This window comes from Methylobacillus flagellatus KT, assembly GCF_000013705.1.
Taxonomy (GTDB): Bacteria; Pseudomonadota; Gammaproteobacteria; order Burkholderiales; family Methylophilaceae; genus Methylobacillus; species Methylobacillus flagellatus.
Genome location: NC_007947.1, coordinates 457,587 through 515,257 on the forward strand (window position 1 = coordinate 457,587; position 57,671 = coordinate 515,257).

Here is a 57,671-nt window from a genome sequence, read left to right on the forward strand (position 1 = left end):
TTGGTCTAGAGTAGCGCTTGCATCCACCCGTTTCCTGTACTACATGGCCGCTGACACCTTTCCTCCTGAATCCAGCCTGCTCGCGCCCGTACTGCTGGTCGAAGACGAGCCCCTGATACAGCGCCGTCTCGACAGCATGTTGCGGCAGCTTGGCTATCAGCGCGATGCCATTGCATTTGCGGCCTCGCTCAAGCAGGCGCGCGCCCACCTGGCAAACCAGCCTTTCGCCCTTGCGCTGGTGGATATCGGGCTGCCCGATGGCAGCGGCATCGACCTGATCGCCGAAATGCATGCTGCTGATGCCGCGCTGCCCATACTCGTCATCTCGGCCTGGAGCACTGAGGATGCCATCCTCGCGGCATTGCGCGCCGGGGCCACGGGATACGTTCTCAAGGAGCGGGACGACATGGAAGTCGTGCTCTCCATCCGAAGCGTGCTGCGCGGCGGTGCTCCCATCGACCCCTTCATCGCGCGCCGCATTATCGACGAGTTCCACCTGGGCTCCAGCCAGCAGGCGCAGACCCAGCAATGCGAGACGCTGAGCCCGCGTGAGGGCGAGATTCTCGGGCTGGTGGCGCAGGGCATGGCCAACCGGGAAATTGCCGAACAACTTCATTTGTCGCGCTATACAGTCGAATGTCATATCAAGCACATCTATCGCAAACTCGCAGTCTCCTCCCGTACCAAGGCTGTGCACGAGGCCCGTTCGCGCGGCCTCCTGGATTGATCAGGCTAGTCCACCTGCTGTGGGGCATCGTGCTGGCCATGGCAACCGTCACGGCAGCCGGGGCAGGCGAAGCGTCCTGTGCCGCGCACGTGACGCGGATCGAGGCTGCGCTTGCCGGCGCCCTGCCTGCGGAAGCGGCATGGGTGCCCGTCACCCTGCCAGACAACTGGGAGGCGCGCTGGCCCGGCCAGGGCGGCACGGTGTGGTACCGCATCCATTGGCAGCCGGCCTGTCCGGCGGCATCGGGCAAGGCGCTGGCGCTGCTGGCCGAATCCATCGTCATGGCCGGCGAAGTCCACCTCAACGGCAAGCTGTTGTGGCGTGACGCCAGCCTGCGCGAGCCGCTCTCGCGCAGCTGGAACATGCCGCGCTATTGGCTGCTGCCGCCGGCCATGCTGCATGAAGATGACAACACCCTGCTGTTCCGCGTCGTGGGCGTGGCGGGGCAGATGCCGGGCCTGGGGCGCATCCACCTCGGCGAGGCTGGCCAACTGCAGCAACAGTTTGACCAGCTCTGGTGGCGCAACCGCACGCTGTTTGTCGCCAACCTGGCGATTTCCGCGGTGCTGGGCGTCATCATCTTCTGCGCCTGGCTCGGCAACCGCAGGCAAAGCGAATACGGATGGTATGCCCTCATGGCCCTGTGTTGGGTACTATTTGCCGCCAACACCCTGGCTACCACGCCCTGGCCGTTTGCCCATAGCGTCACGGCGGCCAAGGCCAACGCCATGGCATTGACGCTGTACGTGGCGTGCTTCTGCATGTTCACCTGGCGCTTCGGCCGGCAGCGCCTGCCGCGAGCCGAACAGGCGCTATGGGCAGCTTCTGCCCTCCTGATCATCGCCATTGCCTGTACGCCGGCCGCGATGCTGAAACATGCATTGACCGCCGGCTACCTGATCCCCACCGCGGTCTTCTGCATCAACTGCCTGCAATTCGCTGTGCACGCCATGCGTTCGCGCAATCCTGAAAACCTCATCCTGGCCGTTGCCTTGCTGCTGTTCTGCAGCGTGGCGCTATACGACTGCCTGCTGGTGTTCCAGGTCATACAGGAAGGCCGGGCATTGACGCCCTTCAGCAGCATTGCCGCCATGCTCTGCATGTCCGGCGTGCTCGGGCTGCGGCATGCGCGCAACATGCGCCGCATCGAGCGTTTCAATGAAGCACTGGAGCAGGGCATAGACCAAGCACGTGCCGAGCTGGCTCTCAGGCTCAAGCGCGAGCACGAGCTCGTGCTCGACAATACCCGCCTGCAGGAAAGGCTGAAGATCTCCCACGACCTGCACGATGGCCTGGGCGGCTCGCTGGTGCGCATGATGGCCGTGGTGGAGCAAGCCCCCGCCCCCCTGAAGAACCAGCAGTTCCTTTCCATGCTCAAGCTGCTGCGCGACGACCTGCGCCAAACCATAGACCACGGCTCCAGCAGCGGCATCAAGGTGCCGGGCACTCCTAGCGAGTGGATTGCGCCGCTGCGTCACCGCTTCATGCAGCTCTTCGACGATCACGGGATCGTGGCGACCTGGACAGTACCCGCGCAATGGCAGGCAACGCCAAGCGCGCTGCAGTGCCTGGCCCTCACGCGCCTGGTCGAGGAGGCCCTCGTCAATGTCCTCAAGCACAGCCGGGCCACGCGGGTGCAGGTGCACATGTGGTATCCCGGGCCGGGCGAGCTCATGCTGCGCATCGAGGACAACGGCATCGGCTTCGACGTCACCGCCGTGCGCCGGGCTGGCATCAGCATCGGCATGCGCAGCATGCATGCACGCATCGCCGCGGTCGGCGGCTCCCTGAAAGTGCAGTCGGAACCCGGCTGCACCGTACTGGCGGCGACATTCCAGCGCTGACCCATACCGGGCAAGCGGGTGACCGGGCAGGGAAAATAAGCAAATTAATTGCAAATTGCAGCATACCGGCTGAAATACCAGTTTTCAGTGATGTTCAAAACCTGCTGCGCCCAGTTTAATGCTACCTGACCCAGCAATAGCGCACGCACTCGGAGGTGCCCCTGATGAACCGCAGTTTTCAATCCATTTTCAATGCCCGTTCCGGCGCCTGGCAGGCAGTCCCGGAAACCGCCCGCCATCCAGGCAGGGCTGCCAGTGTGCTCAGCCCACTGGCGCTCTCCCTCATCCTCGCCGCATGCCCGGCGCTGGCGAATGAAATCATTGACAATAATGACATCATAACGGTGCGCGCAGGTCAGCCATCATCGCCATGGCAGATCCCGGGATGGCTTAGGGTTGGCAATGCAGGCACAGGCACGTTGAACATCGAGGCGGGCGGCGCGGTATCCAATAGCGGTGGCTTCATTGGAGCCTTTCCTGGCAGCACAGGTAATGTCACAGTGACGGGGTCAGGCTCGACCTGGACAAATACCCACTCGCTTTATGTTGCCTCTGGAGGCAGAGGCACACTGAACATCGAGGCGGGCGGCAGGGTTTCCGCCGCTGTCACCAGGCTTGCTTATGATGCATCAAGCAGCGCTACCCTGACCCTGAGCGGCGCCAGTGGCAGCCGCGGCATCCTGGAGACCGGGCAGCTTGTCCGCGGTTTAGGTAGCGCCAGCGTCACTCTCGATGGCGGCATCCTGCGTGCCACGGGCGACCAGGCGAATTATCTGTCCGGCTTTGGCAGCGGCGCCATCACCCTGGGCAGCCAGGGCGTATTCTTCGATACGACTGCGCATGCCGTGGGACTCGATATCTCCATGCTGACGGGTAGCGGCGGGTTGACCAAGCTGGGCGCGGGCACCCTGACCCTCAACGGCGTTGGCACCTATACCGGCGCCACCGTCATCGACAGCGGCACATTGGCTGTCAACGGCTCGCTCACTGCGTCCAGTATCCAGGTCAAGCAGGGCGGCACCCTGGGCGGCACTGGCACGGTGGGGGCTGTGGTGGTCGACAGCGGCGGCACGCTGGCGCCCGGCAACTCGATTGGCACCCTGACGGTAGACGGCGACCTGACCTTCAGCAGTGGCGCGACCTACCAGGTCGAGGTTGACGCAGCGGGCAATCATGACCAGGTCATCGTCAAGGGAATTGCCAGCTTGGGCGGCAACGTGGTGGCGCTGGCCGAAAACGGCCACTACGCAGCCAACACCACCTACACCATCCTGTCTTCCGACCATGCCGTGACAGGCACCTTTGGCGGCGTTTCCTCTTCGCTGGCTTTCCTCGATGGCACGCTGGACTATAGCGACCCCAACAAGGTCAACCTGGTCATGTCCCGTAACGATATTGCTTATACCGATGTTGCATATACCGGCAGCCAGCGGGGCGTGGCTGCTGCCCTGGAAAGCGCCAGCTCAGGCGCCGCGAGTGCGGATATGCAAGGCATCCTCACCGCCGTCAATAACCTCTCGGCTCAACAGGCCCGGTCTGCCTATGACAGCATGAGTGGTGTCGGGCTTGTCTCACTGCAACGTGCCGGGCTGGGCTTCAGCAGCAATTTCAGCAACCAGTTGATGGGGCGCCTGCAAGCCGTTGGCATGTCCGCCACTGCACAATCGCTTCATGGCATCCAGCTCTCGGCCAATGACAGCTTCGATGCCCTGATGCCGGCACTCTCACAGCCCACCCTGTCGGATGCCCCATCCGCCAATCAATTCAGCCTTGCTGGCGGGATTCCGATGGATAACGGCAGGCATGGGTTCTGGCTGCGCAGCTTTGGCACCAATCAAGACACCTCGGGCGACCGCAATGCTGCGGGCAGCCTGATCAAGGGCGTGGGTATCAATGCGGGTGTTGATCGCCGCGTCACCGACAACCTGGTACTGGGCGCAGCCTTCAGCCACAGCCGTGCCGACATTGATGCTGGTACGGGCATGAACGGCAAATCGCGCGGCAACGCAGCGGCGGTGTATGCGAGCTATGCCAACGGCCCCTGGACGTTCAACGGCAACCTGATGTTCGCGCACAACACCAATGACATGGACAGGCGCATCACCGTCGGCGCCCTGCAACGCAAAGCGACAGCCGATTTTGACAGCAGGACTGTGGCGGCCTATGGCGAAGTCAGCTATGACCTGCCGCTTGCCAAGTGGACGCTGCAACCCGTGGCCGGCCTGGCCCTGGCCTATAACCGCAATGACGGCTTCACGGAAAAAGGCGCTGGTGCGCTCAATATCGACGCGGATACGCGCAGCATCACGTCGACCCGCACCCTGCTCGGCACGCGCGCCTTGATCGAGCTCAACGGTATCAGCATACAACCGCGCGCCATCTGGGCGCATGAGTTCGGCGACATCAACAAGGGCTTGACCGGCCAGTTGCAAGGCGCGCCTGCGGCCAGCTTCAAGACTTACGGTGTGGACCTGCCGCGAGACACCTTGATCACGGGTATAACCATTGCGGGCAAAACCCAGGGCGGCCTATCGCTGTTTACGGATGTGCAGGGCGAGTTCAACAGCAAGCAAACCAACCTGGCCTTGTTGATCGGGGTGCGCAAGAGCTGGTAATGCTGATCTCGACGGGCTGATCAAACAGGACGCGTTGGCGTCCTGTTTGTGTTCGGGAGGAGGGTTTATATGGTGGAAAACTCGATATAGAAATCGCGGATGCCGGAAGCCAGGAACTGCACTGCCACGCAGGTGAGCAGGAACCCCATGATTTTGGTCACTGCCTGCATGCCGTGCTCGCCGAGCATTTTCTCGATATGGGTGGCCGATGACAGCGCCAAGTAGGCGATGCCGATGGTGATGGCGATCCCGGCGATGACGATGGGGTCACCGATGAGGTGGGAGCCTTCCGGAATCTGCGAGCCGAAACTCATGACGACGGCGATCGAGCCTGGCCCGGCCAGGCTGGGCATCGCCAGCGGCGAGAATGAGTAATCCAGGTTGGCACTCTTGATTTCCTCGGGTTCGGAGTCCACGCTGGAGGATGAATCCAGCCCGGAGAAGATCATGCGCAATGCCAGGATGAGGATGATGAGGCCGCCCGCCACCCGGATGCCGGCCATCGAGATGCCGAACAGCGCAATGATGCCATTGCCCAGCAGCAGGAAGGTCGTGAGTATGAAGAACGCATAGATGCAGGCCTTGCGTGCCTGCAGCTTGCGCGTTTCCGGCGTCATGCGTTGCGTCAGCGCCATGTAGAGCGGGATCGTGGTCAAGGGGTTCATGATGGGCAGGAGGCCGATCACGACGATGGAAATGTATTTGAGGGCTTCCAGTATGCTCATGGTGCCGGTCCTTTTCTTGTTGTTGAATATCACGGTCAGGATGCATTCTAATACCGTATGCCGGTGGCGGGCCGGCGCGGCATCCACCAACCGGTATGCGGCGACATGTTGCCCATCATGGCGGACTCTTGCTGTGCCGGGCTGCCCGGTCATTTGGCATGGTCGATATGATGGGGTGAGACACCAGCCAAATTAGTCCGTTCGGACTATTCGAACGTCATTTTTTGAGATTTGTCTTTCTTAGTATCTGCAACGCAATTGCATTGCGATTGCGTGACGTCTAATCAATTACTTTGGGAGATCCTCATGAAAATGAAATCAATCGTGTTATCGCTGGCAGCGTTCGGCGCTGCTTTGGCCGCTCCGGTCACGTTTGCTGACCAGGGTTCCATTGCCAAGAATGTGATCGTCATGGTCAGCGACGGCGCTAGCTGGGGTACCTGGGATCTGGCCAGTTACTATCAGTATGGAGAGTTGGGCCGTCAGTCCTACGACCAGTTCGATGTCAAGCTCGGCATGACGACCTATCCCAAGAACACTTCTTCCCGCCCGACATACGATGATGTGCAACGCATCAGCTACGATCCATCCAAGGCCTGGGATACCACGCCCATCAGTGGCAGCAATTATTTTGCCGGTTATGACTACCTGAAGCGAGACTACACAGATTCCGCTGCTGCTGCCACTGCGCTGGCAACCGGCGAGAAGACTTACAACAATGCCATCAATTACGACAATTTCGGCCAGGCAATGGGATACATCACCCAGGAAGCCAAGGCATTGGGCCGTGCGACCGGTGTTGTCACCAGCGTGCCGTTCACGCATGCGACGCCTGCCGGTTTTGGCGCGCAGAATATCAGCCGCAACAACTATGGCGCCATCAGCGAGTCCATGATCAGCAATGGTTCCCTCGACCTGATCCTGGGCGCAGGCAATCCCTTGTATGATGCCAACGGCAACCTGCGTGCTACGCCCAATTACCAGTACATGTCCGAAACGGCCTGGAATACTGTCAATGACGAGAACTCCGCATGGACGCTGATCCAGAGCAAGAGCGAGTTCGAAGCCCTGGCAGACGGTTCCCTGCAGGTGGAAGGTCCCGTGATCGGCCTGCCCCAGGTGTTCGATACCCTGCAATACAGGCGCAATGGCAATGTAGTCGGCCTGGATGATGCCACTCCTAGCGGCAAGGCTTATATCGATAGCGTGCCCACGCTCGAAACCATGACGCTCGGTGCCCTGAACCACCTGGGCAAGAATGAAGAAGGCTTCTTCGTCATGATCGAAGGCGGCGCTGTCGACTGGGCGGCACATGCACGAGATACTGCCGGCATCATCGAGGAGCAGATCGACTTCAATCTTTCCGTCGATGCCGCTGTGAACTGGGTCAACCAGAACAGCAGCTGGGAAGAGACATTGCTGATCGTCCTCACCGACCATGGCAATGGCATGCCCATGGGGCCTGATTCCGACACCATCGCTTTCCAGGCCATCCAGAACAACGGCGCGGGTGAATTGCCAGGCGTGCTCTGGCATACCGGCAACCACACCAATGAGAACACCTCGTTCTTCGCCCATGGTGCTGGCGCTGACCTGTTCTACGATCAGGTGGTTGGCGAAGATGCAGGCCTGCGCGACATCCTCGGCTTCAATGACGGCCGCTACATCGACAATACTGCCGTCTCCGGCGTGATCGGCTCCGTGCTCGCACCTGTACCAGAACCCGAAACCTATGCCCTGATGCTGGCTGGCCTGGGTCTGGTAGGCTTCGCTGCCCGCCGTCGCAATACACGTCAATAATCCTGCGATGTCGTGATCTGGAGGCAGGTCACGACGTGCAGTGGCTTTTCCATTTCAGGCGCCCTGATGTTCAGGGCGTTTTTGCATTTCCCTGCCCGTGATGTTTTCCCGTCGATGGCCATGCGTCTGGCTTGGCGCAGGCTCGCCCATGCCGGCGCAATGATGGCGCTTTCATCCCGATACATCCTTGATCTACTCCTTAAGGAGTATTGACATTCATTTTGTGTTTCCTAGTATGAAAAAAAGTTTCATAAATAGGTTGACGCTGATTTTTGCCTTCGGTATAAATGCAATAAAGTTTCTTTAAGAGAAAAAAAGTTTACTTGTGATCGCTTGAGAACGCCGCATTCTGTTCCTGGATAGAAGGGTGCCGTGACAGGTAGTACAAGTGATCAGCCAGGCCAGCAGCATGTGAAGGGCCGGGCACACGAGTGTGATGACTAATTCATTGGAGCCGCGATAAATGCCATTGAGATTGCTTAAATATGCGTTGAGCAAGGAATATCCCGGGAAGCGCTTTTTCCAGGCGCACACCACCCCGAAGAAGTCCTACGACGTGGTCATCATCGGTGGCGGCGGTCACGGGCTGGCGGCCGCGTATTACCTGGCCAAGCATCACGGCATCACCAACGTGGCGGTGCTGGAGAAGGGCTATATCGGCGGCGGCAATACCGGCCGTAACACGACCATTGTGCGTTCGAACTACCTGACGCCCGAGGGTGTGAAATTCTACGACGCCAGTGTGAAAATCTACGAAGACCTCTCCGAGGAGCTGGATCTCAACCTGTTCTATTCCACCCGTGGACATTTCACACTTGCGCATACCGAATCTGCGATGCGTACCATGCGCTGGCGCGCCGAGGTCAACAAGCATGTGGGCGTGGAAAGCTATGTGGTCGGCCCAGATGACATCGCCAAGGCCTGTCCGCAACTGGACCTGAGCTGCAGCGGCAAGGCACCCATCGTCGGCGCGCTCTACCATGCGCCCGGTTCCGTGGCGCGTCATGACGCAGTGGCCTGGGGCTATGCGCGCGGCGCGGACCGCCTGGGGGTGGAGATTTTCCAGAATACCGAAGTGACCGGCATTGATGTCAAGGGCGGCCAGGTGGTGGGCGTGAGCACCAACAAGGGGTATATCGCCACCAACAAGGTGTTGTCCGCAGTGGCAGGTTTCACGCCGAGGATCTGCGAGATGGTGGGCGTGGAAACGCCTATCGTCATCCATCCGCTGCAAGCCTGTGTCACCGAGCCGATGAAACCGTGGCTGGATACCATCCTCGTGTCCGGCAGCTTGCATGTGTACGTGAGCCAATCCTCGCGCGGCGAGCTGGTGATGGGTTCCTCGCTCGACCCTTACGAAGTGCATTCCACCCGCTCGACGCTGGATTTCGTCGAGGGCCTGACTTCGCACATGCTGGACATGTTCCCCTTTCTTTCCAATATCAAGGTGGTGCGCCAGTGGGCGGGCATGGCCGATATGACGCCGGATTTCGCGCCTGTGATGGGCAAGACCCCGGTCAAGGGCTTCTACCTCGACGCGGGCTGGGGCACATGGGGCTTCAAGGCAACGCCGATCAGCGGCAAGACCATGGCCGAGACCATCGCGCGCGACCAGGCGCCCGAGCTGATCCACTCTTTCCGTCTGTCGCGCTTCGAGGATTACGAGCTGACCGGTGAAAAGGGTGCCGCTTCGGTCGGCCACTGAGTCAGGATATCAATTGAGGAATACACGATGAAATTGTTGACTTGTCCCGTGAATGGAACCAGGCCGTTGAGTGAGTTCGTCTATGGCGGCGAGCTGCGCACCCCGCCTGCCGCGGATTGCAGCGACAAGGAATGGGCTGACTACGTGCACAACCGTCATGGCGCGCCCGGCCTCAAGCAGGAGTGGTGGTACCACGCGCCCAGCGGCACCTGGTTCATCGCCGAACGCAACACATTGACCGATCAAGTGATTCGTACATATCTGAAAGGACAGGAGGGCCAGCAATGAGCGCACGTTTGACCAAGCAAGCAGGTGAATGGATCAACCGTGCCGCTGTTGTCAGGTTCAGCTTCGAAGGGCGGGAGTTCAGCGGTTTCGAGGGCGATACCATCAGCAGCGCGCTCTGGGCCAATGGCGAGAAGGTGCTGGGACGCAGCTTCAAGTATCACCGTCCGCGCGGCATTCTCAGCCTGGCTAATCATGACGTCAATGTAATGCTGACCGATGGCATGGACACCAATATCCGCGGCGACGTGGTGCCGGTGAGCAATGGCGCGGTGCTGGAGGCGGTGAATACCGATGGGGGTGTGCGCAAGGACAAGAGCCGCATCATCGACAGCATCGCCCCGCTGTTGCCCGTGGGCTTCTACTACAAGGCGTTCCATACGCCCAAGAAGATGTTCCCGTTCTGGGAGAATGTCATCCGCAAGGCGGCGGGCCTGGGCAAGGTCAATTTCAACTATCCCCGCATCGTCAAGCCCAAGCGCCATCTCCATTGCGATGTGCTGGTGGTGGGGGCGGGCGCGTCCGGCCTGGCTGCGGCCATCGAGGCCGGCAGGCAGGGCCTGCGCGTGGTACTGGTGGACGAGAATGCACAGCTTGGCGGCAGCCTTGGCTTCGACTGGGGCGGCAGCCAGGAGGCCAGCAAGCTGTTGGGTGAGCTGGTGTCCGAGGTGCGGGCATTGCCGAACATCACCGTGATGACCGGCGCCTATGCCGCTGGTTATTACCCCGACCACCTGATCCCCGTGGTGACCAGGGACGGCATGGTCAAGGTACGCGCCGGGGCCGTGGTGATGGCAAGCGGCGCTTTCGAGCAGCCGCCCGTGTTCCGCAACAACGATATTCCCGGCGTGATGCTCGGCTCGGCCGCGCAGCGCCTGCTGCACCGCTATGCGGTCAAGCCGTTCGAGCATGGCGTGGTGTTCACTGCCAACGATTACGGCTACCGTGTTGCCCATGACCTGCTGGAAGCAGGTGTGAAGGTGGCGGCATTGATCGACCTGCGCGCAGAGGCGCAGGACAAGGTATTGTCCGCTGGCCTGGCCAGGCGAGGTGTCAAGATACAACAAGGCTGCGCGGTATATGAAGTCGAGCCTGCTGCCGATAAGTTCAGCGTCAAGGCCGTGGTGGTTGCCCCCTATGATGAAGATAGCGCCGAAGCGGATACCAGCCGCAAGACGCGTATCGAGTGCGACGGCGTGGCGATGTGCGCAGGCTGGGCGCCTACCGCCAACCTGCTGTACCAGGCCGGCACTGCCATGCGCTACGACTATGGCGTGCACCAGTTTGTGCCCGACAGGCTGCCCGCAGGTATTTTTGCCGCAGGACGTGTCAATGGTGTCTATGCATTGGGTGATAAGCTGGCCGATGGCAAGCGTGCCGCGATTGCCGCCATGCGCCATCTTGGCAAGGAGCTGCCGGAGCCAGCTAGCGTGACAGTCAGTGCTCACGCCCAAAGCCATGCCTATCCCATTGTCATGCATCCCAAGGGCAAGAATTTCGTCGATTTCGACGAGGATATCCAGGTCAAGGATTTCATCAATGCCGCCAAGGAAGGCTTCGACAATATCGAATTGATGAAGCGCTTCACCACCGTCGGCATGGGGCCGAGCCAGGGCAAGCATTCCAATATGAATGCGATCCGCATTCTTGCGCGGCTGCGCGGCTTGCCGGTGGAGCAGATTGGCACTACGACGTCGCGGCCATTCTTCCATCCGACGCCGATCGGTCACCTGGGCGGTCGCGGCTTCCACCCACACCGCATCACGCCGCTGCATGATGTCAATGCCGCGCTCGGCGCCGTCTTCACTGATGTCGGCCCCTGGAAGCGCGCCGCCTACTATGCGGTACCCGGCCTCAGCGTGCAGGACACCATCCTGGCTGAAGTCGAAGCCGTGCGCAGCAAGGCCGGCATCATTGACAGCAGCTCCTTCGGCAAGATCGAGGTACGCGGGCCTGAGGCCGGCTTGTTCCTTGAGCGCTTCTTTACCGGTCGTTATGCCGACCAGGCCATTGGTGAGTCGCGCTACACCATGCTGCTCGACGAGTCGGGCGTGGTGGTGGATGATGGGCTGGCGCACAGGCTGGGCGATGAGTTGTTCTACCTGACTTCCGGCACCTCGAATGCCGCTGCGGTCTACCGCGAGATGCAGCGCTGGCAGCAAATCTGGCAGCTTGACATCGGGCTGGTCAATGTCACTGGTGCTTACGCCGCGATCAATGTCGCCGGGCCGCTGGCGCGGCAGGTATTGTCCGGGCTCGTGAATTTCAACCTGGCTGAGCAACAGCCGCATAGCGCGCGCGACACTGAAATTGCCGGGGTGCCGACGCGATTGCTGCGCGTGGCCTTCGTGTCCGATAGCACTTATGAGCTGCATGTGCCCACTCCCCAGGCCGCCTTTGTCTGGGAGCAGGTCATGCGTGCCGGCTCCAGCCTGGGCCTCAAACCGTTCGGCACCGATGCGCAGCGCATCCTGCGGCTGGAAATGGGGCACCCCATGCCCGGCATCGACACCGACGGCCTGACCAACCCGCTGGAAATCGGCGCGCAGCATGCGATTGCCATGGACAAGCCGGATTTCATCGGCAAGCGCAGCCTGCAGATCATTGCCAAGCGTCCGCTCAAGAAAGCGCTGGTGGCGTTTGCGCTCAAGCCCGGTTTTGCGGGAGAGCTGCCGTTCGAATGCAACCTGGTGATCCGCAACGGCGAGATCGAGGGGCGTGTCACCAGCATCGCGTATTCCAGGACCGTGGGCCACGTGATCGGCTTTGCCTATGTCGCGCCTCAGCACAGCGCCGTGGGGTCCGGTTTTGAAATCCGTACCGACAGCGGCGCACTGGTCGCTGCGACCGTGGTGCCTTTCCATTTCCTTGTCAGCCAACAGTGAGGCAATGAATAAGATGCAAACAGAAAAGCTAATTACTCCTTTCGCCCATGCGCTCCAACATGAACATGGCGTCTGGGGTCTCATCGACCAGATGAAGGCTGTCACTCACTTTTTAGACGAGGAGCTGGAAAGGGACAGAATAAGGAATTTAGGCATCGCTGATGCGAGCTTCCTGCGCAAGTTCGGCGCCAAGGGCACATATGCCGCCCAATGGCTGGAAGCGCAAGGCGTGGTGATTCCGACGCGTCCCAACAGCTGGGCACAGGCTGCAGACGGTAGCCTGGCCTTGCGCCTGGGCAATAGCGAATTTCTCATCGAGGATGTGCCGGGTGGCACAAGCTGCGACAGGCTGGCACAAGCCTGCGCAGGGGCTAGGGGTGTATACCCGGTACCGCATGTGGAAGCGTCATTCGTGATCAGCGGCCACGCGGTGCAGGCCTTGTTTTCAGAAGTTTGTTCCATTGATTTAACTCACGCTTCGCTCGGTGCACAAGACGTCGTCATGACGCAATTTGCCGGGGTCAGCGTAGTCCTGATACGCCAGGACCTGAAGGAGGAGGAGAGCCTCTACAGGCTGTGGTGTGATAGTTCGTACGGTTCATATTTGTGGGAAGTGATCGCAGGCATCGCTCACGAACACAAGGGCGGACCCGTCGGGATAGGGCGTTATTTCGCGTCTTGTCCATAAACTCAATTGGACTTGGAGAGTGATGTTATGAAGATAGTAGATGGAAGGTTCACATGTCAGCCAGGTACGCCGGCTGAGCAATTGGCGGCTGCGAAGAAGTTCCTGGCCGACAACCATGTGAAATACGTATTGGCGCAGTTCGTGGATATCCACGGGGTCGCCAAGGTGAAGTCGGTGCCTGCTGCGCATCTCGAATCCATTCTCAAGGATGGCGCGGGGTTCGCCGGTGGGGCGATCTGGGGCATGGGCATCCTGCCCAATGGTCCGGACTACATGGCAGTGGGTGATTTGTCCACGCTGAGTCTGCTTCCCTGGCAGCCCGGCTATGCGCGCATCATCTGCGACGGCCATGTCGACCAGAAGCCTTACGAGTACGACTCGCGCGTGGTGCTGAAGAAGCAGGTCGAACGTCTGTCGGCGCAAGGCTGGACGCTCTACACCGGTCTGGAGCCGGAGTTCTCGCTGCTCAGGCGCGACGAAAAGGGCGCACTGCACCCTTGCGACGAGACCGATACGCTGCAAAAGCCCTGTTATGACTACAAGGGCATGACGCGGCAGGCGGTGTTCCTCGAAAGACTGACCGAAGCGCTGATCGCGGCCGGGCTGGATGTGTACCAGATCGACCACGAAGATGCCAACGGCCAGTTCGAGATCAATTACACCTATGCCGACTGCCTCAAGAGCGCGGACGACTATATCCTGTTCAAGATGGCGGCCAGCCATATCGCCAACGAGCTCGGCATGACCTGTTCCTTCATGCCCAAGCCGTTCGGCAACCGCCCCGGCAACGGCATGCACATGCATATGTCGATCGGCGACGGCAACAAGAGCCTGTTTCATGATGACAGCGATAGCACCGGCCACGGCCTGTCACCGCTGGCCTATCACTTCCTGGGCGGCATCCTGCATCACGCCCCGGCATTGACCGCGCTCGCTGCGCCTACCGTCAATTCGTACAAGCGCCTGGTGGTCAGCCAGTCGCTCACCGGCTCGACCTGGGCGCCAGCCTATATTTCCTATGGCAACAACAACCGCTCGACCATGGTGCGCATTCCCTATGGCCGCCTGGAGCTGCGCCTGCCGGACGGTAGCTGTAACCCCTACCTGACCACGGCGGCGGTGATCGCAGCCGGCCTCGACGGCGTCAAGCGCGAGCTGCATCCAGGCCCTGGCCATTCCACCAATTTGTTCGACCTGAGCCTGGCGGAAATGAAGGAGCAAGGCATCGGCATCCTGCCGCAAAACCTCAATGAGTCGCTGGACCAGCTCGAAGCCAACCAGGTGTTGCGCGATGCGCTGGGCAATGCGCTCACCGAGGAGTTCATCAAGCTCAAGCGCGCTGAATGGGTCGATTATCAGCGCCATGTGTCGGATTGGGAGATCAACCGCTATATCGAATTTTTCTAGGCGGCTTTTTTAAATGACTGGATTCTGTAAGGAGATTTAATCATGTGTGGAATCGTTGGATTACTGGTGAAGAACCAGAACATGCGCGCCAATATCGGCGAACTCATGCTGCCCATGCTGATCGGCATGACGGAGCGCGGCCCGGATTCCGCAGGCCTGGCGATCTTCGGCGCACCCGTGGATAACGGCGAGCGCAAGTTCAGCCTGTATTGCGCCGATCCCGACTTCGACTGGGCCAGGCTCAGCGTTGACCTCAACAACGGCCTCCAGGCCGAGGCCACGGTGGAGGTGAAGGTCAACCATGCCGTGGTGACCACCTCCGTCAGCCCCGATACCGTCAAGGCCTGGCTCAAGGAGCATTATCCCCAGCTACACCTGCTGTCCGTGGGCCAGCTCATGGATATCTACAAGGATACCGGCACGCCGGCGCAGGTGGCCAGCCGCTACGACTTTTCCAAGCTGTCCGGCAGCCACCTCGTGGGCCATACCCGCATGGCGACCGAGTCTGCGATCACGCCATCGCATGCTCACCCCTTCACTGCGGGCGAGGACTGGTGCCTGGTGCACAACGGTTCGCTGTCCAACGCGCATAGCATCCGCCGCAAGCTGGAGCACGAAGGTATTTCCTTCGAGACCGACAACGATACCGAGGCTGCCTGCCGCTTTCTGCAATGGCGCATGCGCGAAGGTGACGATCTCAAGACCGCGCTCGAGCATGGCTTCGACGAGCTGGACGGCTTCTACACCCTGTTGATGGGGACCAAGGATCAACTGGCGCTGGTGCGCGACCCATTTGCCTGCAAGCCCGCGATTGTGGCCGAGCACGACGATTATGTCGCGATCGCCTCCGAATTCCGTTCCTTGGCCCATTTGCCTGATATCAAGAATGCCAAGGTATTCGAGCCTGCACCGAAGGAGATGTATGTATGGAAACTGTAACATTCGACCTGGAGAAAACCCCGCTGCGCGAGGTGAACCAGTACCTGCACAGCGATGCCACCGAATTGGACGGCAAGACGGTCAGGATCACTAACCCGGGCGGCGCGCACAACATCGCGGTCGGCCTCAAGGCTGACGTCAACGTGGTGATCGAGGGGCATGCGGGGTATTACGCCGCCGGCATGAACCAGTTTGCCAATGTGACGATCGAGGGCAGCGCCGGCACCGGCGTGGCCGAGAACATGATGTCCGGACGCGTGCATGTCAAGGGCTTCGCCTCCAATGCCGCAGGCGCTACGGCACACGGCGGCCTGCTCATCATCGACGGCGATGCGGGCCTGCGTTGCGGCATCTCCATGAAGGGTGTGGATATTGTCGTCGGTGGTTCTGTCGGCAGTTTTTCCGCATTCATGGCACAGGCCGGCAACCTGGTGATCCTCGGCGATGCCGGTGAAGCGCTGGGCGATTCCCTCTACGAAGCCCGCATCTTTGTGCGCGGCACGATCAAGAGCCTGGGCGCCGATTGCGAGGTCAAGCCCATGGATGACGAGTCCCGCCAGATCCTGGTCAGGCTCCTCAAGGAGTCCGGCCATGCGGATGTCGATCCCGACAGTTTCACGCTGCTCGGCTCGGCCCGCACGCTGTACAACTTCCACGTAGATAACGCAGGAGCCTACTAATCATGAGCGACACGCCAAAAATCCCGCAAACCGAACCGCGTTTTTCTGCGACTTTCGACAAGCACACCATGTCCGAGATCCGCCGTGCCGCGGCGACCGGCATCTACGACATCCGCGGCGCAGGCGCCAAGCGCAAGCTGCCGCACTTCGACGACCTGCTGTTCCTGGGCGCTTCCGTCAGCCGTTATCCGCTGGAAGGCTACCGCGAGAAATGCGGTACCGATGTCGTGCTGGGCACCCGCTTTGCCAAGAAGCCCATCCATCTCAAGACGCCTGTGACCATTGCCGGCATGAGTTTCGGCGCCTTGTCAGGCCCGGCCAAGGAAGCGCTCGGCCGCGGCGCCAGTGCCGTGGGCACCAGCACGACCACCGGCGATGGTGGCATGACGCCGGAAGAGCGCGGCCAGTCCTCCATTCTGGTATACCAATACCTGCCGTCGCGCTATGGCATGAATCCCGACGACCTGCGCAAGGCCGATGCGATCGAAGTGGTGATCGGCCAGGGCGCCAAGCCTGGCGGTGGCGGCATGTTGCTGGGCCAGAAGATCAGCGACCGCGTCGCCAAGATGCGCTGCCTGCCCAAGGGCGTGGATCAGCGTTCCGCGTGCCGTCACCCAGACTGGACCGGTCCGGACGATCTGGAAATCAAGATCGCCGAGCTTCGTGAGATCACGGACTGGGAAAAGCCCATTTATGTGAAGGTGGGCGCAACGCGTCCTTATTTTGATGTCGCTTTGGCAGTGAAAGCCGGTGCCGATGTCGTCGTGCTGGACGGCATGCAGGGTGGGACTGCGGCAACGCAGGAAGTGTTCATCGAGCATGTCGGTATCCCCATCCTCGCAGCCATTCGTCCTGCCGTGCAGGCCTTGCAGGATATGGGCATGCACCGCAAGGTGCAGCTCATCGTCTCGGGCGGTATCCGCAACGGCGCCGATGTCGCCAAGGCCCTGGCGCTGGGTGCAGATGCGGTGGCCATCGGTACTGCGGCATTGATTGCGCTCGGTGACAACGACCCGCGCCTGGAGGAGGAGTACAACAAGCTCGGCACCACCGCTGGCGCGTATGACGACTGGCACGAAGGCAAGGATCCCGCCGGTATCACCACCCAGGATCCCGAGCTCATGAAACGCCTCGATCCGGTCAAGGCCGGGCGCAGGCTGGCGAATTACCTCTCCGTGATGACCATGGAAGCCCAGGTCATCGCGCGCGCCTGCGGCAAGTCGCACCTGCACAACCTGGAGCCGGAAGACCTGGTTGCCTTGAGCATCGAGGCCGCCGCCATGGCGAAAGTGCCCTTGGCCGGTACCAGCTGGATACCGGGCGTGTCACAGTTCTAGCTTACCCCTGCGTTGTACTGACGTAGTCCTTGTCCAGGCTAATCGCTTATGCGGTTGCCTGGCTTTTTTTCGTCAAAGGCCTCCGGACGTGTGTCCGGTGACGGGTGCGCTTGGCAAGGCGGCATATTGCCTGCGGCGGGTGCTTCGCGTGGGCAGGTGCGTAGCTACAAGCAGGGGGGGTTAACGCCGAGTTACTCATTAGGAAGTAATGCTTCAGGGGAATGGTGCCTACAGGCAGGTATTGCGACAATGCCCCCGCTTTGATGAGCGATGCCTGCTCCTTTTCATCACGGAGCTTTCTTACAGGAGTCATCACCCAGGGGTGACTCCTTTCTTTCAACGATGGAGAATGCCGTCCGCATGCAAGATGGCGCGTGCGATTTCCTCGATGGGCACCCGTTTCAGCATGGCCTGTTCCCGCATGATCTTGTAAGCCTCCACGGCACCGATGTCACGTGTCCGCGCCAGCACGGCCTGGGCTGCGCTGATCTGGTTGGATGCCTGCAGTTTTTGCTCCAGGCGCTGGTTGCGTTTATTGAGCAGCCTGAGTTGCTGGCAATGGTGAATGGCCATGATCAAGGTGGATAGAATGCCGTTGTGGTGCACGGGGCTGACGAGGATGCCGTGGCATCCCAGGCTGGTGGCAGTATCGAGGATGGTCGGGTTTTCATATTCGACGATGCCGATCAGGGGAATGGCCGAGGCAGGGGTGAGCCAGGCCAGTTTTTTCTTGTCGCTGGCCTCGGCATTCAGCAGGAAAAAGACAATGTCGGTGCCTTCTGGCAAGTCTGCCAATGGCGGCCATATGGTGACGGTCTGGCAGCCGATGCGCTGCAGTTGTTGCACTAGGATGTCGCGGTTGTCGTCCTTGGGATGGAATATCGCGACGCGGGCGTTGCGCAGGTTGCGGAAGAGGTCCAGCGTCGAACGCTGCCGCACACTGCTCTTGCTGTGACTAGCCATGCTTGGTCTCCAGCTGGTACTGCAGGCTACTCCATTCCTCTCCGGTATGGCTGACCAGATAGGGGTCGGGTTCCACGCCGCCGGCAATCGATTCTGCAATGATGTCGAACCCGCCTGCTGCGTTGACGCGGCCCAGCCTTGGGTTGAGCCTTGTATGGTGGTTGGCGGGGTTGATGGCCACCTTGCCCTGCGGGGCAAGGTATTCACGGCCCAGCAGGCGTGGCAGCAAGGCTTCATAGCTGTCGTCCCCGGCTTCCCGCATCGCTTCTGCAAAGAGCTGTGTCTGGAAATAGGCCGCTTCCCAGCACATATTGGGTTCGATTTCCTCGCCGAATTGCTGGCGGAAACGGGCCAGGCAGGATTGGTTATGCTCGCTGGCGATGGACTGGAAGTAAGGCGCGGAGGTGATGTGGCCCGCCGCGATCTTGCATCCCATTTCTGCTATTTCCGCCTCGCAGGTGGTCAAGCTGGCAATCGGCGTCTTGGCAGCGTCCATGCCGATATCGGCATAGGCCTGGTAGAGCATGCGCGTTGCCTTGCCCACGACGGTGGAAAAAATGAAATCCGGCGCCTTGGCCTTGATGTCGCGCACGATGGGAATGAAGTCCTTCTCGCTTGCATCCAGGGGAAGGTAGCGTTCGGCAAGCTTCTTGCCGCCCGGTGTCTCGAGGATGAAATCACTCATGATGCGATTGGATTCGTACGGATAAATATAGTCGCTGCCGACGAGATAGATACGCGCGCCGAAGTGCCGGGTCATGTAGTCGGCGAGTTGGGCGCTGTTCTGGTTGGGTGCAGGGCCGGTATAGATCACGTGCGGAGAGAATTCGAAGCCTTCATAAGGGGTAGGGTAGAACAGCAGCTTGCGCCACTTCTCCACAACGGGAATGACCGCCTTGCGTGTGCTCGACATATAGCAGCCAAAGATGACGTTGACCTTGTCGTCGCGGATCATGCGTTCTGCAAAGGATTGGTAGTGTCTGGGAATGCCGCGGGGATCGTAATAGATGGGGATCAATTCACGACCGTTGATGCCGCCGGCTGCGTTGATCTCGGAAATCGCAAAGAAAGTGGCGAATGCCTGTGTGCGTTCAATGGTGGCGGTGGCGCCGTTGCTCGAGAACAGGACGCCAACATGAATCGGGTCGGAGCTTGCCATGGACTGCTTTCATATGGTGCCCCGGCACTGCCGGGGCGGGTTGCTGGACATTTTTCTATGCGCTGTTGCCACCGCAGGTTGCGGACAAGGCCTGTTGCATCCTGAGTTCCTTGGCTACCATTGGCTGGCAGTCACCAGGCCGCATGGCAGCGATGTCGGGTCACGGTTCAAGGCTTAGTCCATTCCAGACAATGGCAACAGGCGCTTAGTTAGGCAGCCCTTCGATCGGGGCTTCCTTGGTGCCCAGGGTAGTCCGCGTGAATGACTCTACCATTTCACGTGCACCTTGTGGATCCTGCACCCATTTGCTGTAGAAGGTGTAAGGACATTCGGCAACGCCGTGCTCTCCATCCTTGGAGTTATAGACGCCGGTGTATCCACGGTGCAGCAACTTGAACAGGTGGTTTTCTGACTGGCCGTGTTTGCGGAAGTCGCGGATCAGATGCTTGCTCAGTGCGGCATACTGTACGCCGTTTTCCTCTTCACCGCATTCGCCCAGTGTGCGGCCGTCGAAGCCAACAATAGCAGAGTGCCCGAAATAGGAATACACGCCGTCAAATCCTGCTGCATTTGCCACGGCAACATAGGTATTGTTCGCAAACGCCATGGCCTTGCTGATGAGGATTTGCTGCTCCTTGGCCGGATACATATAACCCTGGCAGCGGACAATGAGTTCGGCACCCTTCATGGCGCAGTCGCGCCAGATCTCAGGATAATTGCCATCATCACAGATGATCAGGCTGACCTTCAGGCCCTTGGGGCCATCACTCACAAAGGTTTCCTTGCCGGGATACCAGCCCTCAATCGGCACCCATGGCATGATCTTGCGGTATTTCTGCACGATTTCACCTTGGTCGTTCATGAGGATCAGCGTATTGTAGGGCGCCTTGTTGGGATGCTCCTCATGCTGCTCGCCGGTGATCGAGAACACGCCCCAGACCTTGGCCTTACGGCAGGCCTCGGCGAAGATGGCAGTTTCCGGCCCAGGGATCGTCGTGGCATTGTCGTACATCTCCTGGCTGTCGTACATGATGCCGTGGGTACTGTATTCCGGGAATATCACCAGGTCCATGCCTGGTAGCCCGGCCTTCATATTGACCACCATGTCCGCGATCTTCTTGCAATTATCGATGATCTCGGCCTTGGTATGCAGGCGTGGCATCTTGTAATTGACGACTGCGACGCCAACGGTGTCATTACTGCTGGAAATATCACCATGTATCATTTTCTTGCTCCTTAGATTAAGTCAATTGTCTGCAAAATCCGGGGCACCCACGCCAGCGACAGGCGAAAAAAAAAGCTCGCCAACCGTGTTGATACGGTTGGCGAGCTTTTTTGCTCTGACCATTACCAGCGCTGTTGCTGGTATGGAAAAAATGTCAGTAAGCCGTTGTTGGCGAGGGTGACCCTTGAGTGGAAATTTAGTCCTATTTTCCTCGGGCGTCAACCTTATCGGCAGTACATGATGCTAGTTTCTCGAAGTGGGTATAGAAGCGGGCTGGGTCAAATTGCTTGAGTCCGGAGTCGACATTGGCCCCTTGCAATATTGGCGAGCCGGGCAGGGTCAGGGAACGTTAGTTCTCTGGAAAGATTCAGGCAGGGATAAATGCCATGGATGTCGGGATGGATTTCCGCGGCGACGATAATATCACCGTACATGACCAGTGCACCTCCCCATGAGCGAATCAAGCCGCGCTGGCTGACAGGCACCTCGCATGGCTCGGCAGTCTTGATTTGAGCATCCAGCCAAGCGTAGGCAATCCTGATGCAGTCGTCATTCTGGTGAACGGGCACAAAGCCTGCATAGTTGGCCCTGGCCTTGGCAAGCGCGATGGTTTCCTCTGATAGCATGGATTTCTTCTTTTTGATTATAGGCAATTCTGCCACAGCTTTGCACCATGCTTCAATTTGTCATGATCGGCATTTGCCGATTCGGCGCTACTGATGTCCTCCAGTGGTGGTCAATTGGCGGGCGTATGACCGTACACTGTCGATGCGCGCTCCAGCTTCGCATAATTAAGATGCTCATGTATGGCCCGCAAATGCTGTAGGTCATCCGAATATGACAGCTCAAAGCACGGGAAAGGCTGGTGATAAAACCTTCTTTCGCGCGTGAGCTCGTCCAGGTCATCGTGGAAGACCCCATTGAAGATGCTGATCTTGTTTTCAGCAAAGTCCCGGATGGCGGTAATCCTGTTGACCCCGTCCAGCAGCCAGCCCGACATCGGCTTGACGCCGCTAGTGCGCCATTGAGGCGCATGAATCACATAATATCCAATGGGAATGCCAAGGAAAATGTTCTCGATAAACCGAGCCTGCTTGTTAGGGTCCCAGTCCGTCGGCCCGCTCCACGGCGGCAATACGAAATTGACCAGGGTTTTTTCACTTTCCAGGCATGGTATCTGAGGCGCAATGCCGAAGATATGCTCAATGGGGTGGTTGTGCGGAGTGCCGTGCAATAACCGATCCGGAAGCAATGGGGATTTCTGATGAGGCACATCTGCCATGGCCAACCTCCTTATGATGTGGCATTGAAATAATCTATAGAACTGAATTTTATGATGAATCAGCGCTTCAATAGTTCCGGACACTAGCGCAGCGATACACTGAATATCTCAAAGGAGGGAGATCCGCACTGCAATGGTATAGGGTGGAAATCGGGCCCACATGGCGGCAGGGGGGGCCAAGCACTTTGGCAGGCTGCGAGTTTGCAGGTAGCCATTGACCACGCCATGATGACGGAATATGAAGGGTGACTTGATTGGATGATGGTGCGCCCGACAGGAGTCGAACCTGTGACCTTTGGCTTCGGAAACCAACACTCTATCCAACTGAGCTACGGGCGCATCTTGAGCAGGGGATGGATTATAGCAAATGAATGCGCGCTTGTCCTTGCAATAACCTTTTCTCTAGCGGGGCTTATTGAGTATAATCCTCATCATTTCCTCTGCATTACTAAGATTGGTTTGGCATGAGCGCGCACGAGTACGAATTTCCGAAAACAACTAAAACGCAATTCATTTTGGCGGCATTAGGAGGGTTGTTTCCACCATTGCTGGTGCTCTTTCTTGTGGCACGCTTGTTCTTTGGGATCCAGTCCGAGCTGATTGATGACCCTGTTGTTGAGCAAAAGCCTGAAGCAGCCGCAGTTGCTCCCGCGAATGAAAGTGCCGATGACGATGAGTCTGCTGAGTCGGCAGACGGGGAAGATGACAGCGAGTAACCGCTGCATTCTTTGACACTTTCTCAATTCAAATAGCAGACCCATGGCTACCTATGCAATAGGAGATATCCAGGGTTGCTATCACTCACTTCTTTCGCTGTTGGAGCTTATCCAGTTTGACCCCGTCAAGGATAAGCTCTGGTTGGTTGGCGACCTGATCAATCGTGGCCCCGGTTCACTGGAGACACTTCGGTGGGCTAAATCCCACGAATCCAGTCTGGTCATGGTGTTGGGTAACCATGACCTGCATGCATTGGCTGTGGCAGAGGGATATGTGCGTGCGCACCGCAGTGATACGCTGCAATCTATTTTCGATGCCCCCGACCGCGACGAGTTGCTGGAGTGGCTGCGTTTTCGCCCCATGATGCATGCAGAGGATGGCATGGTGTTGGTTCATGCTGGTCTCTTGCCGCAATGGAGCGCCGAGCAGGCGCTGCATCTGGGGCAGGAGGTCGAACGCGCATTGCGTGGCGATGACTATCATGGTTTTCTTGCACACATGTATGGCAATTATCCAGTGCGCTGGGAGGCCGGTTTGCAAGGGATGGATCGTTTGCGCATGATCACGAATGCCATGACCCGCCTGCGTGTCTGCACTCCAGATGGCGCGATGGATTTTGACTTCAAGGGCAAGCTGGCAGATATTCCCCCAGGAAAGATGCCCTGGTTCGATGTGCCGGAGCGGGGTTCAGCCGATGTGACGGTCATTTTTGGACATTGGTCTGCGCTGGGGTTGCAACAGCGCGACAATCTTTATGCGCTTGATACGGGTTGCCTATGGGGAGGGAAGCTGACTGCCCTGCGCCTCGAGGGACGCCAGATTTTCCAGGTGCCTTGTCACCCGGCAGATGGTGTCCGTGCAATCAATGGGAGCTGATCAGGGCTCCCTCTCTTCCGGTGAGCCCAGGTTCAGCCTGGCGGCAATCGATTGTCTTGCCATGAGGCACAAACCGCGTCTTTCATGTCCTGTGCTCGCGATGGGCGGGGCGAAATCCAGTTCTACCGTTGACCGTGGTTGTGCCAATACCCTACGAAGGGATTGCCAGAGTGTGGTTTCTCCATGGTAGGCCATGGCGGTATTGATACTGCCATCCGGTTTGGGGTAACGGATCAACACGGGGCGAATGGCCGTGTTCGTATCAATCGCAGCCTGCATCAGGCTACCCTTGAAGGGCCTCAATTCAGTGCCGTCTGTCGTTGTGCCTTCGGGAAAGTAGCATAGGCAGTCACCGGCCATGATGCTTTTTGCCACTGTTTCAACCATACGGCTGACATCCTGTTTTTTTTCGCGATCAATGAATAGTGTGTTTGCCTGGGCGACCAGCCAGCCAAGCACCGGCCAGGAGCGAATGTCCGATTTGGCAATGAAGCGTACTGTGCGGATGCTGTTGAGTGCATAGATGTCAAGCCAGGAGATGTGGTTGGCAACAAACATCACGCTACGCACATCTTCTCCTGGGATATGGCTCTTGGCAATCACTTGTATGTTGAGAATGCCAAGCAGCTGCCTGCTCCAACCACGGATGATCTGGTCGCGGGTTGCAGCACTGACTCGCGGCAGGATGGTCGCTGCGACGGTGATACCGTAGAGTGTATGCAGCACCAGGCGCGTCAGGCGGAATAGCTGTATGGGCAGGGGCGTCTTTTTTTCAGGCAAGCAATTAATGAGCAGCTTATTTGAAAAAGTGAGCTGCATAACGTTTGTTGAGTCGCGACAATGGTAGCATGACCAGCATGTCTGCTGTATTGAAATCAGGGTCCCAAGCTGGTGCGCCGCAGATATATGCGCCCAGGCGCAGGTAACCTTTGATCAGGGGCGGGCAAGCGACTTCCAGGTCGTTGCGCAAGGCTTCCAGCGGCAGCGGGCAATTGGGGAATACGCGGTATTCCACTGGCGAAAGGTGATCCTGTTTTAGCTGGTGATACAAGCTAGCCGCCATATGGCCGCCGTCTGCCATGCCGATGCTGCCACAGCCGATCATGTACTCGTAGCGATGCACTTTCATGTAGTTGGCCAGCCCGGCCCAGAGCAGGGTGATCGTGCCGCCCAGGCGGTAATCCTTGTGTACGCAGGCGCGGCCAACTTCCACCATGCTGGGGGCAAGATGGCGCAGGCGCGAGAGGTCGAATTCGCCAGCGGAGTAGTAGCCGCCAGCTTCGTTGGCCATGGCCGGACTCAATATGCGGTAAGTGCCGACGACTTCGCCTGTTTCATGGTTGCGGACCAGCAAGTGATCGCAAAAGGCGTCAAAGCCATCTTGGTCCAGTCCTTCAGTGCCGGAGACGTTGGCGCCCATCTCCTCTGCAAATACTTTGTAGCGCAGGCGTTGTGCCTCGGCGATTTCGGATGCGTTGCGTGCAAGGCTGACATAGAGCTGGTGGACACCGGGCCTGGTGCCGAGGGAAGACTGCCGGTCAAGCATGAGGGCTTATCCTGACGATTTAAGATAGGCCACACTCTAAGAGTGATGAATGACGGAACAGTTAAAACAAGGTTAAGCTTTCATGAACATGCCGGGCTCACCCGGCATGTTCATGAGTGGGGATGCGGCAATGATTAATGCGTGACGCGTGTGATACCGCCGCTTTCCACCAGGCGGACCCTGTCGCCAGGGCTGAACTGCACATCTGCTTCCTGCACGACGGCAATCATACTGCCGTTTTCCAGCTTTACTGTGATTTCCAGGCCATCCTTGCGGGTGAAGCCTTCTTCTGCCGCTGCGCCTGCAAGGCCGCCCACCAGGGCGCCCAGCACTGTGGCAATGGTTTGTCCGCGGCCGCCGCCGACAGAGCTTCCGGCAATGCCGCCGACGACGGCACCGGCGCCGCCGCCAATAGGGGTCTTGGTGCCCTCCAGTTTGACATGGCGCACGCTTTCCACAACACCCATGCGTACGGTTTGGGTCTTGCGTGCTTCATCCCGGCTATATACGTCGCCTGAGTTAGAGCTCATGCAGCCGCCTAATGTGAGTAAGATGCCAGCTGCTACCAATAAAGACGTAATACGCATGTTGCGACTCCTTAAACGAGTTGTTCTGCGGCGTGCTCTGACAATGTTTCGTCGACCAACACCTGACTATAAATACGCTGTATCTCTTCGCGCGAGACCTGATGGTTTTGCGCCCCACGGCTCGCGATCTTGATGGCGCCCATCACGGAAGCCAGCCTGCCGCTTACAGGCCAATCCCATCCTTGCACGATGCCGTAGAGCAAACCGGCGCGATAAGCATCACCGCAACCAGTGGGATCCACGACTTGCTTCGCTTCTACACAGGGAATCTTGTGTACTTTCCCGTCGGCATGAATCGTGGAGCCATTAGCACCCTCGGTCACGATCAGGGCTTTGACCTTTTTCGCGACTTGTTCCAGCGTAAGACCTGTTTTTTCCTGCAATAGTTGCGCCTCATAGTCATTGACGGCGACATATGTGGCCAGGTCGATGAAGTACAGTAGCTCTTCGCCACTGAACATGGGGAGTCCTTGTCCGGGGTCAAACATGAATGGGATGCCTTTGTCATGGCACTCCTTGGCATGCAGCAGCATGCCTTCTCGGCCATCCGGCGCGATAATGGCAAGATCAATATCCTGGGCATCGTACACGCTGTTCTGGTGACAGTCGTTCATTGCGCCAGCATGGAAAGCAATGAGCTGGTTGTTGTCCTGGTCGGTAGTGATAAACGCTTGGGCCGTGAATGTGCCAGGAATTTGCTTGATGTGCGTGGTGTCCAGCTGGTGCTGCTGGAGCCATTCGTGATAGCCGGCAAAGTCATCGCCGACCGTTGCCATGATCACGGGGTCGCCCTGTAGCAGCTTGAGGTTGTAGGCAATATTGCCGGCTGTTCCGCCAAATTCCCGGCGCATTTCCGGCACGAGGAAACATACATTCAGCATGTGGATTTTGTCTGGCAGGATATGGTTCTTGAACCTGTCGTCAAAAACCATGATGGTGTCAAATGCCAGGGAGCCGCATATCAGTATCCGCATGTCTATAACCTATTGCAATCGTGTGTAAACCGCCATTATCTAGGGCCGGCAAGACGACTGCAAGCATGAAAAAGCCCGCAGGGCGTGCGGGCTTCTTGTTTTTGCTTCTGAATACCTGCTGAAACTAGGCTGCTTGTTTTTCCAGCGAGTTCTCGATCAGTATCTTGGCAGCCTTCTTGGCATATTTCACCGCGCCTGAGCCGCGCTTGATCTGTTCTGCCTGGATGGCCCCTTCGATCAGGATGGATAGCTGCAATGCCAGGCTGTCGGGATCGCGGGCACCTGCGTCGGCGGCCAGCTCTGCCAAGAATTGGCGGAATTGGCGCGATTGCTCTGCCGAAAGGCGATGGACAGGGTTTTCCTCATTGGGGAATTCTGCGGATGCCTTGAGAAAAGCCATGCCACGGAAATCCGGCGCCGTGACCCATTCCTCGATGAAGTCGAACAGCTTTTGCAGGCGCTCGGAAGGTTTTTTGGTGTTTTTGCTGAGATTGTGGCTGAGCCACTCGGTAAAGTCGGAATGGCCTTTCTGGAGCACTTCCAGAATCAGGTCTTCCTTGCTGCGGAAATACTTGTACAGGGTCATCTTGGTTGTACCAGCGACCGCGACGATCGTATCCACCCCGGTCGAGTTGATACCACGCGTCTGGAACAGGTCAGAAGCAACATGCAGTATTTTTTCCCGTAGCACGGACATAATTGTTCCCTTATTGAGCGTACAGGTTGTACGCAATGTTTATATACAGATTAGTATACACATATTCATGCCAGAGCAGTGGATGACAGATTCAGCACCGGCATCATCCAGCTAATGCCGGGAGTATAAGTCTTGCGCGTCAATCCTGCTTGATTTAAGTGTAAACAAACTGTTACCAAAATATAAAAAAGTGTAAACGGTCAACGATATATGGATAGGAAAAATATGGTCGCCTGTTTACAGAAAGGTATGCATCTATGAGTTTTCGATATGGACGTCGAGCGGCTTGGTATCCGCCAAGTCGATGCACACATATTGGTCAAAGGCAGTCAGCAGCGCCAGAGCGGGCGCTTGCCGCCCAGGAGTTGCGGCATGTCTTATGGGTGTGCAGCAGGCGCGAAGCTCAACCTCAATCGCTTAATCAGGTGGGATTCAAGCCCAAGATGCTTGGAAGCGCCAATATTAAGGAAGGGCCAGGTCGTCAGGGCATGCCTCCAGCCGGGCCTGTGGCAGGAAGCTACCAGCATGGTTAGCCACAATGGTAAGCAGGAAATCAGGAGCTGCCTGATTAACTCGGCCTAGGACCGCTGGATGGGTTTATTGGCTGTGACGGCAGGCACTGTCAGCCGGGCCTTGATATAGGCTTGTTCGGATTCAGACAGCATGGTGAGGGGCTTGTATTCGCAACTGACCTTGTTGAGCAGTTGGCTTGCCAAGGTAATCTCCTCGGCCTGGCTGGAAATGTTGCCGGCCACGATGTTGGTCAGGAAGACACCGCGTTCAGGTGCGCTCAGCATCAGTGCCTGCGGGAAATGGCAATTGCCTTGGCGCATGCGCTCTATGGCGCTGTACAGTTCCGCTACATGGTGGGGGCTGGCAACAACTGCTTCCTGTGCCACCGTGTTCCATAATTGGTGGCTGGAAGGGGATTTGTGCATCGGCGGCGTTTCCCGCAACATATACCATGACATGAACAAGGTGATCCCCAGCAGGCTGATGAAGCTGGCACTCATGCCGAAGTCCCGCAGTCTGCGCCAGCTGTGGTCACATTGCGCATGGATCAGTGCGTCGCTGGCAGTGCGGGCCTGGCGCAATGCCTGACTGCCAGGGTATCGCAACTCTTCCTTCAGTGCATTTTCCAGCATGATGAGGATTTGCTGGGCCAGTACTTCCGGAAGCTGGGCACCGCACGCCTTGGCCTGCTTGCTGAGATAGCGGGCCAGGCTGTCTTGCTGCCGTAGCAGTTCTTGCTCAATTTCCGGCAATGGCCGGGAGGACATGAGGGTCAGGTCGAAGATCTTCAACAGGCGCAATCGCGGCTTGCTCTTGCTTGCCTTGAGGGATTGCAGTAGCCATGAGTGATTTCGATTGAACATAGGCATATCCAGGCTAGAAAGGTTTGACAACCACTAATATCACCACTGCGACCAGCACGAGCACAGGCAGTTCGTTCAGCCAGCGGTAAAAAACATGTCCGTGGCGGTTGCGGTCGTGCTTGAAGTCGAACAGCAGCTTGCCGCAATACAGGTGGTAAGCAATCAGCAGGGCGACCAATGTGAGCTTTGCGTGCAGCCAGCCGCCTGAAAAACCGTAACCATGCCACAGCCAGAGGCCAAATATGATGGTGAGTAGCGCGCCAGGCGTCATGATGCCGAAAAACAGCTTGCGCTCCATGATTTTGAAGCGCTCGCTGCCGACATGGTCCTCAGTCTGGGCATGATAGACGAACAGGCGCGGCAGATAGAACAAGCCAGCGAACCAGGTCACCATGAACACGATATGCCAAGCCTTGATCCAAAGCATGTCAACCCGCCTTACCTAAGTGTTGGTCAAGCAATTTGCGCAGGGCGCTGAAATCCAGCTCGCCGATCAATTTTTGAATGATGCGGCCTTGCTTGTCGATGATGAAAGAAGTCGGCGTGACACGGACATCGTTGAATTGCATAGCCGCATCACCGCTGCTGTCATGGCTGACGGGAAAGGGGAGGGCGTTATTGTGCGAGTAATTGATGACCTGCTGGATACCATCGTAAGACATGGCCACTGCAATCACTTCGAAACCCTTGTCCTTGTATTCATTGTAGGTCTGGATCAACCCAGGCATTTCCGCGATGCAGCCAGGGCAGTCGGTTGCCCAGAAGTTCACCAGCACCAGCTTGCCTTGCTGGGAAGACAAGGGAATGGTCTTGCCTTCCAGCGTGACGAAGGTGATGTCAGGCGCTTGCGGCTTTTGTGTCAGGGAAAAGCCAAGAAATGCAAGCAAGCCGACAATGGCCAAAGGGATCAGGACTTTGCGTAATTTCTGTGACATGGTGAAGACAGTCATTCCAACATCAACGTATCTAGAATGTCATTGTGGTGCTTTTCACTGGATTTGTCATCCGAAATGCGCCGGAAGATTTTGTATGCTAACAATTATCATTCTCTTGAAAGCCGCGCCAGCACTGCATTTGCGTTTATTTCTGTATCTATCGCCATGATATAATTGTGTCTTTGGCTTCCATTCCCAGCATGACACCCCGCCTACGCGAAATCCCCTACAACTACACTTCCTTTTCCGACCGGGAAATCGTCATCCGCTTCCTGGGTGAGGATATCTGGAACGTACTGAATGAACTGCGATCCGAGCGCAAGACTGGCCGTTCGGCGCGCATGTTGTTCGAGGTGCTGGGAGATCTGTGGGTGGTGTCGCGCAACCCTTATTTACAGGATGACCTGCTCGCCAACAAAAAACGGCGCAAGGCATTAATTGATGCGCTGGCACACCGCATCAAGGCGATCGACGAACGCAGCGCGGGCAATACCAAGGTAATCAAGCTGGTGGCGGCCGCACGCAAGGCGGTGGATGCATTTGCGCAGGAATTCGAGGATATAGAAGCGCTGCGCAAGCGCGCATTGAGCAGGCTGTCGCGCCATACGCGCAAGGATAATATCCGCTTTGATGGCTTGTCGCGCGTTTCCCATGTGACGGATGCGACCGACTGGCGCGTGGAATATCCGTTCGTCGTCATCACGCCGGACACCGAACAGGAAATCGCGGCACTGGTGCGCGTCTGCATCGAGCTCGGCCTGACCATCATCCCGCGTGGCGGTGGCACTGGTTACACTGGTGGCGCCGTGCCGCTCACCAAGCTTTCCGCAGTCATCAATACCGAAAAGCTCGACCAATATTCCGCGGTCAGTTACACCCAGTTGCCGGGTGTGGTGGAAAAGGTGCCGGTGATCCATTGCGGCGCAGGCGTGGTGACGCGTCGCGTGATGGAGGCAGCCAGCGCCGCTGGACTGGAGTTCGCCGTCGACCCGACCTCCGCCGATGCCTCGTGCATAGGCGGCAATATCGCGATGAATGCGGGCGGCAAGAAGGCTGTGCTCTGGGGCACGGCACTCGATAACCTGGTGTCCTGGCGCATGGTGACGCCGGATGCGCAATGGCTGTTCATCGAGCGCCTGGACCACAACCTCGGCAAGATCCACGACGTGGAAATCGCGCGGTTCCGTATCACGCGTTATGAAGAGGACGGACAGACCATCATCGGGGAGCCGGAATTGCTCGACATTCCTGGCCCCAGCTTCCGTACCGTGGGCCTTGGCAAGGACGTAACGGACAAGTTCCTTTCCGGCTTGCCCGGCATCCAGAAGGAGGGCTGTGATGGCCTGATTACCTCGGCGACCTTCATCCTGCATCGCATGCCCAAGCATGTGCGTACCGTGTGCCTGGAGTTTTTCGGCCATGTCGCGCTTGCAGTGCCTTCCATTGTGGAAATCAAGGATTACCTCGACGCACACCCCAATACCATCCTTGCCGGGCTGGAGCACCTGGACGAGCGCTATCTGCGAGCGGTCGGCTACGCCACCAAGGCGAACCGCAGCGAGCGGCCCAAGATGGTGCTCATCGCCGACATCGCGAGCGACGACGAGGCCGGCGTGGGCGAAGCGGCTTCGCAGGTAGTGCGCCTGGCCAACGCGCGCGGCGGCGAGGGTTTCATTGCGGTGTCGAGCGAGGCGCGCAAGAAATTCTGGCTCGATCGTGCGCGCACCGCCGCGATCGCCAAGCACACCAATGCCTTCAAGATCAACGAGGATGTGGTCATCCCATTGCCGCGCCTGGGCGATTATTCCGATGGTATCGAGCGCATCAACATCGAGTTGTCGATCAAGAACAAACTCAAATTGCTGGATGCCTTGCAAGTCTTTATGGAAGGCGATCTGCCCCTGTATGAGGACGACGAGACCCAGGCGGATCCTGACAGCGTTGCCGCCAAGCGCCAGATGGCGCTGGAGTTGATTGCCGCCACGCGTCAGCATTGGCAGACGGTGCTGGACAACCTTGATGGCGCGATTTCGCTGCTCGGGCCGGATTTCAGCGACCTTGCCGTAGAGAACATCTTCCGTGCCGTGCAGGAGCACCAAGTGCGCATCTCCTGGAAGCGGGATGTCAAGAAGGAACTGCATCGCATCTTTACCGGGCGCGAGTACCGCCGCATTCTGGAACGCTGCGACGAGATACACAAGCAAGTCCTCAAGGGCCGCGTCTTCGTCGCGCTGCACATGCATGCAGGCGATGGCAACGTGCATACCAACATTCCGGTCAATTCCGACGATTACGAAATGATGCAGACTGCGCACGAAGCCGTGGCGCGCATCATGAAGCTGGCGACCGGCCTGGGCGGTGTGATCTCGGGCGAGCACGGCATCGGCATCACCAAGATGGAGTTCCTAGACGACAAGACTGTGGCGAAATTCGCCGATTACAAGGCCAAGGTCGACCCGGAAGGCCGCTTCAACAAGGGCAAGCTTATGGCGGGCTCCGGCCTGCATTCGGCCTATACGCCTTCGTTCGGCCTGCTGGAGCAGGAGTCCATCATCATGGAGCAATCGGCGATCGGCGAGATCGCCGATTCCATCAGTGACTGCCTACGCTGCGGCAAGTGCAAGCCGGTGTGCACCACGCACGTGCCGCGCGCCAATCTCTTGTACAGCCCGCGCAACAAGATACTCGGCACCTCGCTGCTGATCGAGGCTTTCCTCTACGAGGAGCAGACCCGGCGTGGCATCTCGCTCAGGCATTTCGACGAGTTCAATGATGTGTCCGACCATTGCACCGTCTGTCATCGCTGCGAGAAGCCTTGCCCGGTTGATATCGACTTTGGCGATGTTTCGATTGCCATGCGCAACTTCCTGCGCGAACAGGGCAAGAAGCATTTCAATCCTGGCACTACGGTGGCGATGACTTTCCTGAACATGAAGGATCCCGCCACCATCCGCGCCATGCGCGCCGCCATGGTCGGTTTCGGCTACAAGGCACAACGTATCGCGCATCGCCTGTTCAAGCGGCTGGGCGTATTGAATGCTACCAAGAGGGCGCCGCCGCAGACGCTGGGTAAGCCAGCGATCAAGGCGCAGGTGATCCACTTCCTCAACCGCCCGATGCCAAAAACAATGCCAACCAAGACCTCCCGCGCCTTGCTCGGCATTGAGGACGACACTATCGTGCCAGTCATCCGCAACCCGCAGAAAACCACTGAGGATTCGGATGCCGTGTTCTACTTCCCCGGTTGCGGCTCGGAGCGCCTGTTCTCCACCGTGGGGCTGGCGACGCAAGCCATGCTCTACGAGGCTGGCGCGATTACCGTGTTACCGCCCGGCTACCTCTGCTGCGGCTATCCGCAGACCTCGAGCGGCAACCACGACAAGGGTCAGCAGATCACGGCGGACAACCGCGTGCAGTTCCACCGCGTCGCGAACACCTTGAACTACCTCGACATCAAGACTGTGATCGTTTCGTGCGGCACCTGCATGGATCAGTTGCAGAAGTACGAGTTCGAGCGCATTTTCCCGGGGGCACGTTTGCTGGATATCCACGAATATCTGATGGAAAAGAACTTCAGGATCGAGGGCATCACCGGCACGCGCTACATGTACCACGACCCTTGCCATACGCCGATGAAGACCTACGCACCGATGAAAGTAACGCAAGCGCTGGTTGGAAAGAATGAAGTGGAGCTTAACGACCGCTGCTGCGGCGAATCCGGCACCTTCGCCGTCGCGCGCCCCGATATCGCGACCCAGGTGAAAATGCGAAAGCAGGAAGAACTGGAAAAAGGCATGGTGAAAATGGGCCTGACCCCGGGCCGTCCCGAACAGGACGTGAAAATCCTTACCTCCTGCCCGTCCTGCCTGCAAGGCTTGTCACGCTATGGCGAGGATACCGGCATCGAAGCCGACTACATCGTCGTCGAAATGGCCAAGCACCTGCTGGGCGAGAACTGGATGCAGGATTATGTGCAGAAGGCCAACAACGGCGGCATAGAGAAAGTGTTGCTGTAACTATGTTGTAGAGATGCATAAAAAATAGAATTTCTCCGGTCTTGATTTTGATTCTCCATTGGAAAGAGAGCTCGTAGGGCGCACTCGCTTGCTGTGCGCCGTATGTTAAGAGTATAAAAATACGGCGTACTTGCCTTACGGCGAGTACGCCCTACGCGGGGTAATTTTTGGTCAACATCCAGAAACACTACAGTTGGAGATACATCCGCTCATAAGCAATTCAATAAGTGTAATAATTAAGAAATAATAATATTGATTAATTAAGTAAATACCTTCATTTTGATTGAATTAAAGAAATTACCGCATTCCAAATTTCTGGCGGCAATAGAATACTTAAAGCGAAAGTATAATAGGAGACAGATTGTCCCCTATTGTCTGGGTATTTTCACCATCCACCGCGCCACCAATTTTTACAAGCAGATAGAAAAAACATCAAAACAACTAATAAGACATACTTAATTAGCTTCATCGTAAACTCCTATTTATTTGAATTAATCACTGCAAGTACAGCATTCCAAACTTCTGGTGGTAGCAAAACACTTAATGCAAATGGTGTAGCTAATCCTACATTGGTGATATTGGTTGCATTACCTATTGCACCAATTACCGTTTTATCTAAATTTTTACCATTACCCAACTCTTCATACCAGATTACGCTGTTCAAGGTATCATGCGTTCCTGCATAAGCCTCGGCTAGTTTGTCCCAAAAAGATCCCGCAGGAACAATAGGGGAAAGACCACGTTTATTTTCTAGGAGATGCCTTAAAAGGCCTACCAGCTTTACCTCGTAATACTCGTCTCTTCAATGCCTCTGAAATCTGATCTGCAAAACCCGTGTCTCCCAACACATAATTACCATTAGTGGCCTGTCGTATTTCATCCACTAGCTTCGGTTCAAGCTCATGCCGAAATAGCTCTCGATAAGCCGCTTGCCTTGCTTCATCATCCAGCCCCAAGCTTTTATATACAGCATGTGATGAAACCAGATGACTAGATTCACCTTGTGCATTAGTTCGATAGCTACTCCACCTATAGTCCGCAGGGTGCTCAACCATATTCGCTCGTACAGGGTTAAGCTCTATGTAACGCTGGCAAGTGAGAAGATAGGTTTCTGCCTGGGTCGGGCAAGACTTGTAGCGTCCTTCCCACAAGGTGCCACTGCGCGTATAGGTACGGTTAATGTATTGCACATAACGTTGCCCCAGTGCTTTCATCATCCCGCTTATGGCTTCTGTTTTAACTGATGAAACTAAAAGATGTACATGATTTGTCATCAACACATAAGCATGTATTTGGCAGCCTGTTTCATTTGCATAGTCTTTCAACCAATCCAGATACTTGATGTAATCTTCATCTGCATAAAAACACACAGATCGGTTATTCCCTCGCTGGATAATGTGTTGCGGAAAATTAGGCAAAATAATTCGAGGGCGGCGGGGCATATTAAACCTTATAAGAGATTGGCCTAAATACTACTATTAATCGTGGTCTGTCCCCTATTATTCTTGCAATCAATAGAGTCTGTGAACCTATTGATTTTGAGAATTTATGGTGCGCCGCAAAGAGGCCTGGCCTTCATATATTCGCTGGAGCAATTTCCCATGTAACGATATCCACTTCGAATCAAGCAACGTTGAAATGCATGCTCTTGTCGCATACGAGCAGCTTCATCGGTCTCATCAGGAAACTGCTGTTTGACTTTCCATGAGAAAGTACCATTTTCACTCCCCTCACATGCCGCCCAATCATTAAGTCGACTTTCTTCTGTCATTCCCTCCTTTTCCCAATAATCAATATAAGGTTTGACGGGCTCACGGAATGGATTGCCATTCATCCAATGTCCTCCGATCCCACACCCTGTCTGCGTAAGGCTAAGAAATAATAAAAAATAGACGGATGTACGCATTTTTATTTTGCACCTTTCAATCAATAAAGTCTGATAAGACTATTGACTTAGAATTTATGGTGCACCGCAAAGAGGCTGAGATTTCATATACTCACTGGAACAGTTGCCAGTGTAGCGATATCCAGTGCGTAGCATGCAACGTTCAAAGTCGTGTTCCAGCCGAGCACGGAATACATCGCTGCTTTCTTCCGGAAGTCGTTTTTTTCTGTCAAGTGCGAAACTACCGTTGGGTAGCCCTCCGCATGCCACCCAGTTATTCAAACGACTTTCCTCCGTCATTTCTTCCTTCGTCCAATAGGAGATATAGGGTTTGATGTCGGGTTTGTAGAAAGGATCACCATTCATCCAATACCCACCGATCCCGCAGCCTGTCTGCGTAAAACTAAGAACTAATAAAAAATAGACTGATTTACGCATTTTTATTTGTATCTTCTAATAAAATTGATATTGCTTGCTAGATCTTGGAAGGTAGCAGTCATGACATCGCAAATGGCCTTGATACTACTGGATGCTGTTGATTGCTATCAGCGTTTCTTTTTTAGTCAAGTCTAAAGACACCTTTCATCGCAATACTCCAGATAGGTATAACCTTTATCGCGCATGCAATCGGCCCACTTTTTAGTGAGTCTTGCCTCCGCCATGACATTATTAAAATCTTCAGGTTGTTTGGCCGATTGGATTTCATGCGGAAGAAAATTTACACTTTCATTTCCTTTTGCACCACAAGCCGCAATATCCATTCGACGGCTTTCCTTTGTCATATTATCCTTGATCCAATGAGCACCATAAGGCTTAGGATTTTTCAATCTGTCGTAGGCAACTTTATCGCAGTAAGCTGCGGGTGTTTGTGGTCCACAAATTTGACCATTACCAATCGTACAGCCAATCAATAAACAGCTAACACATATGGCGAACAATAGCGTTATCATTACTCTCACTTTGCACTCCTCAATAAAATAGAAATAGAAATAGCTTGCCAGACTTCTGGCGGTAACAGCTCAGACATTGCAAAAGGGGCTGAAAGTGCGATGGCTCCTGTTGCACTCCATGTGTTGTGGGCTTTAATTAATGCATTTGATCTGCCACGTGTCGCATTCCCTTGCTCGTCATATAATCCCGTGATCTGCCCTCCGATAAAATCGTGTGAGCCGCCAAAAGACTCAATGAGTTGATCTTGCCAACTTCCGGCTTTATAGGGTATGTCAGACAAAGTGCCTATGTAGTCTTGAATCCCTTCCAGGCAGGGGTTTTCACAAACATGCCTCCTGGTTATGGTGCGCCACAAGCTGGCATAGACTTCATGTATTCATTGCTACAATGTCCGATATAACGATAGCCTTTCCGAATCAGGCATCGTTGATGTTTCGCACTTTGTCGCTTATAGGCTTTTAGAACATCCTCCTCTTCAGCGGAGTCCTTTGGATCCATTGAAAAATTTCCGCTCTTATCTCCACCACATGCCTGCCAGTCAGCCAAGCGAGTTTCTGCAGAGGTTTCAGGTCTCTCCCAATTTTCTATCCGAGGTTTTGAAGGAGGAGGGGGTGATAGAGGAACAAAGCACCCCCAACAAAAGCACCCGGAAAGGCTAGTTGTTAATCCTAGTGCGACACATAATCTGGTTATTCTCATTTAGCGCCTTTCAATAAAATGGAAATAGCAGTCCAAACTTCAGGAGGCAACAGCTCCGCCATGGCAAATGGAGTGGATGGTAAAATTGCCAATTCGGATACTCGATCCCGAATGAATCGTTCTGTGCTCTCCATTCCACGTTTTGTATTTCCTTGTTCGTCATACAAGCCCGTGATCTGCCCTCCGATATAGTCATGGGTTCCACCGAAGGCCTCTATCAATTTATCTTGCCAGCTACCCGGCTGATATTCATGACCAAATAATGTTCCTAACCACCCTTGAATGCCGCCTGTTGCACCAGCAGCCTTTTGTCCTTCAGGGGACTTGAGGAATTCGGCTAGTGATATATTGTTGTCTGGGTGCCATTGCACCATGCCATCTTTTAGAACAAGTACATTATTTCCATTTTCATCTTTTCGAGTTACGCATCGTGCATTATCTGGGCCACAGATATTATCCAAATCAACCCTGGTTCCTCCGCCTTTTATACCGTCGCCGCGAACGCCTTCGCTTTCGCCTGATGTGTTGTTGAGCACCGTGTTGCCATCGGTGATTCCTTTAAACAGGCTTGAGTTTGCGATGGTGATTTCTCTCATTTTTTCTGCTGCAGTAGATAAAGCTTCCTTGCCAAGCACTGTATCCAATTGTCCGGTGACGGCCCCAATCAGTACATTCATAACCTGCTCTTGCAGTCGCAAATCTTTGAGTTGCGACTGAATGATTGATTTTTCCTCAGGCGTTACTGCTTCTTTAAGTTGTTGCTGTAATGCTCGACGTTTTTCCTGAACATACTGGCCTACAGCATAATGGGCCTGCTGTCCAAACGCCTCCGTAATCTGCACCTGCGCCTGAATCTCCTTGGCTACCTTCTCCGCATCGAAGATAGGCGCAATGGTATTAGCCGTACTGTTACCTTGGCTATCCACCGCATTGCCCTGCTCATCCACATGCACGTCGCGGTTGAGTAGGGCGACTGTGGTGGCGGCATCCGTGCCGGACTTTGTCTGCTGTTCTGCGTCATTTGTAATATCGACTGTACCGCCACTGATCGCGCTGACTGTAGTACTGCTGGCTTGACCGGTATCCGAGCCCATGCCCGCCCCGGATAGCTGCGGCAACCCAGCCTGGATACCACCGCCTATCGTCGCCGATGTCGCCTTGGCATCATACTCTGCTTGGTTCTTGATATCTGAGACGGTGAGCGTTCCCGTGGAGAGGTTGTTCCTGTTTTCCGCAATCGCGGTTCCAGTAGATGCGATCACCGCACCTTTAAGATCGGTATTCCCCTTGACGTTGATCTGGAACCCGCCATCGCCTGAATAGATGCCTGCCTGTTCGTTGACAGAGGCATAGTCGCTCTTAATCTTGGTATTGGACGAACTGAACGAACCGCCTGCCATGCCAGCCCCAATCGGCATGCTGACGCTGATACCAGTGCTTTTCTGCTTGCTGTCGTAAGTGCTGATGTCCTGCAAGCTCTGGATATTGAGGTTGCCTTTGCCTGTAGTGCCCACATCGGCCACTACTTGATCCCCCCTGACTTGCGAACCGATGATGTTGGTATCTGTACCGCTTTCCAGCGTGACCTTGTTGCCAGCCTCAACTACGCTCTCAGTCCAGGTGATATCTGTGCCATTGGCCTTGCCTTTACCCTGTGATGCGCTGGCGGTGACGGCAAGCCCGTTGGAACCGATGCTGATGCCGACACTAGCGCTGCTGTTTTTATTCTTGTTGTTCAGTGTTTCCGTGTTCTGCGCAGCGATTAGGTTTACTTTATCATCCGCCTTTAAGCTCACATCCCCATCCGCCTTGATTGTACTGCCGATGACGTTGATATCCGACTGCTCCCCAGCCCCCGTCGCCGTGATGTTGACATCACCGCCCGCCATCACCGTGCTGCCTTGGGCTGTGCTGCTGGTTTGCGTGGAGGTGCTACTGCTCTTTGAAGTACCAATACTGAGCGACAGATTCACTCCGCCTGCCTGATTGGCGGCATTGGTGACGCTATTGCTTGTCGGTGCTGCGGACAATGCCTGCTGGGTGGAATCGAAAGCGTTCTTGGCAGCCAATGCCGTGGTGCCTGCTGCCAATGCCTGCATGCGGACACCGGAAGTATTGCTGGCGGCCTGCTTCATCTGCTCTGCGGTCTGGATCGCCGAGATGACCGGGCTGGTGATCGCCAGCGTCAGGCCGCTCTGCTTGAACTTCGTCTCGGTGGTCTGGGTGGAGGTGTTGTTGCCTGCGGTGATGTTGACCTGTTGGGCGCTGATCTCAATATCGCCTTGTGGCGCGAGCACATCGCTGGCGATTTGCGTGTAGGTGTTGCCTGCCTGGATGGTGACATCGCCTTCGACGCTGCCCACGGTGCTGCCGGTCTGGGTGATGGTGGTGCCGGTTTGCTTTTGGCTCAGGTTGCTGGTGCCGTAGCCGATGCTGGAGCCGCTGGCGGAGAAGCCTGATTTCTTGGTGGTTTTCTGGTTGAAGGTGTAGCTGGTGTTGTCAGCCGTATTGAGGTTGATATCGCCGCTGGCATTGAGAGAAGTGGCGTTGGTGGAGACGACATGACTGCCGGTGATGTTGATATTGCCCGTATCCGCGGATGCGATTCCGGCAGGTGTGCCGGCTTGCAGGCTGATGGTGTCTGCACTCAGGGTGCTGCCGATGGCCTCGGTGGATTCTGCGATGGTGCGGTAGGTCCTGGTCGTGCTGCTTAGCCCGCTGCTGCGCTTGGTCTTGCGGGCAAGATCGAAGTTGCTGCCAGCTTCGCCTGAGGTGATGGTGATGTCCCCTGATGCGGCGATGCCGAGGTTGCCGTTTTCGCTGTTGAGGTTGCCTGCCTTGATGCTGATGTCGCTACCAGCTTGCAGGGAGATATTGCCGCTGGTGTGGATATTGGTGCCGATGTCTTGGATTGAGCCGTAGCTGACGCGATTCTTGGCGTTGCGGACGCTATTGTTCTGTTCGGCGACCTGCACCGTGCCCAGGTTGATGTCGTGGCCCGCCTCGAGCGAGGTGGCGCCATGATCGCCGCTGTTGACAATGCTGGCAGCCATGAGGTTGAGATCGTTGCCTGCGCTGGCGACGAGGACGGCATCGGGGTTGCTCACGTATAAACCGGCAACCCTGTCGAGGTTGGTGCGGCTGAAACTGCTGGCGCCTATGGTCTGGGCATGGCTTTGCGTGGTGCTTTCGATGTTGATGTCACTGCCGGCTTCGAGTACCAGTGCATTTCCTGCCATGATGGTGCCACCGATATTGTCGATGTTGCCGGTGGCTTTCAAGACCGTGACATCAGCACTGATGTTGCCGCCCAGGTTCTGGATGTTGTCTGCATTGAGCACGGCCAGGGTGCGCCCAGCCAGGGTGCCGCCATTGGTGATGGTGTCTGTGGCATTGATGTTGATGCTGTTGCCCGCCATGATGCCGGTCGTGGGGTTTAGGTCGCCGTCCTGCAGGCGTACGTATACCTGCGGCACGAGGGCTTTGGCGATAGTGCCGCCGGGCAGGGTGACTTCCTGTTCCACCAGCCAGACGATGTCACTGGTGAGCTGTGCGATTTGCTCCGCTGAAAGCGCGACGCCGGGGATGAGTTGCATTTGGCTGGCCATGGTGAGTCCTGCGTTCATCAGGGCTTGGTATTGGGCTTCGTCGTCGGCGTAGCTTTCCAGGAAGCGCCTGCCGGTCAGTTCGGCAATCTGTTCCCGCACCAGGCGTTGTTCGTAGAAGCCATCGCCCAGACGCTTTTGCGTGATAGCCGGGTCGAACGAGAGTTGCTGCACCATGTAGTCGGAGCTTAGCCACGTGCGGTAATTGGTGAAGCGTGGGTTGGTCTCGATGAGATAGTCTGCCGCTGTATCTGGAAGCGCCTGGAACAATGCGTTGTTGCTGACTGCGCTTGGGTTACCTGCCACCACGGTACCACTGGTTGGGGGCGCGGCATTGCCTTCTAGGCGGGTAGTGGCGAGATTGTAGGTGGTGACGATGTTGCCGGGACTGTGGTTGCCCAAGTAGTCGATGTCGTATTCGTTATCCTTGCCGTCCCAATCGTAATACCAGGCGCCGCCGCTGTGGCGGGCAATGGTCTGGCCTTCGGTATTGACGTTCTGTACCGTTGCGCCGCTGATGTCCAATACTTCACCGGCAATGATCTGGCTATCGCTGTTCAGTAGGTTGCCTGTGATCTGCATATTGCCTTCGGCGAGTATCCTGCCGGGAGTGGATGCGATCACTTCGGTATGGGAGGTATAAAGGGTGCCCTGGTAGCGCGTGTATTCGCGGAATGTGTATGGCCCGGCGGAGCGCCATACGACATGAACATTGCCTATCTGCGCGCCGGGATAGTCCGCGCTATCCCAGACGACACCTTGGCCGGCTGGGGTGAATTTGTCGTAGCCTGCGGTGGTTTCCGCTGTCCTTCCCACTTGCAGGCCGGTGTTGAGGTTTTGCAGCCCATTTGCGTTGATGACCATGTTGCCCAGCGCTTCGATGGTGGCGTCCCGGTTGATGATGGAGGCGGCATGGCCTGTGGCTATTCCCGCTGCGTCGAGAATGCCCCCGATGGCGATATCGCCTCCGCTGAACAGCATGGCGTTGTCGCTGTTGAGTAGTGTGCTGGTGGCTATGTCGAGACGGGTACGCCCGGCCATGATGGCGGCTGTGGTGGTGCCATTCACGCTTTCAGCCAGGTTGTTGATCTCGCCAGCCTGGATGCTGAGGTGGTCGCCGAAGATGCTGCCGTGCCCGATGTTGTCCAGTCTGCCTGCATTGATATGGGTGTTATCCCCGTCTATTGTGCCGCGATTGGTCAATGTTGCTTGGCTCAGCAGGATGGTGCTGGCTGAAGAAATTTCCCCGGTGTTGTCGATGTCCCCCGCGTTCAGGCTCACCCTGGCATTGGCATTGATGGTGCCCGCATTTTGCAAGTCTTGATTGGTGGCGATGTCGAGATTGGTATGTGCTGCCAGTGTCCCTGTATTGACAATGCGTCCATCGGCCGTTACCACGATTTCGCCCACGCTGGCCCCGATGCTGCCCGCATTGCGCACGCCCAGCCCGGCCTCGGTGCCGATGAGGTGGATCTTGCCTGCGTACATGCCGCCCAGGGCCGCCACGTCCACGGCAAAGGCTGGGGCCGTGGCGGAGCTTGCGGGGGTGAGCCGGGAGATCACGGTTGGGTTGCCGTGGTTGTCGATGTTGATGTGGTTGTTGCCGGTGGTAATGTTGAGTTGCTTGGCCCAGATGCCTGCGTTGATTTCCACGGCCCGTGTGATGATGTCAGTGTAGTCGGCATGACGGGCGTCCATGCCGTTGCCCAGGAAGCTGATGTTGCCGCCGCCTACGCGATAGCCGAGCAGGTTGCCGCCATTGACGATGGGATTGCCAGTGGTGAGGGTGGCGCGGTTGGCGTTGATGAAGCCGCAGCCGTTGCAGCTGATGCCGGCCGGGTTGGCGATGACGAGTTGGGCGCGGCTACCAGCGATCTCGATAAAGCCGTTGAGCAGGCTGGGGCTGCTGCTGTTGACCTCGTTGAGGATGACGCGGGCCATGCCACCTGCGAGCAGTGGGTTACCCTGTATCCAGCCGCCGAGCTGGGTTTGCACATTCGTGTTGCTATTATTAAGGATGGCGCCATGGGTGTTGATGTCGAACTGGCTATAAGTGTTGCGTGATACCCCGGCTGTGCTGGGTGTCTGAATATTGACCAGAGGCAGGCCGTTCGCGGTGTTGTCGATGATAGGTTGCTGGCTGGGAGGTGCGGATGGATCGGCGATGATCTCGGCCTTGGCTGTGCCGGGCATGATGATGACTGTTCCCAGCATGAGCATGATGGTTAGGGGCAGTGGGGCAATGTGGGCCAGCGCGAGAGCGGGGGATTCTCGCACCGCGTCGGAGTGTGTGCCGAGTGTGGTGCGGCGGGTGGCGGTGTTTTCCGCCACGGCCATCATGAGGCCCCGGGCACGGTTGTATATCAGGCGGTAACGGTGCTTGTTCATGTCGATGTCTCCCCTTGTGCGTTGCTAGAACGACCAATTGAAGTTGAATCCGGCGGTGGTGCTGGCGGTCTCGAACCCATCCGGTTTTTTGACGGGTTTGCCCAGGAACAGGTCGTAGCTGAGTCCTTTGTAGCCTCCGCGCATGCCGAGGACGGCGCCTGCCAGTTGCTTGCCGATCAGGAGGTCGCTGGATGGTCCGCCCACTTCGCCGTAGTCAAGCCCGAGATAAAGCGCCTGGCCGCTTTGTCCCAGCATGGCGCTGAAGTCGTTGCGGATGAACCAGCCGTGATCCGCGCTCAGGGTGAGCTGGCCGTCGAAGCCGCGTACGGTATAGCGGTTGCCAATGGCGAAGCGGTCTTGCGGCGTGAGCGGGGTGAAGTTGGATTGCGCGCGGATGTTGGCAGCGTAACGCAGGGACTGGCTTCCCCATGGCGCCAGGAAGAAAAGTGGGGTCATGAAGCTGATGTCGGCAGTGAGCACTTCCATGCGCGAGGTGCCCTCGCCAAATGCTTCCTCGGGCGCCTTGAGTGCCTGTTGTGCGCCAGTGCCGCGGCGGAAGGTAAAGGTATAGTCCAATATGGCCTGGCCGAGATACCAGCTCTGGTTAACGCCCAATGCCCACCCGGCAGTGCGGCGGCGCTGTACTTCTACTTCCGTATCGTCCACGTAATTGAATGACTTGCGGAAGAAGCTTCCCGCGGATATCTGTGTCTTGTTGACGGCGGAGCGGTATACCATGCGGCTGAGCCGGAATTCGGCATTCTGCGTGCGGCCGCTGTAGAGGTAGGATTGGTTGAGCCCGGCGACTTCCTGGTGGTAGCGATAGTTGGAGCCGGTGGCGCCGAGCAGCCAGTGGCCGAAAGGGATGGAGTAATGCAAGGTCTTGCCGTGTGAGCCGCGGCTGCCTCTGTCGCCGCCGCCCAGATCCTGGTTGAGGTTGATGTAGAGGAGATCGCTCAGGCCGAGCAGGTTGTCGCCAGAGAGCGTGACGCCGCCCTGGTATTTGCCGGTGCTGTCGAAGCCGCCGTCGTCGGCGCTAAAGGTGATACGGAAAGGCAAGGCCTGGTGGTAGCGGATCACTAGGTCGCTCTCGCCGGGCTGCGCATTGCCTTTGGCGGGCTCGATCTGGATATCGGCATCTGAAGTCGGGGAGCGCTTGAGGTTTTCCAGACCCTGTTCGATGGCACGCAGGTTGAGGATGTTGCCAGGGGCGATTGGCAATGCGTTGCCGTAGCGTATCCTCGGGCTGGAGTCAGGCGCGAAGCGAATCTGCCGCACCTTGCCGGGAATCACGGTAAGGCGGAGGTGTCCATTGCTCAGATCCTGCGACCCGGCCAGGATGCGCGTCGTGACAAAGCCCTGGGCGACGAGGGTATTCTGCATATGCGACATGACGGTATTGATGCCTTGCGCGCCCAGGCAGCGACCAATGGCGAGGTGTTCGCCCTGGAGGACACTCTGCAAGGCAAACTGGAAGAGATCGGTATGTTCGCCTTCAAGGCTGATCTGCCTGATGGTGAAGCAGGGAGACTCCTCGGTTGGATAGGCAAGCGGGGCTGACGGATGCAAGCCAGGCTGGCGTGCATCTGGCGCGGTTTCCTGTTGCTGGCGCAGGATGCGCAGGCGTTCCTGCTGCTGTAGCTGCTCTTGCGCGGATGTGTCGATCGGCTCGATCGCTGCGCTGGAGGGGCTTGCGTAAAGCAGGATCAATAACGCCCATAATCCATAACGGGATGGCAGCAAGTATGGTTCCCCTATCACAATATGTACTCGGTATTTTTATTGCTAAGGGGCAAGTGCCGGGCGTATATCACGCGAGACGCTGGGATATATCTAGTATTGACGCACCAGGCCGGATCGGCGAGGCGGGATCCTCAAATATGGCGGTTCCGCTGTCATAGTAGCAAGCTGCTTACCTTAGACCGGTGACTTTGCGTCCTTGGTTTTTCAACCAAGGTTGCCCTTAACATTTTTGACTATTCTCCGGCCATTTGAGAATTAATGTCAATTGGCTCGGGTCGGGATTTTATCCTTTTATTTTGTCGGTGGATTGCTGGGGATGAGCCTGGTTTTTGTCTGTCATGCGGACGAGAAGGTAGGTGGGAGAAAGGCTCTGGCGATAGTATGCAAAAAGATCAGCATGAGTATTGTCTATAATAATCGAACTTCTCAAAATTTCTGGTGAGTCCATGCTCGTATTGAAAACATTTTCCTTGTTTATCCTGACTGCGCTGGCGGAAATCCTGGGCTGTTACCTGCCTTATCTTTGGCTCAAGAAAGATGGGTCCGTCTGGCTGCTATTGCCCGCCGCCATCAGCCTGGCGGTGTTCGCCTGGCTGTTGAGCCTGCACCCCACCGCCGCAGGCCGTGTATATGCGGCCTATGGCGGGGTGTATATTTTCGTGGCGCTCGGGTGGTTATGGCTGGTAGACGGTATCCGGCCCAGCACCTGGGATTTCGTCGGGGTCGGTGTAGCCCTCGCGGGTATGGCGATCATCATGTTCGCACCACGGTAATACCCATTAGCATTCCAGATGCAGCTTGACGCTGGGCTGGGCTGGTTCGCTGATAAATGCCAGGGTCCGCGGGCCCATGCGTTGGAAAGTCACGCTGATAAATTCACCCCCGACCTGCAGGTGCCGCAATGTCAATTGGTTAACGCCTGAGGGTAATTGTGGGCGCACTATTCTGACGCAGTGGCCGGTAGCATCGATCTCCAGTCCCAGGGCTGCCTGCAGCAACATGAATACGGCTCCCGAGGCCCAGGCTTGCGGTTGACAGGCCACCGGGTAGAGTACGGGTTGTTCGCCGCGGGTGCGGCTGAAGCCGCAGAACAGCTCGGGCAGGCGCAGCGAGAAGCAGAGTGCCGCTTCAAACAGGTTGTCGAGCAACTGCCGTACTCCTTCCCGCTCCCCGTAGCGGGCCATGCCGGCCGCGCAGATGGCAACATCGTGCGGCCAGACCGATCCATTATGGTAGGCCCCAGGGTTGTAGCGGATTTCCTGCTCGGATAAGGTGCGAATTCCCCAGCCACTGTTGAATGCCGGTGCCAGCAGTTTCTGGATGACATGGTACGCGCGGTCTGATGCAGGCAAGCCGCTCCAGAGCAAATGTCCAGCGTTTGAGCCTTCCACTTCGCATAACGTGTCTTTGCCATCCAGGGCCAGCCCGTAGAACTGGCGGTTCTCCATCCAGAAGCGCTCTTCCACTTGCAGGCGCAGTTTCTCGGCGAGCGATTCCCAGCGGGCGGCAAGGCCGGGGGAGTGATCGATGGCTTTGGACATGTCGGCCATGTCCTGCAGCGCCCGCCAGGCGTATCCCTGCACTTCCAGGAGGGCGATTGGTGGTGATGCCAGGCTGCCGTCGGCATGCGAAACTGCGTCGGCGCTGTCTTTCCATCCTTGATTCTGCAGGCCGCTGTCTTCTGCTCGCTGGTAGCTCAGCAGCCCCGCGTGGTTTTCCTCCAGTCGTTCTTCAACCCAGCGGATGGCTGCGAGAAGGGCGGGCCAAAGCTGCTCAAGCCCCTTCCTATCGCCAGTACGCCTGTACCATGCGCCTGCCAGCATGATAAACAGGGGCGTGGTGTCGACACCGCCGTAATAGCGGGCAAACGGCAGTTCATTCATGGCGGCCATTTCCCCCTTGCGGGTTTCGTGCATGATTTTCCCGGGCTGAGCGTCCCGGAAGGCCGAGGTCTCTTCGGATTGATGCTCCGCCAGATAGCGCAATACGCCTTCAGCGAGCGAAGGGTCAATCCATAAGGTTTGCAGGGCGGTGATGATGGCGTCGCGCCCGAATGGCGTGGAGAACCAAGGGATGCCTGCATACGGATAAGGGCCGGTGGGCAGGTCGCTGGTCAGCAAGGCCAAGTCGGCCCGCGCCCGCTGCAGCCAGCGGCTGAACAAGGGGTTGTCCGCATGAAGTTGGGCGCCACGCATGGTGCGCCTGTGCATTTGCCGGCGCGCCTTGCGTTCTGCCTTCATAAAAGCGTCAGGGCTGGCGCGATGTGGTTTCCGGTCCACGCTCAGCACCAGTTCCCAGCGCTCGCGCGGTGCCAGGTGCAACCTGAAGTTGGCAGACTCTTCGGACAGGGAATCGGGTGCCTGCGAGAAGGAGATCACCGAGCGGCGCTGTTGCCGGTCGAGTCCCTCATAAGCCATCGTGACATGGCGAGGACTGATTTCTGAGCGACTTCTCTGACCGCGCCGCATGCGCCGTTGGCCACGGATCTCGAACATATCGACGAAGTCTGCCTGCCAGCCGAGCTGTAGCGATAGATCGACGGCGGTGGTGCCGAAGTTCTCCAATGCCAACCGGATATGGAGCTGATTGTCATAGAGCAGGCAGCGCCTTTCCAAGTGCAGGGTGCCTGGCAGAAGCACTTGTCCCGGCAAGACCAGCTCCGGGTTGGTCTGATGAGAAATGAACATGACGTTGTCTTCGCTGATTGCCGCCGAGAGCAGGACGGGACGCTGGTTCTCAAGGCGGACGGACAACCTGGACAGCATGCGCGTGTCGTCGATGAACAGTCCCTCACTGGCGCCGCCAATATCTCCCAGGCTGCTCATGACGATGAAACTGTCCCTGGCCTTCAGCACGAAGGGGGCTTCGTGGCTGGCGTGACTGGTTTCCAGGGATGTACCAAGTTGATCGTCCATCGTTCACCTCAGCCTACTTGGCTTTCCATCAGGTTATCGTCGTTGGCGCTTGCCGCAAGCCGCTTGTAAAGCTTGAGATAGTGCTCTGCCATGACATCGGAAGTGAAGCGCATGTCGAATGCCTCGCGCACCTTGGCACGATCCAGCGTAGTGGCAGCATGACATGCTGCCGCAGCCTGGTGTTCGTCGGTGACGATGAAGCCGTTCCTGCCCGGCTCGATGATTTCGGGCACAGAGCCGCAACGCCATGCGATCACCGGTGTTCCGCAGGCCATGGCCTCGATCATGACCAGTCCGAATGGCTCGGGCCAGTCCACGGGGAACAGCAGGGCGAGCGCGTTGCCCAGGAAGTCGTTCTTCTGCGCGTCCGTGATTTCGCCGATGAATTCGACATCTGCTTGGTTCAGCAGGGGTTTGATGACGTCATTGTAGTAATTCAGGTCTGCTGCATCCACCTTTGCGGCAATCTTCAGCGGGATGCCGGCTTTGCGCGCGATGGCGATGGCGCGGTCTGGGCGTTTTTCCGGGGAAATGCGGCCAAGGAAGGCCAGGTACCCTCCCTGTGGGTTGGGGTTGAAGCGATACAGCGCCGGATCGAGGCCGTGATAGACCGTGCCTGCCCAGTTGGCGCCAGGGAGGGCGCGGCGCTGGTCGTTGGAGATGGAGACCAGCGGGAACTGGCGCCAGCGCTTGAATGCATTCGGCAAGTCGGCCATGTCCAAGCGGCCATGCAGGGTTGTCAGGGTTTTCGAGGCGATCGGCTCGAAGAACGGGAAGTGGAGCATGTCGGTGTGGAAATGAAGAATGTCATATTCGCCAGCATGACGCCTTACCTCGTCCAGGAGAGTGTAATGGGCCGCGATATCCGACTTGAGCGGCGCAGGGTCCAGCCTCAGCGCGCGCTCCCGGCAGGGAATCAGGCGGGCTTTGCTCTGGCTGTCTCCCGATGCATACAGGTCGACTTGGTGACCGGCTTTGACCAGCGCATCACATATGCTTGCGACTACGCGTTCAGTACCGCCGTAAAGGCGGGGCGGGACGGCTTCAAAAAGAGGGGCAATTTGTGCAATTTTCATATTATCTCCGTGAAAATAAAGTGAAAAGTGGACGTGTGCACCATCTAAATCAGGAAAATAGGGGCGGCATATACTTTTTCAAGTAGCAGTTCTTGCAGTGCGGGCTGGCAATGACATCACCAACCGTCAATGAAGTTGAGTAAGGAGGAAGGGTAGAAGGAATGTCAGGCGCTTGCCTGTGCTTCTTGCGGTGTTTTGCGGATCAGCCGAGCTTGTGGCAAGACTGCACTGAAAATGCTGCCCTTGCCTGCTTCGGATTCGATTTCCAGTCTTCCCTGGTGGCGAGTGAGAATGTGCTTGACGATGGAAAGGCCTAGCCCCGTGCCGCCGGTTTCGCGTGAACGGCTGCGATCCACGCGGTAGAAGCGCTCGGTCAGGCGGTCTATGTGCTGCTGTTCTATGCCGATGCCGGTGTCGCGCACGCTGAATACAATGTCATTGCCGCGCAGAAACAGCTTCAGGTTGATCTTGCCGCCTTGTGGAGTATAGCGCACGGCATTGCTGACCAGGTTGCCGAGCGCACTGTGGAGCTCTTCCGTGGCCCCCTTGATAAACAAGCCGGGCTCTACTGGCTCGAGCGTAATTTCGTGCTTGCCTTGGCTGAGGCTGACCCCTTCATGCAATAGCATATTGAGCAGGGTGCCCAGGTCGATCTCGGTTTCCTGAGGGGCTTCGGGACTGTTTTCGAGCTGGGAAAGCGTGAGCAGGTCCTCGATCAGGCGCCGCATGCGGCCGGTTTGCTCCTGCATCATGCCGAAATAGGCGCGCGTGCTTTCCGGCACGGCGCCTTCCATGTCCATCAACGTTTCCAGAAAACCGCCCACTACAGTCAACGGGGTGCGCAGCTCGTGCGAGACATTGGCGATGAAGTCGCGGCGCATGGTTTCCAGCTTTTCCATGTGGCTGACATCGCGCGAGATCAGAAGCTTCTGATTGATGCCGAAAGGCACCAGTTGGATTTCCAGCGTCGCGCCTATGGTGCGCCAGGACTTGAGTTTGATCGGCTCGGAATAATTCTGTGCTTGCAGGTATTGAATGAAGTCAGTGGGCCGAACCAGATAGGTGATGGGCTGCCCGGCATCCTGGCGCATGGACAGTCCAAGCTGGCTTTCCGCGGTTGGGTTGCACCATTCGATCTGGTCATTGCCATTGAGCAGGACGACGCCGTCGGGCAGCGCGCTGGCTGCATGGCGAAAACGATCAAGCGCGGAACTGATCTGCGCCTGGCTGCGGTGGTGCCGACGCTTCTCGTAATAGATCGCGGAGAACACATCCTGCCAGATGCCGCTGCCGACGGGCATGGTGTTCAGTTCTGGCTTCCTGAACCATTGCAGCAACCGGTGCAGCCAGTAGAGGTGGCTGGCCAGGTATAGCAGCAAAAAGGCACTGAATGCCAACAATGCTGTGATGGCATCTGTGAATGCCCAGATGATCAGGCAGGTGAGTAGGGTGGCTAATCCTAGCCACAAGGCTTTCCAGCGGATGTCTTGCACGAAGCGCTTCTTGTCTTAAGGCAATCGCTATTATGAGCTACTGTGCGGAGAAACGGTAGCCGACACCACGCACTGTCTGGATGAACTCCTCGTGCCCTGATTCAGAAAGAGCGCGGCGCAGCCGGCGGATATGCACATCCACTGTCCTGTCTTCCACGAACACGCGGTCTCCCCATACACGGTCCAGCACTTGTGTGCGGGAATGCACGCGTTCCGGGTTGGACATCAAGTAGTGCAGCAGGCGGAATTCGGTCGGCCCCAGTTCCAATGTCTTGCCGTTGCCTGATACGCGGTGCGTCATCGGATCCAGGCGCAGGCCGCCAATTTCGAGCGGGTCATCGGTCATTTGTGGCGCGCGGCGACGCAGTACTGCCTTGATGCGGGCATTGAGCTCCCTCGGGCTAAACGGCTTGGTGACATAGTCATCTGCACCGACTTCCAGGCCGCGTACCTTGTCGGCTTCCTCTCCACGCGCGGTCAGCATGATGATGGGGATGGCCTTGGTGAGCTCGTCGCTCTTCAGCTTGCGCGCAAACTCGATGCCGCTCATGCCAGGCAGCATCCAGTCGAGCAGGATCAGGTCTGGCAGGGCTTCGCGGATCAGCATTTGCGCTTGCTCCACACTCAGGGCGCGCACGGGATTGTGGCCTGCTTGCGTCAAGTTGAGCGCAAGCAATTCCTGGATGGCTGGTTCGTCTTCTACAACCAGAATATTCGCTGGCATGTCGGGTTTCCTCGCTTGTTGAATGACGAGCAATATATGACGCTAATATGACAGATTGATGAACATGGTCCAAGCAATTTGGGATTGCGGTTTTATTCGATTTGTATAATTATTTGTAACAAAATGTTTCTTTTTGTTACTTCTACATCCAGGCTGCCTTCAGATGGGGCCGAAGGGGGGCGCATGGCAGGTTTTTTTTCCAAGGAACGTATTACGGCTGGGCCGGGTTATAACCGCTGGCTAGTGCCGCCTGCAGCGCTGGCTGTGCACTTGTCGATCGGCATGGCGTATGGTTTCAGCGTGTTTTGGTTGCCGCTGTCCAAGGCCTTGGGAATTCACGAGCCGCTGGCATGTGGGGAAGATATCAGCTTCTGGATGCGGGCCGTGACGACAACCTGCGACTGGAAGGTCAGCGACCTGGGCTGGATGTATACCTTGTTCTTCGTCTTCCTGGGGTCGTCTGCCGCGGTGTTCGGGCACTGGCTGGAGCATGCTGGGCCACGCAAGGCGGGCGCCGTTGCTGCTGTGTGTTGGGGTGGTGGACTGCTGATTTCCGCAATCGGTGTATATACGCATCAGCTCTGGCTGATGTGGCTGGGCTCGGGTGTGATCGGCGGTATCGGGCTCGGACTGGGTTATATTTCCCCGGTCTCGACCCTGATCAAGTGGTTCCCGGATCGGCGCGGAATGGCAACTGGCATGGCGATCATGGGGTTTGGCGGCGGCGCCATGATAGGAGCGCCGCTCGCCAATACGCTCATGAATCATTTTGCCACCGAGACTTCCATCGGTGTGTGGGAAACCTTTGCCACGATGGGCGTGCTGTACTTCATCGCCATGATGATAGGCTCGCTGGGCTACCGGGTGCCGGCGCATGATTGGAAACCCGAGGGCTGGACACCTCCTGTTAGTAATGGCAATAGCATGATTACGCAGCATCATGTGCATGTGAACCGGGCGCACAAGACGCCGCAATTCTGGCTATTGTGGTGGGTGCTGTGTCTCAATGTCAGTGCCGGTATCGGGGTGATCGGCATGGCGTCTCCAATGTTGCAGGAGGTGTTCGGCGGGCAGCTGATCGATGTGCCGCTCAAGTTGGCGGAGTTGGATGGCGACCAGAAGCTGCAGGTGGCGGCCATCGGTGCCGGGTTTGCCGGCTTGCTGTCCTTCTTCAATATCTTGGGCCGTATAGGCTGGGCATCATGCTCGGATTTCCTGGGACGCAAGCTGACGTATATGATCTTTTTTGCCCTGGGTTTTGTGTTGTATGTGTTATCGCCATGGGCAGGCAGCATGGGCAGTGTGGCGCTGTTTGCAGGTTTATTCTGCATTATCCTCACCATGTATGGTGGTGGTTTTTCCACGATTCCGGCCTATCTGGCCGACATTTTCGGCACCCAGCATGTGGGCGCGATTCATGGGCGCTTGTTGACTGCCTGGGCTACCGCCGGGGTGCTGGGCCCGGTAATCGTGAACTACTTGCGCGATTACCAGCTCGACCAGGGCGTGCCGGCAGACCATGCCTACAACATGATTATGTATGTGCTGGCGGGCCTACTGCTGGTGGGGCTGGTCTGCAACCTGCTGGTGCGCCCGGTGGCGGAGAAGCACTATATGACCCCGGCCGAGTTGGAAGCGGAAAAGAAGGTCTCGCACGCGCAGGCGCAGGCAATGGCAGGAGCAGCCGCTCATAGAAGCAGTACCGTATTGGTTGTGGCGGTGTGGATCGCGGTCGGGATCCCGATCATGTATGGCATCTGGAATACCTTGCAGAAAGCGGTTATCTTGTTCCATTGACGTTTTGCTATTGGAATTTGTTGTGACTGAAGTCTGCCGCTGTGGATGGGCCAAGAGAGCCTTGGATGTCATCTATCATGACACGGAGTGGGGCGTGCCCGTGCACGACGACAGGTTGCTGTTCGAGTTCCTGGTGCTCGAAGGCGCCCAGGCCGGGTTGAGCTGGAGCACCGTGCTGAAGAAGCGGGAGCATTACCGCAAGGTATTTGACCAGTTTGATATTGCCAAAATCGCGGCCTACGATGCGGACAAGGCCGAAGCATTGCTTGCGGATCCCGGCATCATTCGCAACCGGCTCAAGGTGCATGCTGCGATCAGCAATGCCCGCGCAACATTGGATATCCAGGCCAAGCACGGTAGCCTGGATGCCTTCCTCTGGCAATTTGTGCAGGGCACGCCCCAGGTTAACCGCTGGCGCAGCCTGGCAGAGGTGCCTGCCCAGACGGAGGTATCTGACCAGATGTCCAAGGCACTGTTGAAGCATGGCTTCAAGTTTGTCGGTTCCACCATCTGCTATGCGTTCATGCAAGCTGTCGGCATGGTCAACGATCATGTCGTTGATTGTTTTCGCCATGTCGAACTGCTGTCCGGCGCCTCTTACGTGGTAAAATAGCGCGCTTAGCCAGAGGGTTGCTGGCTCATTTCAATAACGCAGCGCCGCTGCGCCCGGTTTGGATGAAATCATGAAGAAAATCACAGTAGATTTGAATGGCAAGGATTTGCGCATCGGCATCGTGCTGTCGCGTTTCAACAGCAATATCGGTGAAGGCTTGCTCAAGGCGTGTGTCGATCAGTTGCACAAGTTGGGTGTGGCGGATGACGATATCACGCTCGCCACTGTCCCGGGTGCGCTGGAAGCCCCAGCCATTCTGTTGCAGATGGCAGATAGCGAGCAGTTCGACGGATTGATTGCATTGGGCGCTGTCATCCGTGGCGAAACTTACCATTTCGAGGTCGTTTCCAATGAGTCTGCGCGTGGTATTTCCGATGTGCAGCTGAGCACTGGCATTCCTATCGCCAATGCCATCCTGACGACAGAGAACGATGAGCAGGCCGAGGCACGGGTGGCGGTCAAGGGGGCTGAGGCTGCGGATGTCGTTGTTGAAATGATCAATCTGCTGAAGCAGTTATGAGTGATCGCGACAACATGCCTGCAGAGGCAAAAAAACCGGCGCCGAAGGCTGGTCGCAGCCGCCGCAAGTCGCGGGAATTGGTACTCAAGGGCATTTACCTGGGCCTGATGAACCAGAAGGATACTTCCGTCATCATCCGCGAGCTCGCAGATGATCCCGATTTCGATCGGGCGGACTATGAGTATTTCCGCCAGTTGCTTGAAGGGGTGGCGGAGAGCATCGACGAGCTGGATGCGCGCCTGGCAGGCTTGCTGGATCGGCAGGTATCCGAGCTCAGTCCGATCGAGCATGCCATTCTCTGCATTGCAGCCTACGAATTAATTCACGATGTGACGATCCCTTATCGCGTCGCTATCAATGAGGGCGTAGAGCTGGCCAAGCTCTATGGCGGCACTGACGGTCACAAATACGTCAATGGCGTGTTGGACAAGATCGCGGCGGAAGCCAGGCCGGATGAGTTCCAGCGAGGCAGGAGGTAGGCCCGTCCGGATTGTGTATGCGCAGCCAGCCTATGGGCTGGCTGTTTTTTTATCTGGCTCGAGGTGGCGTGAAACATTCACCGGCATCATGAAGAGGCTTGTCATTCGGTGCAGGCTTTGTAAAGATTGTGCTGCGCGCATTATCAATGATCAAGAAAAACAAAGCAGGTATGTAGGCTGAGACAGCTGGCTCAAGGGCTGCCACCTGAATGAAAGGGAGTGTCTTCATGGCAAAATTGGTGCTGACGCTGGAAGGGGATTTTCTAGCTGAGTTCCCATTGGATAAGCAGCGCTTGACCATCGGGCGGCGGCCAAGCTGTGATATCAGGCTGGAGAATCTTGCCATCAGTGGTGAGCATGCTGCCGTGGTGGCAGAAAACGGTGCGTTTTATATAGAAGACAGCCACAGCACTAATGGCACCTTGGTAAATGGCCGGGCCATTGTGCGCCACCGGCTCCAGGATGGCGACAGGATAGGCTTGGGTCGTCACCAGATCGAATACCTTGAAGAGGCGCTGACTGCAGAGCGTGGCTTCGAGAAGACCGTGCTGGTCATGCCGGCCATCAAGGAGATGATGACGAAGGCATCCGAGGAGAAAACGAGTGGGGCGGATGGGCTTGCAAGTCATCCTGTCAATGCGTCCGCAGTCAACGGACCGTCGGAATTGCAGACTGGCCTTACCGCCAGGGTCAAGGTGTTGAATGGCTCCAGTGCCGGGCGCGAATTGGTGATCAAGAAGACCTTGATCACACTGGGCAGGAGTGGGGTGCAGGTCGCGGTCATCACTCGGCGGCCTCACGGCTACTTTCTCTCTCATGTAGAGGGGAATGGTCGCCCGCTCCTGAATGGCATGGCAGTAGGCTTACAGGCGCAACCTTTAGCAGAAGGCGATATGATTGAGCTGGCCGGGGTCAGGATGCTGTTTTCGCTGGGCTAGCCAGGCTAGGGTGACGCTCGAGGGGGCTGGATATGTGCAGTGTATGGATCCCAGCCATTGGAAGACCTCGATGCGGTCGGCACTGCCCTATATACCGAGCATGATCACTCTCGAATTGATTGTGAGAATCACCAAGCGCTTGGCCTATGCCGATGCGGGCACACTTTTACAACCACAACAATACGTTACAGTTCGAGATCATGCGGACCAGCTCGCATGGTACTGCGATGGGAGAGTGTGGGGAGCCAAGCATGAGGCCGCGTGCCGTGGTATATGCTGGATCAGTGGTGATCCGGCGTGATCAAGGCAATGGTTGGCTATGTATGCCTTGCTGATCTATCAGCAGGTAGCTGCCCTGTTCGTACCAGTCGCCCAGCACCCATCGATCTATCCTGTGACCATCTACTTCCAGGGGATGCAGTGCGGGTCGATGCGTGTGTCCATGGATCAGCAACTCAGGATAGTCATATTCGCGCAGCAATGCTGCAACTGCTTCCGGGTTCACGTCCATGATGCTTTCCTGCTTGCCGGATTTTTCCTGTTCACTGCGTTGACGCAATGCCGCGATCTGTGCTTTACGCATATCGAGAGGTTGTTGGAGAAATTCCTGCTGCCAGGTGGGGTGGCGAACCTGGCGGCGGAAAGCCTGGTAGGCAGCATCATCGGTACAGAGCGCATCGCCATGGCTCAACAATGCGCGCTTCCCATGCAGGATGAGGAGGGACGGGTCGGGCAGCAGCTTGAGCCCGGCTGCGTAAGCAAATGCCTCGCCGATCAGGAAATCCCGGTTGCCATGCATGAAGTAGAGCTGTGTGCCGTGATCGGACAGCGCTCGCAATGCCTGGATGATAGGCTGGTAATGGGCAAGGTCGTCGTCGCCCGCCCAGTATTCGAAAAAATCACCCAGAATGTACAGCGCCCGGGCCTGGGTAGCTTGCCTGTGCAGGAAGTCCAGGAACTGGGCAGTGATGGCGGGTCTGGAGTCGCAGAGGTGCAGGTCGGAAATCAGCAGGCTAAATGCCGTTTTGTCCTGGTCCGCAGACTCCATCCCGGTGACGTGACTTAAACGATTTCGGCGCGTTCGATGATGACTGGCTCCAGAGGCACATCCTGGTGGCCGTTCTTGCTACCGGTCTTGACCTTCTTGATCTGGTCAACGACTTCAGTACCTGCCGTCACCTTGCCGAATACGGCGTAGCCCCAGCCTTGGGAGGTCGGTGCGGTGAAGTTGAGGAAGTCGTTGTCGGCCACATTGATGAAGAACTGGCTGCTCGCAGAATCAGGCGCAGGAGTGCGCGCCATGGCAATGGTATACGTCTTGTTCTGGAGGCCGTTGTTGGCCTCGTTCTTGATCGCCGCATTGGTCGGTTTCTGTTGCATGTCGGGAGTAAAGCCGCCACCCTGGATCATGAAACCGTCAATGACACGATGAAAGATGGTGTTGTCATAAAAGCCGTCTTTGACATATTGGATAAAGTTGGCCGTTGTCACCGGCGCTTTTTCTTCATCGAGTTCCAGAGTGATTTCACCGAAATTGGTATGTAGCTTAATCAAGGCTGCTTTCCTTTACTTTTGGTTGGCGCTTCTGTCTGCGCGATGGTTTTGACTTTCTTGTAATCCAGGCGTTCGGCGATGCTGATGGGTTGATCCAGTAATGCAACCTTCTCGATAACGACAGGCTCCACTGGCACGTTGAGGTGGGCGCCCACTACTTTGGTGGGGCTTTTACCTATCCGCTCGACTACATCAATGCCCTTGATGACCTTGCCAAACACGCAATACCCCATATAGGCAGGTTCCGGCTTGTGGAAGTTGAGAAACTTGTTGTCTGACAGGTTGATGAAGAACTGCGAGG

General features: G+C 57.0%; 51 protein-coding genes, 1 tRNA gene and 1 riboswitch (2 of these 53 cut by a window edge). Of the genes, 22 read left to right on the forward strand and 30 right to left on the reverse strand.

All coding sequences use genetic code 11. The features are described 5' to 3' along the window. The 3 genes from MFLA_RS02295 to MFLA_RS02305 all read left to right on the forward strand — a co-directional run. Positions 1–727 carry the 3' portion of a response regulator gene (locus MFLA_RS02295; RefSeq protein WP_011478814.1) on the forward strand. The gene continues 8 nt to the left of window position 1, outside the view, so the window shows 727 of its 735 coding nt (coding positions 9–735); its start codon lies off the left edge, out of view; its stop codon occupies positions 725–727. After that, positions 724–2,571 carry a sensor histidine kinase gene (locus MFLA_RS02300; protein ID WP_011478815.1) on the forward strand — a complete coding sequence of 616 codons (1,848 nt, stop codon included), beginning with the start codon at positions 724–726 and terminating at the stop codon, positions 2,569–2,571. Before MFLA_RS02295 ends, MFLA_RS02300 begins: the two co-directional genes overlap by 4 nt. 164 nt (positions 2,572–2,735) lie before the next feature. Further along, positions 2,736–5,186: an autotransporter domain-containing protein gene (locus tag MFLA_RS02305; RefSeq protein ID WP_011478816.1), complete on the forward strand. Its 2,451-nt coding sequence runs from the start codon at positions 2,736–2,738 to the stop codon at positions 5,184–5,186. A 65-nt stretch (positions 5,187–5,251) separates the two neighbouring features. Here MFLA_RS02305 and MFLA_RS02310 read toward each other — a convergent pair whose 3' ends face one another. Beyond that, the gene (locus MFLA_RS02310) at positions 5,252–6,064 is read right to left on the reverse strand and encodes a MarC family NAAT transporter (protein ID WP_229407126.1); all 813 of its coding nucleotides are present in this window, start codon (positions 6,062–6,064) and stop codon (positions 5,252–5,254) included. 153 nt (positions 6,065–6,217) lie between these two features. On the opposite strand from MFLA_RS02310, the gene MFLA_RS02315 reads away from it, so the two are divergent. The 9 genes from MFLA_RS02315 to MFLA_RS02360 all read left to right on the forward strand — a co-directional run bounded on the left by MFLA_RS02315 (position 6,218) and on the right by MFLA_RS02360 (position 17,637). Next, positions 6,218–7,711 carry an alkaline phosphatase gene (locus MFLA_RS02315; RefSeq protein ID WP_011478818.1) on the forward strand — a complete coding sequence of 498 codons (1,494 nt, stop codon included), beginning with the start codon at positions 6,218–6,220 and terminating at the stop codon, positions 7,709–7,711. Between the two features lie 463 nt (positions 7,712–8,174). After that, positions 8,175–9,416, forward strand: a complete 1,242-nt coding sequence (locus MFLA_RS02325) for an FAD-dependent oxidoreductase (RefSeq protein WP_011478819.1) — start codon at positions 8,175–8,177, stop codon at positions 9,414–9,416. Positions 9,417–9,443: 27 nt separating this feature from the next. Beyond that, complete coding sequence (locus MFLA_RS02330) at positions 9,444–9,704, forward strand: sarcosine oxidase subunit delta (protein WP_011478820.1); 261 nt, start codon at positions 9,444–9,446, stop codon at positions 9,702–9,704. Then, positions 9,701–12,586, forward strand: coding sequence for a 2Fe-2S iron-sulfur cluster-binding protein (locus tag MFLA_RS02335; protein WP_011478821.1), 2,886 nt, complete (start codon positions 9,701–9,703; stop codon positions 12,584–12,586). The genes MFLA_RS02330 and MFLA_RS02335 overlap by 4 nt, the downstream gene beginning before the upstream one ends. Before the next feature lie 4 nt (positions 12,587–12,590). Beyond that, positions 12,591–13,274: a hypothetical protein gene (locus MFLA_RS02340; protein WP_011478822.1), complete on the forward strand. Its 684-nt coding sequence runs from the start codon at positions 12,591–12,593 to the stop codon at positions 13,272–13,274. A gap of 27 nt (positions 13,275–13,301) precedes the next feature. After that, on the forward strand, positions 13,302–14,681 hold the full coding sequence (gene glnT / locus MFLA_RS02345; RefSeq protein ID WP_011478823.1) for a type III glutamate--ammonia ligase: 1,380 nt from the start codon (positions 13,302–13,304) through the stop codon (positions 14,679–14,681). Between the two features lie 42 nt (positions 14,682–14,723). Then, on the forward strand, positions 14,724–15,620 hold the full coding sequence (locus tag MFLA_RS02350; protein WP_011478824.1) for a class II glutamine amidotransferase: 897 nt from the start codon (positions 14,724–14,726) through the stop codon (positions 15,618–15,620). Continuing rightward, complete coding sequence (locus MFLA_RS02355; protein WP_011478825.1) at positions 15,608–16,300, forward strand: protein glxC; 693 nt, start codon at positions 15,608–15,610, stop codon at positions 16,298–16,300. Before MFLA_RS02350 ends, MFLA_RS02355 begins: the two co-directional genes overlap by 13 nt. Before the next feature lie 2 nt (positions 16,301–16,302). Then, entirely contained in the window at positions 16,303–17,637 is a 1,335-nt protein-coding gene (locus MFLA_RS02360; protein WP_011478826.1) for an FMN-binding glutamate synthase family protein, read from the forward strand. A gap of 336 nt (positions 17,638–17,973) precedes the next feature. Here MFLA_RS02360 and MFLA_RS02365 read toward each other — a convergent pair whose 3' ends face one another. Further along, entirely contained in the window at positions 17,974–18,600 is a 627-nt protein-coding gene (locus MFLA_RS02365) for an ANTAR domain-containing response regulator (protein ID WP_011478828.1), read from the reverse strand. Continuing rightward, positions 18,593–19,759 (reverse strand): transporter substrate-binding domain-containing protein, encoded by a 1,167-nt coding sequence (locus tag MFLA_RS02370; RefSeq protein ID WP_011478829.1) that lies wholly within the window; start codon positions 19,757–19,759, stop codon positions 18,593–18,595. The genes MFLA_RS02365 and MFLA_RS02370 overlap by 8 nt, the downstream gene beginning before the upstream one ends. Between MFLA_RS02370 and MFLA_RS02375 the strand changes: the two genes are divergently transcribed. After that, positions 19,758–19,937 carry a hypothetical protein gene (locus MFLA_RS02375; RefSeq protein WP_048811508.1) on the forward strand — a complete coding sequence of 60 codons (180 nt, stop codon included), beginning with the start codon at positions 19,758–19,760 and terminating at the stop codon, positions 19,935–19,937. The genes MFLA_RS02370 and MFLA_RS02375 overlap by 2 nt on opposite strands. Before the next feature lie 27 nt (positions 19,938–19,964). Here MFLA_RS02375 and MFLA_RS02380 read toward each other — a convergent pair whose 3' ends face one another. The 4 genes from MFLA_RS02380 to MFLA_RS02395 form a co-directional block, all read right to left on the reverse strand. Next, a complete protein-coding gene (locus tag MFLA_RS02380; RefSeq protein WP_011478830.1) occupies positions 19,965–20,984 on the reverse strand; it encodes an aliphatic amidase in 1,020 nt (339 codons plus the stop codon). 278 nt (positions 20,985–21,262) lie between these two features. Beyond that, a complete protein-coding gene (locus tag MFLA_RS02385) occupies positions 21,263–21,610 on the reverse strand; it encodes a hypothetical protein (RefSeq protein ID WP_011478831.1) in 348 nt (115 codons plus the stop codon). A gap of 110 nt (positions 21,611–21,720) precedes the next feature. Continuing rightward, positions 21,721–22,266 carry a DUF262 domain-containing protein gene (locus MFLA_RS02390; protein WP_011478832.1) on the reverse strand — a complete coding sequence of 182 codons (546 nt, stop codon included), beginning with the start codon at positions 22,264–22,266 and terminating at the stop codon, positions 21,721–21,723. A gap of 262 nt (positions 22,267–22,528) precedes the next feature. Further along, positions 22,529–22,605 (reverse strand) — tRNA-Arg (locus MFLA_RS02395). 125 nt (positions 22,606–22,730) lie between these two features. Here MFLA_RS02395 and MFLA_RS02400 point away from each other — a divergent pair. Both MFLA_RS02400 and MFLA_RS02405 read left to right on the forward strand, forming a co-directional pair. Further along, entirely contained in the window at positions 22,731–22,982 is a 252-nt protein-coding gene (locus tag MFLA_RS02400) for a hypothetical protein (protein WP_011478833.1), read from the forward strand. 43 nt (positions 22,983–23,025) lie between these two features. Then, positions 23,026–23,859: a symmetrical bis(5'-nucleosyl)-tetraphosphatase gene (locus MFLA_RS02405; protein WP_011478834.1), complete on the forward strand. Its 834-nt coding sequence runs from the start codon at positions 23,026–23,028 to the stop codon at positions 23,857–23,859. Here the strand turns inward: MFLA_RS02405 and MFLA_RS02410 are convergent, their stop codons facing one another. From MFLA_RS02410 to MFLA_RS02450, 8 genes are all read right to left on the reverse strand, one after another. Next, entirely contained in the window at positions 23,860–24,639 is a 780-nt protein-coding gene (locus MFLA_RS02410; protein ID WP_011478835.1) for a lysophospholipid acyltransferase family protein, read from the reverse strand. 16 nt (positions 24,640–24,655) lie between these two features. Then, positions 24,656–25,405 (reverse strand): GNAT family N-acetyltransferase, encoded by a 750-nt coding sequence (locus MFLA_RS02415; protein ID WP_011478836.1) that lies wholly within the window; start codon positions 25,403–25,405, stop codon positions 24,656–24,658. Positions 25,406–25,539: 134 nt separating this feature from the next. Beyond that, entirely contained in the window at positions 25,540–25,992 is a 453-nt protein-coding gene (locus MFLA_RS02420) for a glycine zipper 2TM domain-containing protein (RefSeq protein WP_011478837.1), read from the reverse strand. Positions 25,993–26,003: 11 nt separating this feature from the next. Further along, a complete protein-coding gene (locus MFLA_RS02425) occupies positions 26,004–26,966 on the reverse strand; it encodes a carbohydrate kinase family protein (RefSeq protein ID WP_011478838.1) in 963 nt (320 codons plus the stop codon). Positions 26,967–27,090: 124 nt separating this feature from the next. After that, on the reverse strand, positions 27,091–27,663 hold the full coding sequence (locus MFLA_RS02430; protein ID WP_011478839.1) for a TetR/AcrR family transcriptional regulator: 573 nt from the start codon (positions 27,661–27,663) through the stop codon (positions 27,091–27,093). A gap of 578 nt (positions 27,664–28,241) precedes the next feature. Then, a complete protein-coding gene (locus tag MFLA_RS02440) occupies positions 28,242–29,039 on the reverse strand; it encodes a hypothetical protein (protein WP_048811511.1) in 798 nt (265 codons plus the stop codon). A gap of 13 nt (positions 29,040–29,052) precedes the next feature. Beyond that, a complete protein-coding gene (gene hemJ / locus MFLA_RS02445; protein ID WP_011478841.1) occupies positions 29,053–29,466 on the reverse strand; it encodes a protoporphyrinogen oxidase HemJ in 414 nt (137 codons plus the stop codon). Position 29,467: 1 nt separating this feature from the next. Next, on the reverse strand, positions 29,468–29,974 hold the full coding sequence (locus MFLA_RS02450) for a peroxiredoxin family protein (RefSeq protein WP_048811817.1): 507 nt from the start codon (positions 29,972–29,974) through the stop codon (positions 29,468–29,470). 200 nt (positions 29,975–30,174) lie between these two features. Between MFLA_RS02450 and MFLA_RS02455 the strand changes: the two genes are divergently transcribed. Then, positions 30,175–33,990, forward strand: coding sequence for a DUF3683 domain-containing protein (locus MFLA_RS02455; protein WP_011478843.1), 3,816 nt, complete (start codon positions 30,175–30,177; stop codon positions 33,988–33,990). A 478-nt stretch (positions 33,991–34,468) separates the two neighbouring features. Here MFLA_RS02455 and MFLA_RS14270 read toward each other — a convergent pair whose 3' ends face one another. The 8 genes from MFLA_RS14270 to MFLA_RS02470 all read right to left on the reverse strand — a co-directional run bounded on the left by MFLA_RS14270 (position 34,469) and on the right by MFLA_RS02470 (position 45,261). After that, the gene (locus tag MFLA_RS14270) at positions 34,469–34,654 is read right to left on the reverse strand and encodes a hypothetical protein (protein ID WP_195742052.1); all 186 of its coding nucleotides are present in this window, start codon (positions 34,652–34,654) and stop codon (positions 34,469–34,471) included. A 79-nt stretch (positions 34,655–34,733) separates the two neighbouring features. Continuing rightward, positions 34,734–35,432 (reverse strand): transposase, encoded by a 699-nt coding sequence (locus MFLA_RS14275; RefSeq protein ID WP_011478844.1) that lies wholly within the window; start codon positions 35,430–35,432, stop codon positions 34,734–34,736. A gap of 104 nt (positions 35,433–35,536) precedes the next feature. After that, positions 35,537–35,896 carry a hypothetical protein gene (locus MFLA_RS14280; RefSeq protein WP_011478845.1) on the reverse strand — a complete coding sequence of 120 codons (360 nt, stop codon included), beginning with the start codon at positions 35,894–35,896 and terminating at the stop codon, positions 35,537–35,539. A gap of 54 nt (positions 35,897–35,950) precedes the next feature. After that, positions 35,951–36,313, reverse strand: a complete 363-nt coding sequence (locus tag MFLA_RS14285; protein WP_011478846.1) for a hypothetical protein — start codon at positions 36,311–36,313, stop codon at positions 35,951–35,953. Between the two features lie 131 nt (positions 36,314–36,444). Next, positions 36,445–36,834, reverse strand: a complete 390-nt coding sequence (locus MFLA_RS14290; RefSeq protein WP_011478847.1) for a hypothetical protein — start codon at positions 36,832–36,834, stop codon at positions 36,445–36,447. Next, positions 36,831–37,106 carry a hypothetical protein gene (locus MFLA_RS14295; RefSeq protein ID WP_195742054.1) on the reverse strand — a complete coding sequence of 92 codons (276 nt, stop codon included), beginning with the start codon at positions 37,104–37,106 and terminating at the stop codon, positions 36,831–36,833. Before MFLA_RS14295 ends, MFLA_RS14290 begins: the two co-directional genes overlap by 4 nt. A gap of 415 nt (positions 37,107–37,521) precedes the next feature. Beyond that, positions 37,522–43,518 (reverse strand): hemagglutinin repeat-containing protein, encoded by a 5,997-nt coding sequence (locus tag MFLA_RS02465; RefSeq protein ID WP_011478850.1) that lies wholly within the window; start codon positions 43,516–43,518, stop codon positions 37,522–37,524. Positions 43,519–43,542: 24 nt separating this feature from the next. Further along, complete coding sequence (locus tag MFLA_RS02470) at positions 43,543–45,261, reverse strand: ShlB/FhaC/HecB family hemolysin secretion/activation protein (RefSeq protein WP_011478851.1); 1,719 nt, start codon at positions 45,259–45,261, stop codon at positions 43,543–43,545. Between the two features lie 136 nt (positions 45,262–45,397). Further along, a riboswitch (cyclic di-GMP riboswitch) is annotated at positions 45,398–45,490 on the reverse strand. Between the two features lie 217 nt (positions 45,491–45,707). On the opposite strand from MFLA_RS02470, the gene MFLA_RS02475 reads away from it, so the two are divergent. Beyond that, on the forward strand, positions 45,708–46,034 hold the full coding sequence (locus tag MFLA_RS02475; RefSeq protein ID WP_011478852.1) for a YnfA family protein: 327 nt from the start codon (positions 45,708–45,710) through the stop codon (positions 46,032–46,034). Positions 46,035–46,040: 6 nt separating this feature from the next. Here MFLA_RS02475 and MFLA_RS02480 read toward each other — a convergent pair whose 3' ends face one another. The 4 genes from MFLA_RS02480 to phoB form a co-directional block, all read right to left on the reverse strand. After that, positions 46,041–48,176 (reverse strand): amylo-alpha-1,6-glucosidase, encoded by a 2,136-nt coding sequence (locus tag MFLA_RS02480; protein WP_011478853.1) that lies wholly within the window; start codon positions 48,174–48,176, stop codon positions 46,041–46,043. A gap of 8 nt (positions 48,177–48,184) precedes the next feature. Next, complete coding sequence (locus tag MFLA_RS02485; protein ID WP_011478854.1) at positions 48,185–49,252, reverse strand: glycosyltransferase family 4 protein; 1,068 nt, start codon at positions 49,250–49,252, stop codon at positions 48,185–48,187. Positions 49,253–49,416: 164 nt separating this feature from the next. Next, complete coding sequence (gene phoR / locus MFLA_RS02490) at positions 49,417–50,745, reverse strand: phosphate regulon sensor histidine kinase PhoR (RefSeq protein WP_011478855.1); 1,329 nt, start codon at positions 50,743–50,745, stop codon at positions 49,417–49,419. A 37-nt stretch (positions 50,746–50,782) separates the two neighbouring features. Continuing rightward, positions 50,783–51,469, reverse strand: coding sequence for a phosphate regulon transcriptional regulator PhoB (phoB, locus tag MFLA_RS02495; protein WP_011478856.1), 687 nt, complete (start codon positions 51,467–51,469; stop codon positions 50,783–50,785). A 183-nt stretch (positions 51,470–51,652) separates the two neighbouring features. Between phoB and MFLA_RS02500 the strand changes: the two genes are divergently transcribed. From MFLA_RS02500 to MFLA_RS02520, 5 genes are all read left to right on the forward strand, one after another. Next, positions 51,653–53,266, forward strand: coding sequence for an OFA family MFS transporter (locus tag MFLA_RS02500; protein WP_011478857.1), 1,614 nt, complete (start codon positions 51,653–51,655; stop codon positions 53,264–53,266). A 4-nt stretch (positions 53,267–53,270) separates the two neighbouring features. Beyond that, on the forward strand, positions 53,271–53,879 hold the full coding sequence (locus tag MFLA_RS02505; RefSeq protein WP_011478858.1) for a DNA-3-methyladenine glycosylase I: 609 nt from the start codon (positions 53,271–53,273) through the stop codon (positions 53,877–53,879). Positions 53,880–53,949: 70 nt separating this feature from the next. Beyond that, entirely contained in the window at positions 53,950–54,399 is a 450-nt protein-coding gene (ribH, locus tag MFLA_RS02510) for a 6,7-dimethyl-8-ribityllumazine synthase (protein ID WP_011478859.1), read from the forward strand. Further along, positions 54,396–54,878, forward strand: a complete 483-nt coding sequence (gene nusB / locus MFLA_RS02515) for a transcription antitermination factor NusB (RefSeq protein WP_048811512.1) — start codon at positions 54,396–54,398, stop codon at positions 54,876–54,878. Before ribH ends, nusB begins: the two co-directional genes overlap by 4 nt. A 227-nt stretch (positions 54,879–55,105) precedes the next feature. Continuing rightward, a complete protein-coding gene (locus MFLA_RS02520) occupies positions 55,106–55,816 on the forward strand; it encodes an FHA domain-containing protein (RefSeq protein ID WP_011478861.1) in 711 nt (236 codons plus the stop codon). A gap of 301 nt (positions 55,817–56,117) precedes the next feature. Here the strand turns inward: MFLA_RS02520 and MFLA_RS02530 are convergent, their stop codons facing one another. The 3 genes in view from MFLA_RS02530 to MFLA_RS02540 are tightly spaced (at most 14 nt apart) and all read right to left on the reverse strand, a layout consistent with a single transcriptional unit that may run on beyond the window. Beyond that, positions 56,118–56,864: a UDP-2,3-diacylglucosamine diphosphatase gene (locus MFLA_RS02530; protein WP_011478862.1), complete on the reverse strand. Its 747-nt coding sequence runs from the start codon at positions 56,862–56,864 to the stop codon at positions 56,118–56,120. 14 nt (positions 56,865–56,878) lie between these two features. Further along, positions 56,879–57,370: a peptidylprolyl isomerase gene (locus MFLA_RS02535; RefSeq protein ID WP_011478863.1), complete on the reverse strand. Its 492-nt coding sequence runs from the start codon at positions 57,368–57,370 to the stop codon at positions 56,879–56,881. Further along, positions 57,367–57,671 carry the 3' end of a peptidylprolyl isomerase gene (locus tag MFLA_RS02540; protein ID WP_048811819.1) on the reverse strand. 382 nt of this gene lie beyond the right edge of the window, so only the last 305 of its 687 coding nucleotides appear in the window; its start codon lies beyond the right edge, outside the window; the stop codon is at positions 57,367–57,369. The genes MFLA_RS02535 and MFLA_RS02540 overlap by 4 nt, the downstream gene beginning before the upstream one ends.

Bases quoted from the DNA above. Each gene is read 5' to 3' on its own strand.
- MFLA_RS02305 (WP_011478816.1), top strand. From the start codon at position 2,736: ATGAACCGCAGTTTTCAATCCATTTTCAATGCCCGTTCCGGCGCCTGG.
- MFLA_RS02310 (WP_229407126.1), bottom strand. From the start codon at position 6,064: ATGACCGGGCAGCCCGGCACAGCAAGAGTCCGCCATGATGGGCAACAT.
- MFLA_RS02315 (WP_011478818.1), top strand. From the start codon at position 6,218: ATGAAAATGAAATCAATCGTGTTATCGCTGGCAGCGTTCGGCGCTGCT.
- MFLA_RS02325 (WP_011478819.1), top strand. From the start codon at position 8,175: ATGCCATTGAGATTGCTTAAATATGCGTTGAGCAAGGAATATCCCGGG.
- MFLA_RS02330 (WP_011478820.1), top strand. From the start codon at position 9,444: ATGAAATTGTTGACTTGTCCCGTGAATGGAACCAGGCCGTTGAGTGAG.
- MFLA_RS02335 (WP_011478821.1), top strand. From the start codon at position 9,701: ATGAGCGCACGTTTGACCAAGCAAGCAGGTGAATGGATCAACCGTGCC.
- MFLA_RS02340 (WP_011478822.1), top strand. From the start codon at position 12,591: ATGAATAAGATGCAAACAGAAAAGCTAATTACTCCTTTCGCCCATGCG.
- glnT (WP_011478823.1), top strand. From the start codon at position 13,302: ATGAAGATAGTAGATGGAAGGTTCACATGTCAGCCAGGTACGCCGGCT.
- MFLA_RS02350 (WP_011478824.1), top strand. From the start codon at position 14,724: ATGTGTGGAATCGTTGGATTACTGGTGAAGAACCAGAACATGCGCGCC.
- MFLA_RS02355 (WP_011478825.1), top strand. From the start codon at position 15,608: ATGGAAACTGTAACATTCGACCTGGAGAAAACCCCGCTGCGCGAGGTG.
- MFLA_RS02360 (WP_011478826.1), top strand. From the start codon at position 16,303: ATGAGCGACACGCCAAAAATCCCGCAAACCGAACCGCGTTTTTCTGCG.
- MFLA_RS02365 (WP_011478828.1), bottom strand. From the start codon at position 18,600: ATGGCTAGTCACAGCAAGAGCAGTGTGCGGCAGCGTTCGACGCTGGAC.
- MFLA_RS02375 (WP_048811508.1), top strand. From the start codon at position 19,758: ATGGACTGCTTTCATATGGTGCCCCGGCACTGCCGGGGCGGGTTGCTG.
- MFLA_RS02370 (WP_011478829.1), bottom strand. From the start codon at position 19,759: ATGGCAAGCTCCGACCCGATTCATGTTGGCGTCCTGTTCTCGAGCAAC.
- MFLA_RS02380 (WP_011478830.1), bottom strand. From the start codon at position 20,984: ATGATACATGGTGATATTTCCAGCAGTAATGACACCGTTGGCGTCGCA.
- MFLA_RS02385 (WP_011478831.1), bottom strand. From the start codon at position 21,610: ATGCTATCAGAGGAAACCATCGCGCTTGCCAAGGCCAGGGCCAACTAT.
- MFLA_RS02390 (WP_011478832.1), bottom strand. From the start codon at position 22,266: ATGGCAGATGTGCCTCATCAGAAATCCCCATTGCTTCCGGATCGGTTA.
- MFLA_RS02400 (WP_011478833.1), top strand. From the start codon at position 22,731: ATGAGCGCGCACGAGTACGAATTTCCGAAAACAACTAAAACGCAATTC.
- MFLA_RS02405 (WP_011478834.1), top strand. From the start codon at position 23,026: ATGGCTACCTATGCAATAGGAGATATCCAGGGTTGCTATCACTCACTT.
- MFLA_RS02415 (WP_011478836.1), bottom strand. From the start codon at position 25,405: ATGCTTGACCGGCAGTCTTCCCTCGGCACCAGGCCCGGTGTCCACCAG.
- MFLA_RS02420 (WP_011478837.1), bottom strand. From the start codon at position 25,992: ATGCGTATTACGTCTTTATTGGTAGCAGCTGGCATCTTACTCACATTA.
- MFLA_RS02425 (WP_011478838.1), bottom strand. From the start codon at position 26,966: ATGCGGATACTGATATGCGGCTCCCTGGCATTTGACACCATCATGGTT.
- MFLA_RS02430 (WP_011478839.1), bottom strand. From the start codon at position 27,663: ATGTCCGTGCTACGGGAAAAAATACTGCATGTTGCTTCTGACCTGTTC.
- MFLA_RS02440 (WP_048811511.1), bottom strand. From the start codon at position 29,039: ATGTTCAATCGAAATCACTCATGGCTACTGCAATCCCTCAAGGCAAGC.
- hemJ (WP_011478841.1), bottom strand. From the start codon at position 29,466: ATGCTTTGGATCAAGGCTTGGCATATCGTGTTCATGGTGACCTGGTTC.
- MFLA_RS02450 (WP_048811817.1), bottom strand. From the start codon at position 29,974: ATGTCACAGAAATTACGCAAAGTCCTGATCCCTTTGGCCATTGTCGGC.
- MFLA_RS02455 (WP_011478843.1), top strand. From the start codon at position 30,175: ATGACACCCCGCCTACGCGAAATCCCCTACAACTACACTTCCTTTTCC.
- MFLA_RS14275 (WP_011478844.1), bottom strand. From the start codon at position 35,432: ATGCCCCGCCGCCCTCGAATTATTTTGCCTAATTTTCCGCAACACATT.
- MFLA_RS14280 (WP_011478845.1), bottom strand. From the start codon at position 35,896: ATGCGTACATCCGTCTATTTTTTATTATTTCTTAGCCTTACGCAGACA.
- MFLA_RS14285 (WP_011478846.1), bottom strand. From the start codon at position 36,313: ATGCGTAAATCAGTCTATTTTTTATTAGTTCTTAGTTTTACGCAGACA.
- MFLA_RS02465 (WP_011478850.1), bottom strand. From the start codon at position 43,518: ATGAACAAGCACCGTTACCGCCTGATATACAACCGTGCCCGGGGCCTC.
- MFLA_RS02475 (WP_011478852.1), top strand. From the start codon at position 45,708: ATGCTCGTATTGAAAACATTTTCCTTGTTTATCCTGACTGCGCTGGCG.
- MFLA_RS02480 (WP_011478853.1), bottom strand. From the start codon at position 48,176: ATGGACGATCAACTTGGTACATCCCTGGAAACCAGTCACGCCAGCCAC.
- MFLA_RS02485 (WP_011478854.1), bottom strand. From the start codon at position 49,252: ATGAAAATTGCACAAATTGCCCCTCTTTTTGAAGCCGTCCCGCCCCGC.
- phoB (WP_011478856.1), bottom strand. From the start codon at position 51,469: ATGCCAGCGAATATTCTGGTTGTAGAAGACGAACCAGCCATCCAGGAA.
- MFLA_RS02500 (WP_011478857.1), top strand. From the start codon at position 51,653: ATGGCAGGTTTTTTTTCCAAGGAACGTATTACGGCTGGGCCGGGTTAT.
- ribH (WP_011478859.1), top strand. From the start codon at position 53,950: ATGAAGAAAATCACAGTAGATTTGAATGGCAAGGATTTGCGCATCGGC.
- nusB (WP_048811512.1), top strand. From the start codon at position 54,396: ATGAGTGATCGCGACAACATGCCTGCAGAGGCAAAAAAACCGGCGCCG.
- MFLA_RS02520 (WP_011478861.1), top strand. From the start codon at position 55,106: ATGGCAAAATTGGTGCTGACGCTGGAAGGGGATTTTCTAGCTGAGTTC.
- MFLA_RS02530 (WP_011478862.1), bottom strand. From the start codon at position 56,864: ATGGAGTCTGCGGACCAGGACAAAACGGCATTTAGCCTGCTGATTTCC.